Below are 53,916 nucleotides of genomic sequence, written 5' to 3'. Positions count from 1 at the left end.
TCGAACTGGGCCGGGCATTCCTCCAGGCGCGGCGGGCGCACCTTCAGGGACGGCGCCGTGCGCAGCTGGGCGAAGTCGATTTCGCTGGTGCCCAGCGGGAAGTCCGCCGAACAGATATTCATTTTTTCCTTGACCCCTTCGTCGACGATGTGAACGACGAACTCGGGAAGGTGCTCGATATTGCGGCCGGTATCCTTGACCTGCCCGGCTCGGGGAGTCAGGGAAAACATCAGCATCGGAGGATCGACGCCGATCATGTTGAAGAGGCTGAATGGCGCCGCGTTGGCCACGCCATCGGCCCCGAGTGTCGTCACCAGCGCGATGGGCCGGGGAATGATGGTCCCGCTCATCAGCTTGTACTGCTGCCTGGGATCCAGCGCGTCCGGATCGAAGGAGGTCATGTCAGGCCTGGGCATGTTCATCGGCTTCTTCCTTGCCTATCGTGAATTTCCACCCGCAGGCCCGCAGCCGGGACACGACCTCGGCGCCGAAGCGGGACGCGATCTTCTCCGCGGTGGCAGGATCGCGGTCGATGTCGTCGAACTGATCGCGCTCTCCCTGCACGATCACCAGCAGGTGCGCGTCGTGGTCCGACAGGTTTTCGAACCGGCGCGTGACGGCAGGCGGCACCGCGATCAGGTCCAGGTGCTCCAGCACCGTGCTTTCCTCGCCCTTGTCGCCCCACTGGATCAGCCAGCGGCCGGTCAGGCACATGAAGGTTTCGTGAGTGCTGTAGTGCACGTGCAGCCCCGGCCCCTGGCCCGGCGGGCAGGTCACGATGCCTAGACGGAAGACGCCGGCGTCGCCGCCCTCCACGGCGGGCCGGGGCGAGATCTGCCCGGGCAGCGGCCCCGGCGACATGACGTTGAACGTCGCCTTGGCCGTGATCATCTCCATGACCTCCTGGGGCAATCCCAGCTTCTCCTGGATGCGGGCCTTGGTGGACACGAGGTCCTTGAACCGCGCGATGCGGCTTTTCATTTCTTCCTGCGTAGGGGTGTATCGCTTCATGATGGTCTGGTTTCCGTGGAGGATGAATCGAACATGTGGCGAATCGCCTGCGCTGCCTGCTCCAATGCGAGGCGGGCAGGTTGCAGCGTGGCCGCATGCATGACAAACGCGTGGGGCATGGCCGGGAACAGGGCAAGCTGGCGGGGCACGCCCGCCTGTTCCAGGCGCCCGGCAAGATCCCGGGTGTCGGCCAGCAAGGGATCTTCCGTGCCGCAGCCCAGCCACATCGGCGGCAGGCCCCGCAGGTCCTGCAGGAGAGGAACCGGTCCGGGCACGGCCTGCGGATCCGCATTCCCCAGATAGCTTTGCCATACCCACCGGGAATAGGGCCGGGCGCCGGTCTTCGGTCCGCCGCAATTGGGGTAGAAAAGGACGAGGCCGGCGGGCATGGCCGCCCCCCGGTCCCGCAGTGCGAGCGCGGCCGAAAGCGCCAGCGTCGCGCCCGCGGATTCGCCGAACAGAACCCACGCGTCCTGTTGCAGGCCGAGGGCGGCGCCGCGGCGGCGAAGCCAGGCCAGCACGCAGAGGATCTCCTCCTGCTGGGCCGGGTAGCGGTACTCCGGCGTCCTGCGATAGTCGATCGCCGCCAGCACGCAGCCGGTGAGCACGGCCAGGCGGTGGATGGTGCCGAGGTGCGAATCGATGCCGCCGGCCCAGAATCCCGCGCCTCTCAGGAAAACGACGCATGGAGCCTTTTGCTGGCGGTGGGCAGATACCAGGCGGACCGGAATGTCTCCATGCGGCCCTTGCACGACGTGGCTGTCCGACCTGGCCACTTCGGGGATCCTGCCGTTCAGCGCCCGGAAGTAGAGCGACTGCTGCCGGCGGGCGTCCTCGATGGACATGGTCAGCGGATCGCCCGGCCGCTGTCCGGCCAGGGCCTGCCGCGCTTCCTGAAAAGTCCGGTACATGGTGGAGAAAGGCCGTTGGTGAGAACCGGATTAGACTTCAGCCGCCTGGCTCGTTGCCATGGGCATTTGCTAATCTTTAAAATTAGCATCCATGGATAATATGGACTTCCGGCTGCTTCGCGCCCTGCTCGCCCTGATCACGGAAAGAAGCGTGACCCGCGCCGCGAACCTGCTGGCAGTGGGCCAGCCGGCGTTGAGCCAGACGCTGGGCAAGCTGCGGAAGCATTTCAACGATCCCCTGCTCGTCCGCACCCGCGGCGGCATGGTCCCCACCGACCGGGCGCGCGAGCTGGAACAGTCGGCGCGCGCCATCCTGGCCGAGTACGACAGGATGATCTCGCCGGCCGATGGCTTCGATCCGGCAACGTCGCGCCGCCGCTTCGTGGTCAGCATTCCCGAGTACGCGGAGCACATGCTGATGCCGCCGCTGCTGGAGCGCCTGAGGCGGGAATCGCCCGACATCCGGATCGAAGTGCGCCCTCCCCAGCCGGCCAGGGCCATCGAGCAGCTCGAAGCGGGCGACCTGGATCTGCGCATTGCATGGCTGCTGGCCCCTACTCCCACCCTCCGGTCGATGCCCCTGTTCCAGGACCAGGTCGTCTGCCTGGCCAGCCGCGCCCACCCCACCATCCAGGGCAGCCTGACAGTGGACGATTTCCTGGGCTGCCCCCACGTACGCCCGTTGGGAACGGGCCGGCCGACCACCGCCGTCGTGCTGGATGAAGCCCTGTCCAGGGAGAGACGGAAGATCGACCGTCCTTTCCTGGTCGAGAACTTCTTGACCATACCGGCCATCGTCGCCCGCACCGACATGCTGGCGACCCTGCCGCGCATGCTCGCCCGGCCGTTCGCGACCCAGTATGAACTGCAGCTACTCGAAGTCCCGCTGCGCCTGCCGCGCATCCGCTACGCCGCGTACTGGCACGAGCGCAGCCAGAAGGATCCGGGCAGTCGCTGGCTCCGGACCATGCTTCAACAGGCCGCTCGCACACTTTCCTAACGTTACGCTTGCCTTGCCGCCGCTTTCAGGCGATAATTTCTGGCTTGATTTTTACTACCACTTCTGGGAACGTGGCCAGGGGCTGGGATCCAAAAAAGCGGCTTGGAAAAAGCAATGGACACCCAGGGCTCGGCTGGCGCCCCTTCGTGAAGGAAATATGCCATGAAAGAAGGCGTGCACCCCGAATACCGCGACGTCGTGTTCCAGGATCTGCAGACGGGCAACAAGTTCATCACCCGTTCGACCCTGAACTCGCGCGAAACCATCGAAATCGACGGCAAGACCTACCCGCTGTTCAAGTGCGACGTGACGTCGGAATCGCACCCGTTCTACACGGGCGCGCAAACCCGCATCGTGGAAACCGGCCGCGTGGAAAAATTCCGCGCCCGCTTCGCCCGCACCGGCGCCAAGACCTCCGCCTGAAACCGGGGTACGATCGGCCAGCAAGGCAGCCTCGACAGGCTGCCTTTTTTGTCTGTGCCGTCTTTGCTTTTTCCATGCCTTTGCGGGTCCGATGTCCACATCCTTCGCTCCTGACGCCTTCGACCGGCCGTCGCTGCCCAACCCGGCGCGGCTGACGACGACCGCGGCCACCAAGCTGCCGCGCTGGGCGCTGCTCGGGCTGTGCCTGGCCTACATCGTGACCGGCCTGGTGCTGCGCGAGCCGTGGAAGACGGAAGACGTGATCGGCCTGGCCCAGATGTGGTCGGCCGCCAACGGCGGCTGGCTGCAATGGCTCACGCCCGAGGCGGCCGGCATCGCGGTGGCGCAGGAAGGCCCGCTGGCCACCTGGGCCGGCGCGATCTGCATGTGGCTGTTCGCCGGGCCGTTCGGCCACGTGTTCGCCAGCCGCATTCCCAACCTGATCTGGTTCGGCATCGCCAGCGCCAGCCTCTGGTACGGCACCTACCTGCTGGACCGCCGGGCCGAGGCGCAGCCGCTGGCGCTGCCCTTCGGCGGCCAGCCCGACGCGCGCGACTACGGCCGGATGCTGGCCGATGCCGCGCTGCTGCTGCTGATGGCCACGCTGGGCGTGTTGTGGCGCTCCCACGAAACCTCGGCCGAGCCGGCCGCGCTGGCGTTCCAGGCGCTGGCCTTCTATTCGCTGGCCCGCATGCTGGACCACCCGCGCTCGGGCGCGGCCACGCTCGGCCTGGCGCTGGGCGGCGCCTTCCTGGCGCGCGGCCTGCCGGCCGTGCTGCCGCTGCTGGTGGCGCTGGCGCCGCTGGCGGCGTGGTCGCGGCCGTTGCGGCCGGCGCTGCGCTGGATGCTGCTGGTCAGCCTGCCGCTGGGCGCAGCGCTCGGGCTGGCGTGGTGGCTGCCGGCCACGCTGCGCAATCCGTACTGGATGAACGGCTGGTGGAACTGGCACGGCAGCGTGCTGGGCTGGATCACGCCGTATGGCCTGTCGGCCGCGCTGCGCAACATGCCCTGGTTCCTGTGGCCGACCTGGCCGCTGGCGCTGCTGGCGCTGTGGCGCTGGCGCGGCCACCTGGCCTCGCCGCACGTGCACGTGCCGCTGGCGCTGCTGGCCGCGGCGCTGGCCATGCTGCCGTTCACGCGCCAGCCGGTCGACGCCGAATACCTGGCGATGGTGGCGCCGGCCGCCGCGCTCGGCGCGCTGGCGCTGCCCACGCTGCGGCGCGGGCTGATCAATACGCTGGACTGGTTCGCCGTGATGGCGTTCTCGGCCGCCGCCGCGGTGGTATGGATGGGCTGGGTGGCCATGATGACCGGCGTGCCGCCGAAGATCGCCCACAACATCGCGCGCCAGACGCCCGGATTCGTGGTCGAATTCGCGCCGCTGGCGGTCACGCTGGCGGTGCTGGCCACCGGGGGCTGGGTGGCGGCGGTGGTGTGGCGCCTGAGATCGCGGCCGACCGCGCTGTGGCGGGGCTCGATCCTGTCGGCCGCCGGCGTGATCGTGACATGGCTGCTGATGATGACGCTGTGGCTGCCGTCGATCAACTACAACAAGAGCTACCGCGACGTGTCGGGCCGCCTGGCCGCCGCGCTGGCGCAGGACCGCGCGCGGCACGGCGCGCCCCGCTGCGTGCGCAGCAGCGGCCTGGGACTGGCCCAGCGCGCGTCCTTCTTCGTGTTCGACGGCTTGCGCTTCGAGTTCGCCACCAACTGCCCGCTGGTGCTGTTGCAAGGCAACGCCTCCGACCTGCGAAACCAGGCGAGCAGCGGCGAATACGCGCACGCGCAAGTGCTGTGGGAAGGCAGCCGGGCCTCCGAAACCCGCCTGCCGCCCGAGCGACGCGAATATTTCATGCTGGTCAGGCCCTAGACGCCGGCCCGTCCCCCGATGAGCGTCTCTGCACGGCCTTCCGCGGCGTCATCCCCTGCGCGGCGCATCCTCCAGCAAAGCTGGCCGGTGCTGGTGGGCCAATGGGCGGGCATGGCCTTCGGCGTGCTCGACACCGCGATGACGGGCCATGCCTCGCCTGTGGCGCTGGCCGCGATGGCGCTGTCGGTATCGATCTACGTGACGGTGTTCGTCGGCCTGACCGGCGTGCTGCACGCGCTGATCCCGATCGCAGCCCAGCATTTCGGCGCCGGCCGGCTGGCGCAGATCGGCCGGGCCTGGGGACAGGCGGTGTGGCTGGCGCTCGGGCTGTCGGCGCTGGGCGGCGCGCTGATGATGTTTCCCGGGCCGTGGCTGTCGATGTCGGGCGACATCGCGCCCGAGGTGCGCAGCCAGATCGAGGGTTACCTGCACATGCTGGTGCTGGCGCTGCCGGCGGCGCTGGTGTTCCGCACCGTCTACGCGCTCAACACCGCGGTGTCGCGGCCCAAGGTGGTGATGACGATCAACCTGGCCGGCATCGGCGCCAAGGCGCTGTTCAACTGGCTGTTCATCTACGGCAAGCTGGGGCTGCCGGCGCTGGGCGCGGTAGGCGCCGGGTTGTCGACCGCGCTGGTGTTCTGGCTGGCGGTGGCCGTCAGCGCCTGGGTGCTGTGGCGCGACCCGTTCTACCGGCCGTTCGCGCTGCGCATCGGGCTGCCGCGCTGGGCCAGCCTGCGCGAACTGCTGCGGCTGGGGGTGCCGATGGGCGGCTCCTACCTGGTGGAGGTGACCTCGTTCACTTTCATGGCGCTGCTGGTGGCGCGCGAGGGCGTGTACGCCACCGGCGGCCATCAGATCATGGCCAATCTGATCGCGCTGTGCTACATGATGCCGCTGTCGCTGGGCATCGCCAGCGGCGCGCTGACCGCGCAGGCGATCGGCGCCGCCGACCACGAACGCGCGCGCCGCACGGGCTCGGCCGGGCTGGCCCTGGCGCTGGGCGGCGCGGCCGCCACCATCGCGCTGGTGACGGCGGGCCGCGGCTGGATCGTCGACGCCTACACCAGCGACCCGCGCGTGGCCGCTGTGGCGCTGGGGCTGCTCACGATGCAGCCGCTGTTCCATTTCTTCGACGCGCTGCAATGCTGCACCTCGTACCTGCTGCGCGCCTACAAGATCGCGGTGGCGCCGATGCTGATCCAGATCGGCACGCTATGGGGCATCGGCCTGCTGGGCGGCTGGTGGCTGGGCTACGGCCCGGCCGCCGGCGCGCTGGCAGCGCCGCTGGCGCGCATCATGCCCGGCGCGCCCACGGGTGCCGCCACGCTGTGGCTGATGGCATCGGTCAGCATCGCGGTCTCGGGGCTGATGCTTCAGGCCTGGTATCGGCGCGTGCTGCGGCTGCGCAACCCGCATTCCGTCACGCCTGCTTAGATGCCTTTTTTTTGCTGCGCCACCCCACCCAGGATGCGGCGGATCCGGCTCCGCCGGTCCGCCCGCATCGCCCCTTGAGGGGCGCGCGAAGCGCGTAGGGGTGGGCCTCTCCTTGCGCGCGAAGCGCGTAGGGGTGGGCCCTCTACTTGCGCGCGAAGCGGATAGGGGTGGGTCATACCCTGATAAAGTGTTCCCGGTAATACTTCAGTTCGTCGATCGATTCATAGATGTCGGCCAGCGCCTCGTGCCGGCTTTTCTTCTCGAAGCCGCGGTAGATTTCCGGCTTCCAGCGCCGGCACAATTCCTTCAGCGTGCTGACGTCGAGGTTGCGGTAGTGGAAGAAGGCTTCCAGCCGCGGCATGTAGCGCACCATGAAGCGCCGGTCCTGGCTGATGGTGTTGCCGCACAGCGGCGACTTGCCCGGCGGCACGTACTGGGACAGGAAGTCCAGCAGCTGGTCTTCGGCCTGCTCTTCCGTCAGCGTGGACAGGCGCACCTTGCCGATCAGCCCGGTGCGGCCGTGGGTGCTCTTGTTCCAGGCGTCCATGGCCTCGAGCAGTTCGTCGGACTGGTGGACCACCAGCACCGGGCCCTCGGCCACGGTGTTGAGTTCGGAATCGGTTACCACCACGGCCACCTCGATGATGCGTTCCTTTTCCGGGTCGAGACCCGTCATTTCCATGTCAAGCCAGATCAGATGATTCTCGTTCAGGGCCATATAATCGATGCTCCGGGGCCGTGCAGTGTGTCTTTCGCGCGGCCAGGCCGCGGCGCCATCCGCTGATTTTCTCACAGGCCGCGGGGCGCCCCCTTTCCCGCTCTTCCGCCAACGGTTCCTATCGTGTTCACCCTGCTGTTCGTCGCGCTGCTGCTGGCCGGCACCGCCACCCGGCTGTGGCTGGCCAGCCGCCAGATCCGCCACGTCGCCCGCCATCGCGCCAGCGTGCCGGCCGAGTTCGCCGGCCGCATCGGCCTGGCCAGCCACCAGCGCTCGGCCGACTACACCATCGCCCGCCTGCGTTTCGACATGTTCGCGCTGCTGTTCGACGCCGCGGTGCTGGTGGGCCTGACGCTGCTGGGCGGCCTGCAGGCGCTGGACCACCTGGCGCGCGCGCTGTCCTCGCACGACCTGCTGCGCCAGTTGCTGCTGCTGGGCCTGGCGGCCGGGCTGCTGGCGTTGCTGGGGCTGCCGTTCTCGCTATGGCGACAGTTCGTGCTGGAGGCGCGCTTCGGCTTCAACCGCATGACGGGCCGGCTGTACGCGGCCGACGCCCTCAAGGCGCTGCTGCTGGCAGTGGCGCTGGGCGGGCCGCTGGCGGCCGCCATGCTGTGGCTGATGGGCACCGCCGGCCGGCTGTGGTGGCTGTGGGGCTGGGCGCTGTGGACGGTGTTCAACCTGTTCGTGCTGTTCCTGTTCCCCACCGTCATCGCGCCGATGTTCAACACCTTCAAGCCGCTGGCCGACCCCGACCTGGCCGGGCGCATCCAGGCGCTGGCGCGGCGCTGCGGCTTCGCGCTGAACGGGCTGTTCGTGATGGACGGCTCGCGCCGTTCGGCCCACGGCAATGCGTATTTCACCGGCTTCGGCAAGGCCAAGCGCATCGTCTTCTTCGACACCCTGCTGGCGCGGCTGAACGGCGACGAGATCGAGGCCGTGCTGGCGCACGAACTGGGCCATTTCAGCCATCGCCACATCGTCAAGCGGCTGGCCTTCAGCTTCGCCGCCTCGCTGGCCTTCTTCGCGCTGCTGGGCTGGCTGTCGCGCCAGGCGTGGTTCTACACGGGGCTGGGCGTGACGCCGGCGCTGGGCGGCGCCAACGACGCCATGGCGCTGTTGCTGTTCTTCCTCGCCATGCCGGTGTTCACCTTCGCCTTCACGCCGCTGGCGAGCTGGTATTCGCGGCGGCACGAGTTCGAGGCCGACCGTTTCGCGGCCGAGCACGCCGATGCGGGGCAACTGGTGTCGGCGCTGGTCAAGCTGTACGACGACAACGCCGCCACGCTGACGCCCGACCCGCTGCACTCGGCGTTCTACGATTCGCATCCGCCGGCCGCCATCCGGATCGGCAGGCTGCAGGAGGCATCATGACCGACGGTACCGTGAACCGCATCCTGACGCTCGATCAATTGCGCACGGCCCACTGCACGCGGGTCGACGGCGCGCCGCTCGGCGCGGCGCACGTCCAGGAACAGCTGCGCGCGCTGCCGCAATGGACGACGGTGCGCGACACGCTGCAGCGCAGCTTCCGCTTCGCCAATTATTACGAGACGCTGGCCTTCGTCAATGCGATCGCATGGGTCGTCCACCGCGAAGACCATCATCCCGAGCTGCGCGTCGGCTACGACCGGGTCGAGGTCTCGTTCACCACCCATTCGGTCAAGGGCATCTCGATCAACGACTTCATCTGCGCCGCCAAGGTAGACATGGTGTCGGGTTCATGAGCGAAGCGGCGGTCGAAGGCCTGGTCGTCGCCGCCTTCGGGCGCCACTTCACCGTGGAATGCGACGACGGCGCGGTCCGCCAGTGCTACCCGCGCGGCAAGAAGGCCACCGCGGCGGTGGGCGACCGCGTGCGGATCGGCCCCGAGGGGCGGACCGAAGGCGCGATCGTCGCGGTCCTGCCCCGGCGCAACCTGCTGTACCGCTCCGACCAATTGCGCAGCAAGCAATTCGCCGCCAACGTCGACCGGCTGTTCATCGTGACGGCCACCGAGCCGGATTTCTCCGACGATCTCGTCGGCCGCGCGCTGGCGGGCGCCTGGAGCGCCGGCATCGCGCCGCACGTGATCCTCAACAAGATCGACCGGCCGGCCCGGCTGGCGCAGGCGCGCGCACGGCTGGCGCCAGTGGCCGCGCTCGGCGTGCCGGTAATCGAATTGAGCGCGCTCGACGCGCCGGCGGTGCGGGCGCGGCTGGCGCCGCTGCTGGCCGACGCCACCAGCCTGCTGCTGGGCCAGAGCGGCATGGGCAAGTCGACCCTGCTCAACGATCTGGTGCCCGAGGCGGCGGCCGCCACCCAGGCCCATTCCGAGGCGCTCGGCACCGGGCGCCACACGACCACCAGCACCCGCCTGTACCACCTGCCGGCCGATATTGCGCACGGCGCACGCCTGATCGATTCGCCGGGCTTCCAGGCTTTCGGGCTGCAACACCTGGACCGCGAGCAGATCGCCCGGGGCTTTCCCGAATTCGGACCCTACGCGCCCCACTGCCGGTTCTACAACTGCACCCATCTGCACGAGCCGGGCTGCGCGGTGCTGGCGGCGCTGGCAGACGGCCGGATCGACCCCCAGCGCCACGCCTTGTATGCGCGGCTGCTGGCGGAGCTTGCCGCCGCCCAGCGCTATTGATACGCTTTTCCGGCAGGCCGCAGCCGCTGCTCTACCGCGCGCCGCCGCGCATGCATTCTTCCTGCCTCCGGAACCTGCCGTGGCCTATCCCGCCATCCAGCGCCTCATCGAAACGCTCGCCGTCCAGCCCGGCGCCCACGGCGCGCTGAAGCTGGGTGCCGATGGCATGGTGGTCGGCCGCTTCCGGCAGTTCGAGGTGGGCAGCCATTTCCAGCCGGTGGTGCGGCTGGACACCGGCGCCGCCGCCGGCCACGACGCCTACGCCCGCCCGCAGGCGGCCGGCGGCGCTGCCGTCAGCCCGCTCATGCTGTTCTCCCAGGTGGCCGACGATGCCGACGTGGTCCAGCTCGACCGCCTGTGCCGGCTGGTGCACACCGTCAATTATTTCTCCCGGCCGGGCGCCGAAGGCCCGCTGCTGCTGCGCGTGCACGGCCGCCTGCTGGCCGCGATCACGCAGGACCACGGCACCGCGTTCGGCCGCATGGTGGAGGCCCTGGGCGTGCAGCCGGCTTCGATCGTGCTGCAACTGCCGGCGGAAACATCCCGCGACGTGCTGCCGGCCGGCATCGTGATCGGCAACTACCGGCGCGCGGGCTTCAAGGTGGGCGTGAATCCCGGTTCGGCCGACGAAGCGCGTTCGCTGATCCGGCTGCACGCGCCCGACGTGGTCAAGCTCGACCTGCGCACGCTGGCCGAGCCGGAACGCCACGTGCCCGACCTGCTGGCCCTGGCGCACCGCAGCTCGGTGCAGGTGATCTTCAAGTGCCTGGAAGATCCAGCCGCGCTGGCCGCATTGCGCGGCTGGGGCGCGGAATTCGCCCAGGGCCGTTAGTGGTTGTGGTCGAGCAGGTCGGCCATGTCGTCGGCGTGTTCTTCCTCGGCCGCCAGGATCTGCTCCATCAGGCGCCGCGTGGTCGGGTCGCCGTCGCCCAGGTATTGCACCATGGCGCGGTAACTGTCGATGGCGATGCGCTCGGCCACCAGGTTTTCCTTGATCATGCTTTCGAGCGTGTCGCCTTCCACGTACTGCGCATGGCTGCGGTCCAGCATGCCCACCGGCGAGAAGTTCGGCGCTCCGCCCAATTGCACGATGCGGGCGGCGATCTGGTCGGCGTGGCTCTGCTCTTCGGCCGCATGTTCGGCGAATTCCGCCGCCACCGGCTCCGCATGGATGCCCTTGGCCATGAAAAAGTGGCGTTTGTAGCGCAGCGTACAGACCAGTTCGGTGGCCAGCGCTTCGTTGAGCATGTCCAGCACCGCTTCGCGGTCCGCGCCGTAGCCTTCCGTTACCGCGCCGTCATCGAGATTTTTCCGGGCCTTGTCGCGGATCGCGTCCACGTCGAGCCGGAACGTTTGCCGGGGCGACTGCCGGGTTGGCATATCCATGTTTTGCTCCTGCGTGGTGTATGTGGGAGCCGCAATTGCCGCAGGAATCGTGCCCAGCCCGCTGGCGAGCGGCCAGGAACGGCATGGCGCGGCCAAGCGTGGCAAACCGGCCGTATGAGGGCATGCCGCGCATGCCCGGCGGAAACGGCCGGGCAGAATTTACATGGCCGGGCGTTTCACGCCGACTGGCCGCCCATCATCGAGGCGCATATGCCGGCGCAGGCGACACAGGCCTGGGCACAGGCCTGGCAATGCGCCGCCGGATGGGACGCGCATTCCTCGCCGCAGGCCTCGCAGATGCGGGCGCACAACAGGCAGGTTTCCGCCGCGAACGCGCTGTCGCGCGCCATGAATGCCGCCGTCAGGCGGCAGATGGCGGCACAGTCCAGGTCGAACCGGATGCAGCGGGCCATTCGGTCGACGTCGTCCTCGGCCAGGCAGGCCGCCGCGCAGCGGTCGCAGGCCAGCGCGCAATCCTGGCAGGCCCGGATCGCGGCGTCGTAGTTGCTATCGTTCATGGCACCTCCGCCAGTTCGACCTTGATCCAGCCCGGCTGGCGGGTATCGAAGGCCTTGCAGGCCTCGACGACGGCGCGTCGCCCGGCACCCAGTTGCTGCCGTCGGGTCGGGCGTGCGGCGCGATGGCGCGGGCTTCCTGCTCGAATTTGCCGGCCGGCGCCTTTTCCGCCGCCGGGCCATGGTGGGCGTGCACGGCATCCACCCCCACCGCGTCGATCGAGCAGTCCCACGCCGATCCCGCCCGTCAGCGCGTGGATGGTCTGCACCGGGTCTTCGGCATCGAAATCGATGACTTCGGCGCCCTGGGCGCGCGCCATCTCCAGCCGGTCCGGCACGGCGTCGACCGCGAAGATGCGGCCGGCGCGCATCAGCTTGGCCGAGGCGATGGCGAACTGGCCCACCGTGCCGGGCGCCACGCCTTCCATCGTGCCGCGGATGAAGTGCAGGTCGGTACCGCCGATCGCGGCGGCCGTGAGCCGCACGATCGCGTCGGTGTCCTGCTCGATGCGGGGTTCGGGAACGTCGTCGACGCGGATGTCGCCGATGCCGTGGAATACGACTGCCTTCATGGTGGAGCCCTCCGTGGATGCCGTTGCGGGTGCGGCATTGCCGCAGGCCGCCGCGGCGACGCGACCACGCAAGACGCGTGCCGCCGGCGGCCAGGCGCCGTACGCGGAAAAAGGCCGGCGCGGCGCCGGCCAAGGGCGCGGTCGGCGGCCGTCACGGACGAGCAAGGGATCGGCGCGGTGTAAGAGTTGCCCCTTGCCCCGCGTCCGGCTCATGGCAGGTCGAACAGCAGCACCTCGGCTTGCCGGCCGTCGCTCAGCGTGAGCTGCTCGAGGTCGGCGATCTTGGCGCCGTCGCCGGCCGACAGCGGCGTGCCGTTGAGACTGAGCTCGCCGCGCGCCACGTGCAGGTAGGCGCGGCGGCCGGGCTCGAGCCGGAACTCGATTCGTTCGTCGCCGTCGACCAGGCCGGCGTAGACCTGTGCGTTCTGCACGATCTTCAGCGAGCCGTCGCGGCCGTCCGGCGAAACCACCAGCCGCAGCGCGCCGCGCCGTTCGGCCGGATCGAAATGCCGCTCCTGGTAGTTCGGCTGGACGCCGGCCTTTTCGGGCACGATCCAGATCTGCAGGAAGTGCACGTTCTCGGCCCCGGAGTGGTTGAACTCGCTGTGCCGCACGCCCGTGCCCGCGCTCATGACCTGCACGTCGCCCGGCCGGATGACCGAGCCGCTGCCCATCGAATCGCGGTGTTCCAGCGCGCCGTCGAGCACGTAGGAGATGATCTCCATGTCGCGGTGGCCATGGGCGCCGAAGCCCTGGCCGGGCGCGACGGTGTCGTCGTTGATCACCCGCAGCACGCTCCACCCCATCTGGGCCGGATCGTAGTAATCGGCGAACGAAAAGGTGTGATGACTATTGAGCCAGCCGTGACTGGCATGGCCGCGGTCGGCCGCTTTGCGAAGCTCGATCATGTCCCGACTCCTGTGTACGTGGCTGACGCGATGGCGTCGATGGAGTCATCTTAGGCTTTACCCATCCAATAATTAAGGCCAGAATTTTGGTGGTTCTTATTCGATTCTTCGATAGTTTTCCTAGGCGGCGGGATCCATGAAAAACGTAAAGATCCCCTCGACCACGCTGGAGCAGTGGCAGTTGCTGCAGGCGGTGGTCGAATGCGGCGGCTATGCCCAGGCGGCCGAAGCCCTGGGGCGCAGCCAGTCCTCGGTCAGCTACATGGTGGCGCGGCTGCAGGAACAGCTGGGGGTGCCGCTGCTGGCCATCGAGGGGCGCAAGGCGCGCCTCACGGCCAACGGCCGGATCCTGCTGTCGCATGCGCAGCACGTGCTGGCCGGCGCGCACCGGCTGGAAGACCTGGCGGCCAGCCTGGAACGGGGCTGGGAGGCCGAATTGCGGCTGGCGGTCGACGTGGCCTTCCCTACCCCGCGGCTGCTGCTGGCGCTGGCGGCGTTTGCCGCCTCCGCCCCGCAGACCCGCATCCAGCTGATGGAAGTGGTGCTGTCGGGCGCCGACGAAGCCCTGCTGGCCAAGGCGGCCGACGTGGTGGTCGGCACGCGCATCCCGCCGGGCCACCTGGGCGACCCGCTGGCACAAATCGAATTCGTGGCCGTGGCCCATCCCGGCCATCCGCTGCACCGGCTGGAACGGCCCTTGTCCGGCGAAGATCTGAAAGACCACCTGCAGATCGTGCTGCGCGACTCGGGTACCCGCAGCCCGCGCGACGACGGCTGGCTGGGCTCGACGCAGCGCTGGACGGTCACCAGCATGGAAACCTCGGCGGCGATGGTGGCGGCCGGCCTCGGCTACGCCTGGCTGCCGTGCCACCTGGTCACCGCCGCGATCGCGCGCGGCGCGATGAAGCCGCTGCCGCTGGAACAAGGCGCCACCCGCCGGGTGCCGCTATACCTGATATTCGCCGCCGGCGTCCGGATCGGCCCGGCGGCCCGCCGGCTGGTGCAAGTCCTCGAAGAAGCCGCAGCCGCGCCCGAACCGCCGGCCATCGCTTGAAGCATCCGCCCGCCGCCTCAACGCGGTCCACCCAGGACGCAGCGGATCCGGCTCCGCGGTCCGCCAGCGTCGCCCTCTGGGGGGCGCGCGGCGCGTACGGGGGGCCTAACCCGTGAATTGGAGGCGGTACAGCGCCGCGTACAGTCCATTGGCCGCAAGCAGCTCCGCATGGTTGCCCTGCTCGACGATCCGCCCCTGGTCGAGCACGATGATCCGGTCGGCGTTCTGCACCGTGGAGAGCCGATGCGCGATGACCAGCGTGGTGCGGCCTTTCATCAGGCGCTCGAGCGAGGCCTGCACCTGCCGCTCCGATTCGTTGTCGAGCGCCGAGGTCGCCTCGTCGAGGATCAGGATCGGCGCATTCTTGATCAGCGCCCGCGCGATGGCCAGGCGTTGGCGCTGGCCACCCGACAGACGCGCCGCGTTCTCGCCCACCGAGCTGTGGATGCCCTGCGGCAGGCTTGCCACGAATTCCAGCAGGTTGGCGTCGGCCAGCGCGCGCCGCACCTCCTCTTCGGACGGCGTGTGGGCGGCGCCGTAGCCGACGTTGGCGGCAATGGAATCGTCGAACAGGACCACGTCCTGGCTGACCAGCGAGATGTGGGCGCGCAGATTGGCCAGCCGGAGCTGTTCGATGTCGACGCCGTCGATGCGGATGGTGCCCGAGGTAGGCGCGATGAAATGCGGCAGCATCGACATCAGCGTGGTCTTGCCGCTGCCCGAGCGGCCGATGAAGGCCACCGTCTGGCCCGGCTCGACCGTGAACGACACGTCCTGCAGCGTCATCGCCTGTGCATCGGGAAAGCGGTGCGAGATGCGGTCGTACTCGATGTGTCCGCGCACCGGCTCGGGCAGCTCGCCGGTGCCGGCGTCGGCCTCGGGCAGTTCGTCGACCAGCGCGAACACGCTTTCGGCCGCCACCAGCATCTTCTGCATCGGATTGGCGATGTTGGCCAGCCGCTTGAGCGGGTCCAGCATCTGGATCATCGCGGTAACAAAGGCGGCGAAGCCACCCACGGTGATCTGGTTCGAGCCCGACTGGCCCAGCGCGGTCGACACCACGATGGCCAGCGCCACCGCGGCGATCATCTGGGTGATGGGCGCCGAGGCGGCCGAGGCGACCGCATTGCGCATCGCGAAGCGCCGCAGCCGCGCGTTGATCTTGCGGAAGCGCTCGAACTCGCTGTCGTAGCCGCCGAACAGCTTGATCACGCGCTGGCCGTCGATGCCTTCGCTGACGACCTTGGTGAGCTCGCCGTTCATCGCGATGGTTTCGCGGTTGATGCGGCGCACCCGGCGCCCGATGATGCGCATGATCGCCGCCGACAGCGGGAAGGCCACCAGCGCGATCAGCGTCATCTTCCACGACAGGTACAGCAGCACGCCCACCAGCGACACCACGATCAGGGTTTCGCGCACCAGCGTGATGATGACCTCCGTGCCCAGCTGCATCACCGTGGCCGCGTCGACCACGAAGCGGTTCAGCAGCACCGACGAGCCCATCCGCTTGAAATAGGTGTCGGGCAGGCGCAGCAGGCGATCGAACATCTCGGCGCGCAGGTCGGCCAGCACGTTGTAGGCGACCCAGGCCAGCAGGTAGTCGCTGCAGAAATTCATGATCCCGCGCACCAGGAAGATGGCGATGATGGCCAGGGGCACCAGCCAGACGTAATGCGGCCGGTCGCCGCTGAAACCGCCGTCGAGCATGGGTTTCATCAGCATCGCCAGCAGCGGCTGGGAGGCCGCCACGCCGACCAGGAACAGCGTTCCTACGGCCAGGCCGACCCAGTATTTGAAGACGCGGCTGTAGACCCGGCGCCAGAGGTAGGACTTGACAGGTTGCGAACTCACTACGGATTTCCAGGGGGAGGACGGCGCGGCGATGTTAAGCTCGCTGCGCGGCGGCGATGGGGCCGCTTACAATCTGAATCGCGTGATTGTACGCGGCCCTCCCGGACGCCGCCGGTGCGGCGGTTCTAGCCTGATTCTTCGATGCCGGATTCTCTATACGTCAGACTGCCCAATTGGGTCGGAGACACTTGCATGTGCCTGCCTGCGCTGGAACTGCTGCGGGCCAGCGGCCGGCCCCTGGTGCTGTGCGGCCGGGGCTGGGCCGCCGACCTGCTGGCCGGTTTCGGCGCGGCCGGCTTCGTGGCGGCCGGCGCCGGCATACGCGCCGACGCCGCTGCGCTGCGCACCGCGCGGCGGGCGTCGCTGCCGCACCGCGCAGCGGCCCGCGATACCCATGCGCATGGCGTGGTTTTTCCCAATTCGCTGTCGAGCGCGGCCGCCTTCCGGTTGGCCGGCATTGCCGCCGCCGGCTACCGCGGCGACGGCCGCAGCCTGCTGTTGCGCTGGCCGTTCGCCCGGTCGCGCGGCCCGTTGCACGAAGTCGAGGTGTTCTACCGGCTGGCGCGCCAGAGCCTGGTCGCCTGGCGCTGGGCCGACGCGCCGCCGGCCGGCCCCATGGCCATGCTGCGCCTGCCGCTGACGGCCGGCCACGAGGCCGGGGCGGCCGGCGCGCTGGCCCAGGCCGGCGTGGAAGGCGGCTTCGTGCTGCTGGCGCCTACCGTGGTCGGCACCCACCAGGGCCGGCCCAAGGCCTGGCCGCATTTCGGCGAGCTGGCGCTGGCGCTGGAACGGGCCGGCCACCGCTGCGTCGTCTGCCCGCCGGCGGCCGAGGCCGACGCGGCCCGCGCCGCCGTGCCGGCCGCCACCGTACTGCCGCCGCTGTCCCTGGGCGCCTTCGCCGCGCTGGCACGGCGCGCGGCGCTGGTGGTCTGCAACGACTCGGGCGCCTCGCACGTGGCCGCCGCGGTCGGCGCCCGCCAGATCACGCTGTTCGGCGTCACCCGCCGCGAGCGCACCGGCCCCTGGTCGCCCAATGCCGAATGCCTGGGCTCGCACGACGCCTGGCCGGGCACGGCCGAAGTGGCCGACGCCGCGCTGCGCCTGCTGGCCGCCTCCCGCCTCGACGAGACCTCGTGATGCCACGCCCGCCCGGCAGCGCGCTCGTGATCGCCCTTCGCTACCTGGGCGACGTCCTGCTGGCGACGCCGCTGGCCCGCGCGCTGCGCAGCCGCTATCCGGACTGCGCGGTCGACATGCTGGTGTTCAGCGGCACCGAAGGCATGCTGCGCAACAACCCCGACCTGCGCGACGTCATCACGATCGCCGAGCGCGGCGGCCGCGACGCCACGCTGGCCATGCTGCGCCGCCTGTGGCGCCGCTACGACATGGCCCTGGTGCCGCAGCCCGGCGACCGCCCCCACCTGTTCGCGCTGGCGGCGGCGCCGCTGCGCTACGGCTTCGTGCCGGCACAGGCCGGCCAGGCGTGGTGGAAGCGGCTGTCTTTGACCCGGCCGCTGGTGGCCGAGCCGGGCAGCCACCGGGTCCAGGAAAACGAACGCCTGGCACGCGCCGCCGGACTGGGGCCGACCGGCGCGCTGGTCGCCCCCACCGCCGGCCTGCAGCCCGGCGACTGGCCGGCGCGGCTGGCGCGGTCGCTGCCCGACGGGCCGCCGTTCGACCCGGCGCGGCCCTATGCCGTGATCCACCCCTATCCGCGCTGGCGCTACAAGCGCTGGCACGTGCCGGGCTGGCAGGCGCTGATCGCCGGGCTCGAGGGCGACGGCCTGCAACTGGTGCTGACCGGCGGCCCGCAGGCCGACGAAACGGCGTATGCCGACGCGCTGCTGGATTCGCTGCCGCCTGGCCAGCGACGCGCCATCCTGCGCGTGCAGGGCCGGCTCGACCTGGCCGAGACGGCCGACCTGCTGCGGCACGCCCGGCTGTACGTCGGCCCCGACACCGGCACCACCCATCTGGCAGCCGCCTGCGGCGCCCCCACGCTGGCGCTGTTCGGCCCCACCGATCCGCGCGCCTGGGGCCCCACCCCGGCCAGCGGCCTCGACCGCCCCTGGGAGCGCGCCGCGCCCCGGCAGCGGCGCGGCAACGTCATCCTGTTGCAGAATTCCGGACGGGGCTGCGTGCCGTGCCAGCAGGAAGGCTGCCAGCGCCGGCGCGACAGCGCCAGCGACTGTCTCGACAGCCTCGATGCCGGCGCCGTGCTGGCGGCCGCCCGCGACCTGCTCGGAGAAACCGCCCGATGAAGATCGGCATCGCCTGCCATCGATTCGGCCACGGCGGCGGCATGGAACGCTATACGCTCGACGTGGTCGACGGCCTGCGCCGGCTGGGCCTGCGCCCGGTCGTGTTCGCGCGCGCCTTCGACCGCGACATCGAGGCCTACCGCGACATCGATCCGGTGCTGATCCGCGTCGGCGCCCTGCCGGGCAAGCTGCGCGACCACGTGTTCTCGCACCGCCTGCGGGCCATCAAGGCCGAGTACGGCCTGGACGCGCTGATCGGCTGCAGCCGCACCGAGGTGTCCGACCTCGCAATCTGCGGCGGCACCCACCTGGGCCACATCGCCCATCGCGACAAGCCCGCCGGCTTCTGGGACAAGCGCCTGATCGCGCTAGAGGCGGCCCACTACGCCAACGCCCGCTACGTGGTGGCGCATTCGGAGCTGATGGCGGCCGAGCTGCGCACCCTGTACGCGGTGCCGGCCAGGCGTATCGTGGTCCTGAACCCGCCGGTGGACGAACGGCGCTTTCACCCGGTCGACGCCGCCAGCCGCCTGCGGCTGCGGCACGCGCTCGAACTGCCCGACGACCGGGTGGTATTCCTGTTCGCGTCCACTGGCCACGAACGCAAGGGCTACCCGATGCTGGCGGCCAGCTTCGCGCGCAGCCGCCTGCCGGTGCTGCTTGCGGTGGCCGGCCGCCCGATCGAGACGCCGGCGCCCAACGTCCGCTACCTCGGCTACCGGCAGGACATCGAAAATTGCTACCGGGCCGCCGACTACACCATCCTGGCGTCGCGCTACGAACCGTTCGGCCTGGTCGGCCCGGAATCGGTGCTGTGCGGCACGCCGGCGCTGCTGGCCGCCAACATCGGCTGCGCCGACACGCTATCGGGGCGCGCCGGGCTGCGCTTCGACGGCAATGATCCGGCCTCGCTCGAAGCCGCCGTCGAACGCGCCGTCGCCACCGTCCGGCGGGGCGAGGCCCGGCTCCAGGACCCGCGCAGCCACCTGTCCTACAACCCGGAGATCACCGCGCACGTCCGGGCGCTTCTCGATCTCGCGGAGGCAGCCGCGCCGCTGCGGCAGTGGTCATGACCGCGGCGGTCCCGGCCGCGCGCGGGGCCGGGGCGTCGCCGGGCGCTCATTCCCGCTTGCCGGCCGCCTGCCAGAAAGGCTCGTAATCCGGCGTCCGCTTTTCCAGGAAGGCGCCGAACCCTTCTTCCCATTCGGCCGGCACCATCTGTCCGAGCAGCCCATGCAGGCCGTCCCAGTCGTCCGGCGCGATCCGTCCGAGGTTCCGCTTGACGGCCGCCAGCGCGCCCGGCGGCGCCGACACGATGTCGTTCGCCCATGCCAGCGCGGCATCCAGGGCCCCTTCCTGCGGCACCTGGCGGTTGACCAGGCCCATCGCCAGCGCTTCGTCGCAGGAAAGCTTGCGGCGACTGAGGATCAGGTCGAGCGCACGCCGCCGGCCCACCAGCTCGGGCAGGCGCAGCAGCGCGGTGCGCGGCAGCACCCCGAGCCCCAGCTCCGGCAGCATGAACCGCGCTGCCGGCGTGGCGATGCAAAGGTCGCACGACAGCACCAGTTCCACCCCGCCCCCCATCGCCAGGCCGTCCACCAGGCACAGCACGGGCCGCGGATCTTCCACCAGGGTGCGGAACAGCGTGATCGGCGTCGCCATGCCCGGCTGCCGCGGCGTTTCCGGCCGCAGGGAACCGCCTTTGAGCATTTCCTCGATGTCCGCCCCGGCGCAGAAATGCTTGACCCCGGAGGCGATCAGCAAGGCCCGCGCTCCGGCCTGCCTGCTGCGCTCGACCGCGGCCAGGACTGCCCGCACCTGGGCCGGCGCCAGGGCGTTGTAGCGGGACGCGTCCTGCATCGCGACCACGCCGACGTGCCCGCGCATGGAGAAGGAAACCCTGTCGTTTTCGTTCATCTGAACCGCCTCCCGTAAAAACTCATCGTTGTTCGCCAAGACCGAGCAGGTTGTCGATCAGCGCCCGGCAGGACCGCCCCTCGGCGATGATCCATTCGGAAAATGCCGTCACGGCATCGCGCTGCGACCTGTCGGGCGTACTCAGCAGACGGTAGTCGCCATAGCGCGAAGAATAGGCCTTGAACGGGCAGACCAGCGTGCCGGCCGCGACCTCGTCGATGATCAGCGCGGCCGGCACGATCGCCATCCCCATGCCGTTGAGCGCCGCCTCGATCGTGTAATTCAGCGTTTCGAACTTCAGCGACTGCGCCGGCGGCATGTCTTCGCAGCCCATGCTCTTGAGCCAGTCGCGCCAGGCATCGGGGGTCGTCTCGCTCTGGATCAGGGTATGCCCGACCAGTTCCCCCGGGGACTGCAGCGGCGAACGCTCGACGACCGCCGGGCTGCACACGGGCAGCAGCCGCTCCGGCATGAAGGCTCGGCAATGATAGCGGGCGTCGTCGGCCGGCAGGCGCCTGATGGCCATGTCGACATTGCCCTTGCCGAGGTCCACGGGTTCGGTGGACGTGGTGAGCCGGATTTCCACCCCGGGAAATTGCCTCACGAACGGCGGCAACCGCGGGATCAGCCAGCGCACCGCGAAGGTAGGCGGAACGTCGATCAGCAGCGTCTCGGCCGAGCGCTTGCGCATGATGACGCTGGTGGCCAGCGATATCTTGTCCAGGGCGGGCGTGACTTCTTCCATGAAGACGCGCCCTTCCACGGTCAGGACGACTTCGCGGTTGCGCCGCACGAAAAGGGGGTGTCCGAGCCACTCTTCGAGCAGGTTGATCTGCCGGCTGACGGCCGGCTGGCTGAGCGACAATTCGGTGGCCGCGTCCTTGAAGCTTTCCAGGCGCGCGGCCGCCTCGAACACCCTGAGCGCGTTCAGCGGAGGCAGCAGGCGGGCGCGCTTGCGGACATGCTTGCGAGACGGCATGAATCGGTCGGGAGCGGGTTCCGCCGGCGATCGATCGGTATCTCCGAAGCAGACATGGGCCGGCGCGCTCATGGCGCGCGCCGCCCCGGTCAGCATTCCGTGCCCAGCAACGCCGTTGCCTGGCTCGCCAACCGCCCCCCGTTGCCGTGGCAAAGCGCGACCTTCGCGCCGGCAACCTGCCGCGCTCCTGCCATGCCACGCAATTGCGTGGCTGCTTCGATAAGCGTAAAGATACCGTACATGCCGGGATGACAGCACGACAGGCCGCCGCCATTGGTGTTCACCGGCAGCTCGCCCCCCGGGGCGATGCGCCCGCCCGCCACGAAGCTGCCGCCCTCGCCCTTGCTGCAAAAGCCGAGGTCTTCGAGCGCGAGGATCGGGTTGATGGTGAACGCGTCGTACAGCTGGAGCACGTCGACGTCGGCCGGCCGCAGGCCCGCCATCCCGAACGCCCGGCGCCCCGACTCGGTGGCGGCGGTCACGGTCAGGTCTTCCATCTGGTCGACCTGCATGTGCCAGTGCGCAACGCCGCCGCCCAGGAAGAATGCCGGCGGCGCCGGGAAATCGCGCGCGCGGTCGGCGCGCACCATCACGACCGCCCCGGCGCCGTCGGTCACCAGGCAGCAGTCGCGGCTGGTCAGCGGATCGCTGACCAGCCGCGCGGCGGTCACCTGGTCGATGCTCAGCGGATCCCGCATGAAGGCATCGGGATTCAGGCGCGCCCAGGATCGCGCCGCGACGGCCACTTCGGCCAGCTGCTCGCGGGTGGTCCCGTATTCGTGCATGTGGCGGGCGGTGGCCAGGGCGTAGCTGGTGATCGGATGGCGCGGCCGGTACGGCGCCTCGTAGCCCTGGTTGCCCGACTTCGCCTGCAACTTGCCGAGCGCCGTGCGCTGGTTGCTGCCGTAGCAGATCAGCGCAACGTTGCACAGCCCCGCCTGCAGCGCCGCGGCGGCCGCCAGCGCATAGGCCACGAACGAGGCGCCGCCGATGCTGGAACTTTCGGAGAAGGCCGGCCGCAGGCCCAGGTACTCGCCCACCGACAGCGCCGGCTGCGGATGGACGGCCGTATTGGTGAACAGTCCGTCCACGTCGCGCAGGCGCAGGCCGGCGTCCGCCAGGGCGCCCTGTACCGCCTTGCCCAGCAGTTCGATCGAAGTCCATCCGGGCGCCTCGCCCAGCCCCGCCGTCGCCACCCCCACGATGGCCGCCGCTCCGCGCAGTGATCGGGCCATGGCGTCACTCCGGCACGAAAACGAGCATGGCGTCGGCGCCCTCGCCGCGGACCCTGGCGCGCACCCGCAAGCCGATCTCCACCGCCGCGGGCGGCATGCCGTCGACCCGCGACATGAGCCGCGGCCCTTCGTCGAGCTCGACGATGGCCACGTTGTAGTCGCCGCCGTCCTCGGCCTTTCTGCGCACGACCGTCGTCGAGTACACGCTTGCGCCACCCGCCGGTACTGCCCATCCCAGCTGCGGGCTGCCGCAGTGACGGCAGCCGGTACGGGGAAAAAAGCCATACTTGCCGCAGGCCATGCATTGCTGGATCAGGAATTCCCCGGACCCCAGCGCCTCGCGCCATGTCTTTTCCGGCCCCGCTGCCTCGCTGCCCGCCATGCGCGATGCCATCGTCGTATCCCTGCTCATTCGACGGTGATTCCCGCTTCCTTGATGATCGACGTCAGCTCGCGCCGCTCGTCCAGCAGGAAGGCCTTGAACTGGGCCGGCGAATCCGCCACGACGTCCCAGCCCTGCGCGGCCAGCCGCTCCTTGACCTCCGGATCGTTGAGCGCCTGCCGCGCCGCGTCATTGAGCTTGGCGATGACGTCGCGCGGCGTGTTCTTCGGCACCAGCAGCCCGAACCAGGAGCCGATCGCGAAGTCGATGCCGGACTCGGCGAAGGTGGGGATGTCGGGATAGTTGCGCGAACGCCTGGCGCCGTCCTGGGCCAGAGCCCGCAGCCGCTTGTCCTTCAGCGCCTCGGCCACCGAGGTGGCGGTGGTGAACAGCACCTGGGTTTCGTTGCGCAGCGTCGCCAGGCTGGCGGGGCCGTTGCCCGAGTAGGGCACGTGCGTCATTCTCACGCCGGTGCGCTTCTGGAATATCTCGGCGGCCAGGTGCGGCGTGCTGCCCGCGCCGTACGAGGCGTAGTTGACCACGCCCGGCCGCGCCTTCACATAGTCGACGAATTCGGCCACCGTCCTGACCGGCAGGCTCGGGTTGACCACCAGCATGACGCTGGCGTTGGTCGTCATGGTGACCGGCTCCAGGTCCGTCATCGGCGCATACTCCAGGCCGGAGAACAGCGCCTCGTTGGTGGTCAGGTTGCGGCCGCCGATGAGTACCGTATAGCCGTCGGGCCTGGCGCGCACCACCTGCATCGTCCCGATGTTGGTGGCGGCGCCGGGCTTGTTGATGATCACGATGGGCTGCCCTAGTATCTGGGACATGCGGGCCTGCATCGAACGGGCCACGATGTCGGTGGCGCCGCCGGGCGTGAAAGGAATCACCATCTCAATGGGGCGATTCGGGTAATCGGAATCCGCGGCCGCCTGCCCATGCAGGGCCAGCGCCGCGAGCGCGGCGCCGATCCTCGCGGCGCCTCCTGCCAGCTTCACCAACATTGTCGTCTCCTCGCTGCCGCATGGTTGCGGTCATGTCGTTATTCGTGATGGCCGCTCAGGCGTCGCGCAGCCGGGTGTACCCAACCAGCGTAAGCTCGGCGCCGGCTACCGTGCCGGAGACCTGGCCATCGTCGTCCAGTGCCAGGGTGAATTCGTCGCCGGGGCACGTGCCTTTCAGGTATTTGTGCTCGAACTCGCCGCGGCGGCAGAAATCGGCGCCGTACCGCTGCATGGCCAGCCCGATGGCGAAGCCCGACAGCAGCAGCCCGTGGGCGATCGCCCCCCGGTAGCCCTGCCCCTTCGCGTAGCTGTCGTCGTAGTGGTTGGTATCGTGGTCGCCGTTGACGCGGCCGTAGCCGTCGATGACTTCCTGCGTGATCCGGATGGTTCTTTCCATTGAGGTCTCCTGTCGTTCATTCTGGCCAGATGCAGCCGCGCTCGGCGCTGGCGATCAGCTCGCCGTCGACGGTGCGGAACTCTGCGGCATGCACGTGCACCAGCCGGCCCCGGCGTTCGTACTTGTCCTTCAGGTAGCCGGTAGCGACGATGTCGAGGTCTTCGTCCATCCACAGGGGGCGATGGAACGACCACTTCTGGCGCGTGACGATGCCGCCGTCCTGCGGCCGGTAGGTATTGGTCAACACCGCCGCCATGTAGGGCGCCAGGGTCAGCGGCAGCGCGGCCTTGCGCCCGTCGACGTCGTAGCCGTCGGGATCGGCCTGCACGGCGGCCGCGTATTCCTTCATGAAATCCCTGGTCAGGGTGAAGCGGATCGGATTGAGCTTCTTGCCGATCTCCAGGTCGGCGAATCGCGTGCCGAGCACAGCGTCTTCTTTGGGCCTCAGGTCGATGGGGCGCGTCATGTCAGTCTCCAGGATGGCATTCGTATACCGCTTGGCTTGCGACCAGCGAGTCGATCTGCGGCTCGCCATAGCCGCAGACCTCGCGCAGGACTGCGCGGGTGGATTCCCCGCGGCGCGGGGGATAGGAAAGCGTCGGCGCATCGCCGCACTTGAACGGCGAGCCCAGGAAGCGCATGGGTTCGGCCGTGCGCGGATTGGCCATCGTTTGCACCATGCCGCGCAAGCCGGCCACCGGCTGCTGCAGGGCCTCGGCCACGTTCATCACCGGCGCGCAGGGCACCCTCGCCTCCTTCAGCGGCCCGAGCCACTCGGCCAGCGTGCGGGTGGCGAAGATGGCGCGCAGCTCGGCGGTCAGCGCGTCGAGGTTGCCCACCCGACGCGGCAGGTCGACGAAGCGCGGGTCGGCGCTCAGTTCGCCGTGGCCGACCGCCGTGCACAGGCGGCGCCAGAAGTCTTCCGTGCCGGTCGAAATGGCGATGTAGCGGCCGTCCGCGCATCGGTACGCATCGCTGGGCGCGCCGATCCGGCGCTTGGCGCCCATCGCCCGCGGCACCTCGCCCGACACGAAATAGTTCTGCGCCTGCCAGGTCAGCAAGGCCAGCTGGCAGTCGAGCAGGGAAATCTGCATGCGGGTGGCCTTGCCCTCGCGCAGCGCGCGCAGCAGGCCGCTGCATACGCCCAGCGCCAGGTACAGGCCGCCCGCCAGGTCGCCGATCTGGTTGCCGACCCGCACCGGCGCTCCGTGCTCCTCGCCGGTGATGCTCATGATGCCGCCCTGCGCCTGCACGATCAGGTCGAAGGCCGGCGCCCGCGCGTACGCCCCCTCGTCGTGCACGCCGATCAGCTCACCCACGCAAATGCGGGGATTGATGCCCTTGAGCGTCTCGAAATCGATGCCGAGCCGCTTCGGCACGTCGGGGGCGAAGCCATACAGGACCACGTCGGAGGCGCGGACCAGGTCGTAGAACACCTGCCTGCCCGCATCGGATTTGAGATCGATGGCTACGCCCTTCTTGCCCCGGTTGACCGACAGGAAGATGGCGGAATCGCCGTCGAAGAAAAATGGCGGGGAGGCCCGCGACTGGTCGCCCTCCGGGCTTTCGACCTTGATGACTTCGGCGCCCAGCTGCGCCAGCAGTTGTCCCGCGAATGGACCGCCCAACACCCAGGTCAGGTCGAGGACACGAATTCCCTCGAGCACAGCGTCTCCTCATTGGAAGTTTTCGACTTCTCGGAGAAAAAATTCTGTGCGCCCGCGCCGGGCCTGACAATTGATGTTTTTTGGCGGTCGCTTGCAAGAAACGGAAGCGATCGCCGCCGGCTACCGCGGGGGCGGCGCCGGTTCCCGCGCCTCGTCCATCAGCATGCGCTTGACGTAGCGGTAGTAGGTGACCTCGGCGTTCGAAACGGCCAGCATGAAGCCATGCCGGCCGTCGAGGAAGCCGCGCCGCAGCAGGTAGGTGCGCAGGAAGGCCCACAGGCCGTGGCCGATGGCCGCGCCCAGGCCGCCGCGGCGGCCGCGGGCGGCCAGCGTTTGCGCGCCGGCGGTGGAATAGCGGTTGACCTTGTCGAGCACCGATTCCAGGTCGCGGTAGCTGTAGTGGATCAACGGCTGGCGCAGCCGGCGCACTGCGCCGTCGGCGATCACCCGTTCGTGCACCGCGTGGTCGCTGAAGCGCGCGCGGCCGCGGCGGAACAGGCGCAGCACGCGGTCGGGCCACCAGCCGCCGTGCCGCATGAAGCGGCCGCAGTACGACGACAGGCGGGGCATCTCGTAGGCGTCGGCGGCCGGGTCGGCCAGCGCGGCGCGGATCTCGGCGGCCAGTTCCGGCGTGACGCGCTCGTCGGCGTCGATCGACAGCACCCAGTCGCCGGTGGCCAGTTCGAGCGCGCGCTGCTTCTGCGGGCCGAAGCCGGGCCAGTCGGCCGTCTGCACCACCCGCGCGCCGTGGGCCTGCGCCAGCGCCACGGTATCGTCGGCGCTGCCGGAATCGACCACGATCCACTCGTCGGCGAAGGCGGCGGAGGCCAGGCATTCCGCGATATTGGCGGCTTCGTTGCGGGTGATGACGATGACCGACAGGCGCGGGCCCGGCGCCGCGCCGCGGCTTGCCGGATCGGGGCCACCAGCCGGCGCCGGTGCGCCACGTCCGGCCGCCGTGGGCTGCCCGGTAGGATCGCCGGGCTCAGCGGTCACGGTAGGCCAGTTCCACGTCGCCGGGAGGAATCCACTGGGTCAGCTGCTGCACCAGCGTGTCGGCGATGCGGACCCGCCATTCCTCGCCCAGGCGCACCGCGCAGCGGGCGTCGCCGCGCGAATAGACGATCTCGACCGGGGTGCCGGGCAGGCCGTTTTCCGGCTCGGCGCGGAAGGGATTGAGCACCGCGCGCAGGCGCTCGGCGTCGGCATTGCCGTTGAGCGTGATGCGCAGCGCCTGCGCGTGCGCCTCGCGCGCCATCTGCAGGTCGAACAGGGATTCAGCCACGATGCGCATGCCGCCGGAGTATTCGTCGTTGCTGACCTTGCCCTGCACCACCAGCAGCGAATCCTCGCGCAGCCGCGCCCGGTGCTGTTCGTACAGCTCATTGAAGACGGAGATCTCGAGCTGGGCGGTGCCGTCGTCCAGCACCGCGAACAGCATCTTGCCGCGGCGGGTCATCTGGGTGCGCACGCCGGCCAGGATGCCGGCCATCCATTGCAGGTCGCGGCCGGGCTGGATGCGCGCCAGCGGGGTCTTGACGAAGCGGCGCACCTCGTCTTTGTAGGCGTCGAACAGATGGCCGCTGAAGTAGAAGCCGAGCGCCGATTTCTCGTGGCCCAGCAGCTCGCGCTTGTCCCAGGGCGGCACCGACACCAGCTCGCCGCCGATGTCGGAGTGGTCGTCGCCGCCGAACAGCGAGGATTGCGAGGCCGCGCGCGCGGCCTGCTCGGCGCCGTCCATCGCCGTGCCGACCGAGGCCAGCAACGCGGCGCGGTCGGGGTGCAGCGAGTCGAAGGCGCCGGCCTTGATGAGGGCCTCGATGGTGCGGCGGTTGACGGTGTGGCGGTCGACCCGGCGGCAGAAGTCGAACAGGTCGGTGAACGGCCGTTCGCCGCGCGCGCGGATGATTTCCTCGACCGCGGCCTGGCCGGTGCCCTTGACGGCGCCCAGCCCGTAGCGGATGGTGCGCGGCGGCCGGCCCTTTTCGGCATGGGCATCGCGCACCGGCTCGAAGCGGTAGCCCGACAGGTTGACGTCGGGCGGCAGCACCTTGACGTCGTTGGCCACGGTGTCGGCCCAGAAGATCTGGACCTTGTCGGTATCGTCCATGTCGGACGACATGGTGGCCGCCATGAATTCGGCCGGATGGTGCGCCTTCAGCCAGGCCGTCTGGTAGGCGATCAGCGCGTAGGCCGCGGTGTGGCTCTTGTTGAAGCCGTATTCCGCGAACTTCTCCATCAGGTTGAACAGCGTGACGGCCAGGTCGCGGTCGTAGCCTTTCTTCTCGGCGCCTTCCTGGAAGATCTCGCGGTGCTTGGCCATTTCCTCGGGCTTTTTCTTGCCCATGGCCCGCCGCAGCAGGTCGGCGCCGCCCAGCGTGTAGCCGCCGATGATCTGCGAGATCAGCATCACCTGTTCCTGGTAGACGATGACCCCGTAGGTGCTCTTCAGGGTGGCTTCCAGGTCGGGATGGAAATATTCGGCCTTGGCGCGGCCGTGCTTGCGGTTGACGAAGTCGTCCACCATGCCCGAGCCGAGCGGGCCCGGGCGGTACAGCGCCAGCACGGCGATGATGTCTTCGAAGTTGCTCGGCTTGAGCTTCTTCAGCAGTTCCTTCATGCCGCGCGATTCGAGCTGGAACACCGCGGTGGTGTTGCCTTCGGTCAGCAGCCGGTAGGCGCCCGGGTCGTCCAGCGGCAGCGCCATCACGTCGAAGTCGCGCTTGTCGGCATTGAACTCGCGCACGTAGCGCACGGCCCAGTCGAGGATGGTGAGGTTGCGCAGGCCCAGGAAGTCGAACTTGACCAGGCCCACGGCCTCGACGTCGTCCTTGTCGTACTGCGACACCGCGGTCTGGCTCTGGCCGGGCTGGCAGTACAGCGGGCAGAAATCGGTCAGCTTGCCGGGGGCGATCAGCACGCCGCCGGCGTGCATGCCGATGTTGCGGGTCAGCCCTTCCAGCGGGCGCGCCAGGTCGATCAGGGCGCGCGCTTCCTCGTCGTTGTCGTAGCGTTCCTTGAAGGCGGGCTCTTCCTTCAGCGCGCGTTCCAGGTCCCAGGGGTCGGCCGGCGAGTGCGGGATGATCTTCGACAGGCCGTCGCAGAACAGGTAGGGCAGGTCCAGCACGCGGCCGGCGTCGCGGATCACCGCCTTGGCGCCCAGCGTGCCGAAGGTGGCGATCTGGCTGACGGCGTCGCGGCCGTAGCGTTCCTTGACGTAGTCGATGACCTTGTCGCGGTTGTCCTGGCAGAAGTCGATGTCGAAGTCGGGCATCGACACCCGCTCCGGGTTCAGGAAACGTTCGAACAGCAGGTCGTAGCGGATCGGGTCGATGTCGGTGATGCCCAGGCTGAAGGCCACCAGCGAACCGGCGCCCGAGCCCCGGCCCGGCCCCACCGGCACGCCGTTGTTCTTGCCCCAGTTGATGAAGTCCTGCACGATCAGGAAGTAGCCCGAGAACCCCATGCTGACGATGGTTTCGCACTCGCGCGCCAGCCGGGCCTCGTATTCGGTCCGGCGCGCCTCGCGCTCGGCCGGGTCGGGGAACAGCATCGGCATGCGGCGCGCCAGGCCTTCCTGCGACAGCTGCACCAGGTACTGGTCGAGCGTCACGCCTTCGGGCGTGGGGAACAGCGGCAGCTTGGGATTGCCGAGCTCCAGCGTGAGGTTGCAGCGCTGCGCGATCGCCAGCGTGTTGGCCAGCGCCGACGGCACGTCGGCGAAGCGCGCGGCCATCTCTTCGGAAGACTGCAGGTATTGCTCTTCGGTGAAGCGGCGCTGGCGGCGCGGGTTGGCCAGCAGCTCGCCTTCGGCGATGCAGACCCGCGCCTCGTGCGCGCGGAAGTCGTCGCGCGTCAGGAACTGGACCGGGTGGGTGGCCACCACCGGCAGCCCCAGCTCGGCCGCCAGCCGCATCGCCGCCTGCACATAGGTTTCGTCGCCTTCGCGGCCGGCGCGCTGCAGCTCGATGTAGTAGGCGCCGGGGAACATGGCGGCCCACATGCGGGCGTGCTCGGCGGCCGCGGCCAGGTTGCCGGCCTCGATCGCCTGGCCGACGTCGCCCTGGCGGCCGCCCGACAGCACGATCAGGCCGTCTCCCAGGTCGCGCAGCCATTCCGCGCGCAGTTCGCTGCGGCCGCGATGCTGGTTGCCCAGGTAGGCCCGCGTGAGCAGTTCGCACAGGTTCAGGTAGCCCTGGCGGTTGCGCACCAGCAGCAGGACGCGATGGGGCTTGTCGCGGTCGGCGTCGTTGCTGAGCCAGGCGTCGCAGCCGGCGATCGGCTTGACGCCCTTGCCGCGCGCGGCCTTGTAGAACTTGATCAGGCCGAACAGATTGGCCAGGTCGGTCAGCGCGACGGCCGGCTGCTCCATCGCGGCCACGCGCTTGACGAGGTCGGGAATGCGGACGATGCCGTCGACCACCGAGAATTCGGAGTGGACGCGCAGATGGACGAAGGAAGGAGTGGGGGGCGAAGACATGGGGGGCATTTTATCCCCGCCGGCCGGGCGGCGGGGTAGACTAGTGGCACGTCCCCGTTTCCGGAACGCTGCACCGTGGCCCTTCCCCTGGCAGAAATCGTGACGCTGGCCAATATGCTGGTCGACGTCTCAGGCAGGCTGTACGAAACCTATCGCAAGCGCAAGCGGCAACCCTTGCCCGACCTGCAGGCCGGCGCCGACACGCAGCTGGCCGCGCTGCACGAGCACGTGCAGCAATTGGAAGCCGCGCAGGAAAAGCAGGCCGAGCTGGCGATGCAGTTGAGCGAGCAGTTGCAGGAGCTGAGCGTCGCGCTGGCGCGCCAGGCGCGGATAGCGCGCGCCGCCATATGGCTGGCGGGCCTGGCTCTGGCGGCGGGCGCGACGGCGCTGGCGGCCGCCTGGCCGGCCTGACGCCCGTCGGCCCGCCGCGGCAAGCCGGCGAACCGGGCGCGCCCTGAAGGACGCCGGCCGGCCTGCGTCAGACGCCCAGACTCCTGCGCGGATCGAACGCCAGTTCCTGCGCCATCTTTTTGTAGGCCTGCCGCGCCTTGTCGGTATTGGCCGGCGGCAGCACCACCTGCAGTTCCACGTACAGGTTGCCGGGCGCCTTGCCCGGAATGCCGCGGCCGCGCAGGCGCAGCTTGCGGCCGGTCTGCGAATTGGCGGGCACGTCCAGGTCCACCGGCCCTTGCGGCGTCGGCACCCGCACCGTGGCGCCCAGCGCGGCCTCCCACGGTGCCACCGGCAGCGTCAGGGCCAGGTCGCGGCCATCCACGCGGTATAGCGGGTGGGGCTTGAAGCGGACTTCCAGGTACAGGTCGCCATTGGGACCGCCGCCGAAGCCGGGCGAGCCCTGTCCCGCCAGCCTGATCTGCTGGCCTTCCGCCACCCCGGCCGGGATCGAGACGCTGAGCGTGCGTTCCTGCAGCTGCGGCCGCCCGCGGGCGTCGGCGCTCATGCCGCGCAGCGTGATTTCCCGCGTGGCGCCGTGCAGCGCGTCTTCCAGGTCGATGTCGATGATGGCGTGGGTGTCTTCGCCGCGCGCCCGGAACTGGGCCGAGGCGCCGCCCCGGCGCCCCCGGCCGCCGCCGAACAGGGACGAGAAGAACTCGCTGAAGGCCTCGTCGTCCACGCCGCCGCCGGTGCTGCGGAATTCGAAGCCGTGGTCCCAGCCCGGCGGCGGCTGGAAGCCGCCCCCGGCCGACACGCCGGCCGCCAGGTTGTCGTAGGCGGCGCGCTTTTCCGGGTCGCGCAACACCTGGTAGGCCTCGTTGACGTCGCGCATGCGCTGCTCGGCATCGGCCTCTTTGCTGACGTCGGGATGGTATTTGCGCGCCAGCTTGCGGTAGGCGCGCCGGATGTCATCGTCGGTGGCTCCGCGCTCGACGCCGAGGATTTCGTAATAGTCCTTGAACTCCATGGTCGGCTCGCGAAAAGGTTGGAAGCCGGTCCGCGACGTGGCGCCGCGACGGCTCGCTGTTACCGTGCAGTTTAGGGCGCAGTGCAACATTTTCAATGCCGCCGCGCCCTGGCCTGCGCCCCGCCGCGTGGCGTATGCTGTGCGGCGCCATGACTTACACCGGCCGTTTCGCCCCCAGTCCTTCCGGCGCGCTGCACCAGGGTTCGCTGGTGGCCGCGCTGGCCAGCTATCTCGACGCGCGCGCCCACGGCGGGCGCTGGCTGGTCCGCATCGAAGACATCGACGCCCCGCGCGTGGTGACCGGCGCGGCGGGCCTGATCTTGCGGCAGCTGGCCGCGCTGGGCCTGCGCTGGGATGGCGAGGTACTGTACCAGTCCGCCCGCAACGCCTGCTACCGCGCCGCATTCGATACGCTGCGCGCGGCCGGCCATGTATATGGCTGCGCCTGCACCCGCAAGGAAATCGCCGATTCGCTGATCCAGGCGCGCGGCGCGCTGCCGGTGGGCGAACTGCCCTACCCCGGCACCTGCCGCGGCGGCATCCCGGGCGGCCGCCCGCCGCGCGCGTGGCGGCTGAGGGTGCCGCCCGGCCCGGTACGCTTCGACGACCGCTGGCTGGGCCCGCAATGCCAGGACGTGGCCCACGAGACCGGCGACTTCGTGCTGCTGCGCGCCGACGGCCTGTGGGCCTATCAATTGGCGGTGGTGGTGGACGATGCGGCCCAGGGCGTGACCGACGTGGTACGCGGGGCCGACCTGCTCGGTTCGACCGGCCGGCAGCGCGTGCTGCAGCGCCTGCTGGGCCTGCCCGAGCCGCGGATGATGCACGTGCCGCTGGTCGTCAACGCGCTGGGGCAGAAGCTGTCGAAACAGACCGGGGCGCCGGCTATCGATACGGACAGGCCGCTGGCGGCGCTGGCGGCCGCGTGGGGTTTCCTGGGCTTCGCCCCGCTGGCGCAGCGGGGCAGCGGCGTGGCGCAATGGCTGCAAGACGCGACGCGGGCGTGGGCGGCGCGGTGGAAGATCGCGGTGCGCCACTGAGCGCAGCGCGCGGCGGCCTGCCCGCCGCCGGGTTTCCCGCCATGCATCTCCTGCGGAGGTTCGGATCCCCCGGAGAGCACCGGGAAAAACAGGCCGCTCAGGCCTTCTTGCCGCCGCCCAGCAGCGCGGCCAACGGCCGCTTGGGCGTCTGCCTGGAGGCGGATTCGGCGTCGCGCGTTTCGGCCGCCGCGGCGGGCTGCGACGGCTCGTAAGGGCGAAGGAAGAAATCGTCGACCGGCGGCGCGCTGGGCCGGCTGTCGTGGCGGCCCTCGTAGCGGTTGCGGCCTGGGCGCGCGTCGCGGTCACGCTCGCGGCCGCGCGCCGGGCGATCGTCGCGGGCGAAGTGGCTGCGCGCCGGCGCCGGCAGGTCGAGCTGGCCGCGCGGCACCTCCCGCTTGATGAGCTTTTCCACGTCGAGCAGGTAGCGTTCCTCGTCGGCCGTGAACAGCGAGATCGCCTCGCCCGAGGCGCCGGCGCGGCCGGTGCGGCCGATGCGGTGCACGTAGTCTTCGGGGTTGTGCGGCAGGTCGTAGTTGATGACGCAGGGCACGCCGGCCACGTCCAGCCCGCGCGCGGCCACGTCGGTCGCCACCAGCACTTCCAGTTCGCCGGCCTTGAAGGCTTCCAGCGCCTTCATGCGGTCGGCCTGGGTCTTGTCGCCGTGGATGGACTCGGCGCGCACGCCGTCCACCTCGAGCTGGCGCGCCAGGCGGGCGGTGCCGATCTTGGTGTTGGAGAACACGATCACCTGCTTGAGCCCGCGCGACTTCACCAGTTGCACCACCGCCGCCCGCTTGGATTCCGACGGCAGCTTGTAGGCGATCTGGGTGACGGTGTCGGCGGTGGCGTTGCGCGCCGCGACTTCGATCTCGACCGGCGACTTCAGGTAGGAGCGCGCCAGCTTGCGGATCTCGTTGCTGAAGGTGGCCGAGAACAGCAGCGTCTGCCGCTGCTGCGGCAGCAGGCGGATGATGCGCTCCAGGTCGGGCAGGAAGCCCATGTCGAGCATGCGGTCGGCCTCGTCCAGCACCAGCATGCCGACCTGGCCCAGGTTGATGGTCTTCTGCTCGACGTGGTCCAGCAGGCGGCCGGGCGTGGCGATCAGCAGCTCGCAGCCGCGCCGCACCTGCGCCTTCTGCGGGGCGATGTCGACGCCGCCGAACACCACCGCCGCGCGCAGCGGCGTGAATTCGCTGTAGCGCTTGACGTTGTCGGCCACCTGGTCGGCCAGTTCGCGGGTGGGCGTAAGAATCAGCGCGCGCACCGGGTGGCGCGCCGGCGACGCGCTATTGTTGGCCAGCGGCATCAGGCGATGCAGGATGGGCAGCGTGAAGGCCGCGGTCTTGCCGGTGCCGGTCTGGGCTGCGCCCATGACGTCGGCGCCGTTCATGACCGTGGGAATCGCCTGGGCCTGGATCGGCGTGGGGACGGTGTAGCCGGTGGCGGCGATGGCCTTGAGGATGTCGGGATGCAGGCCGAAGTCGGCGAATGAAGCGGGTCCGGATACTGCGGTATCTGTCATGATTGGCGGACCGCCATATTGCGCGCTGTCAGAAGGCGTAGTGTGGCGATCAAATTCCAGAAAAATCAAAGACTTAGATTTTACAGCACATTGGCGGCCGGCGCGATGGCGGCGTGCGGCGGCACGCGGGGCCCGTCCTCGGGTACGATGCGCACGCGGACGCGGCCGGCGCCGCCGCGCCGCCGTGACATGACCGGACTTCCCCGAAAAATCATCCATTGCGACTGCGACTGCTTCTACGCGTCGATCGAGATGCGCGACGATCCGTCGCTCGTCGGCCGGCCGCTGGCCGTGGGCGGGCGGCCCGAAACGCGCGGCGTGGTGGCCACCTGCAACTACGAGGCGCGGCGCTACGGCGTGCATTCGGCGATGTCGTCGGCGCGCGCGCTGCGGCTGTGCCCGGAGCTGTTGATCCTGCCGCCTTCGATGGACAAGTACCGGGCGGCGTCGGCGCAGATCATGGAGATCTATCGAGACTATACCGGGCTGGTCGAACCGCTGTCGCTGGACGAGGCCTATCTGGACGTCAGCGGCACCGGCCGGCATAACGGCAGCGCCACGCTGATCGCGCGCGAGATCCGCAGCCGGGTGGCGCAGGCGGTCGGCATCACGGTGTCGGCCGGGGTCGCGCCGAACAAGTTCGTGGCCAAGATCGCCAGCGACTGGAACAAGCCCGACGGCCTGTTCGTGGTGCGGCCGGAACAGGTCGACGCCTTCGTGGCGGCGCTGCCGGTGGGCAAGCTGCACGGCGTAGGCAAGGTGACCGGCGCGCGCCTGGCGCGGCTGGGGGTGCAGACCTGCGGCGACCTGCGCGGCTGGACGCAGGCCGCGCTGCGCGATGAATTCGGCGCCTTCGGCGACCGGCTGCACGACCTGTGCCGCGGCATCGATCATCGCGAGGTCTCGCCCAACCGCGAACGCAAGTCGATCAGCGTCGAGCAGACCTTCGTGACCGACCTGACCTCGCTCGAACAGTGCGAAGCCTCGCTGGAGGGCTTCCTGCAGCAGCTGGAGGCGCGCATCCGCCGCAGCGACGCGCAGGATACGATCAACAAGCTGTTCGTCAAGCTGCGTTTCGCCGATTTCAGCCGCACCACGGCCGAAGGCATGGGCACCGCGCCCGATGCGGAGCAATACCGCATCCTGCTGGCCACCGCATTCCGCCGCAACACGCGGCCGGTGCGGCTGATGGGGATAGGCGTGCGGCTGGGCGAAGCGGGCCAGCAGCTGGGACTGTTCGACGGCTAAGGCGCTTGCCTCCTCAGCCCTTCCATTCGCGCGCCACCGTGCCCGGCGGATGGCGGAACCAGCCGGGATCGGAATAATCGCCGGGCGCGACATCGTCGCGCACCTTCAGCACGCTGAACATGCCGCCCATCTCCAGCGCGCCGAACGGGCCCTGGCCGCTCATCATCGGCAAGGTGTTGTCGGGCAGCGGCATCTGCATTTCCGACATCCCGGCCATGCCGCTCGCGCCCATCGACATGTAGCCGGGAATCATCTTGCCGATCCGGCCGGCGATGTCGTCGTGCGGCACGCCGATCATGTTGGGCACGCCGTGTCCCATCGCGTTCATCGCGTGGTGGCTCTTGTGGCAGTGCAAGGCCCAGTCGCCGGCCACGGCATCGAACTCGATGGCGCGCATCGCGCCCACCGGCACGTCCACCGTCACCTCGGGCCAGCGCGCGCCGCGCGGCACCCAGCCGCCGTCGGTGCCGGTCACCTCGAAGGCATGGCCGTGCAGGTGGATGGGGTGGTTGGTCATCGTCAGGTTGCCGATGCGGATGCGCACGCGGTCGCCGCTGCGGGCCACCAGCGGGTCGATGCCGGGGAACACGCGCGAATTCCAGGTCCACATGTTGAAGTCGGTCATTTCCGACACGCGCGGCGTGCGGGTGCCCGGGTCGATGTCGTAGGCCGCGGCCAGGAACACGAAGTCGCGGTCGGCGCGCAGGCGGCGCGCGTCGCGCGGGTGCACCACGAAAAAGCCCATCATGCCCATCGCCATCTGCACCATCTCGTCGGAATGCGGGTGGTACATGAAGCTGCCGGGGCGGCGCAGTTCGAACTCGTAGACGAAGGTCTTGCCGGGCGGGACGTGGGGCTGGGTCAGGCCGCCCACGCCGTCCATGCCGGACGGCAGCAGCATGCCGTGCCAGTGCACGCTGGTGTGCTCGGGCAGCCTGTTGGTGACGAAGATGCGCACCCGGTCGCCTTCGACCGCCTCGATCGTCGGGCCCGGGCTCTGGCCGTTGTAGCCCCACAGGTGGGCGGTCATGCCGGGGGCGAATTCGCGCACCACCGGCTCGGCCACCAGGTGGAATTCCTTCCAGCCATCGTTCATGCGCCACGGCAGCGACCAGCCGTTGAGCGTGACCACCGGCCGGTAGGGGCGGCCGGCCGCGGGGGGCGGCGGCGGCTCGGTGCCGGCCGAGGCGCGCACGGGCGCCTCGGGGATCGCGGCGGCGGCGCGGGCCACCATGCCGGCGCCGAGCGCGGCGGCGCCGCGCAGGAAATCGCGGCGGGAGCTCATCGCGCAGCCTCCGCATCGGCCGGCGCCTCGGGGCTGCCGCCCAGCTCGTAGCGCAGCTGCGCCGCGGCGATCCAGAAATCGCGCTGCGCGGCAATGGCTGCGGCCACCGCGTCGGCGTGCATGCGGGCCTCGGTCAGCAGGTCCCATACGCCGATCAGCATGCCGTTGTAGCGCAGCAGGCTTTCTTCGTTGACGCGGGCATGCAGCGGCACGATCTCGTCCCGGTAGTGGCGGGCCAGGTCGTAGCCCGAGCGGTAGTGGCGATAGGCTTCGCGCGCCGCCGAGCGCGCGGCGATGGCGACCTCGGCGGCCTCGGCGAAGGCACGGTCGTATTGCGCCTGGGCGCGGGCCGCGCCGATCCGGCCGAAGTCGAAGATGGGCAGTTCGAAGCCTACGCTCCAGGCGTTCTTGTCGGGCTCGCCGCCGTTCCTGGTCGTGTGGCCGAAGCCGGCGTCGAGCACGTTGACGAAGCGGGTGGCGCGGGTCAGGCCCAGCGCGCGGGCCGTGCCGTCGACGTTGCGGCGGGCCATGCGGACGTCGAGCCGGTCGCGCAGCGCGCGCCGTTCGATGTCGCGCTGGTCGCCGATGCGGGCTGGCAGATCGGGCAGCCGGTCGGGTAGTTGATAATCGGCATCGTCGGCCCACAACCCCAGCAGCCGGGTCAGGCGCTCGCGCGCGGCGTCGGCGTCGTCCAGCGCCCGCGCGTGGCGGGCGGTGGCCTCGGCGTACAGCAGTTGCTCGCGCAGCTGGTCGAGCCGGCTCCAGTTGCCGGCAGCGCGCATGCGCTGCGCCAGTTCGGCGCGCGACTGCGCGAGCGTGCGGACCTGGCCGGCGTATTCGGCCAGCTGGCGCGCGGCCACCGCCTCGAAATACGCGCGCCGGGTCCGGGCGGCCAGCGCCAGCACCCGATTGGCCAGGTCGAGCCGGGCCTGCTCGAAGCGGGTATCGGCGATGCGCGAGCGCACCGGCAGCGTGAACAGGCCGATCACGTCGAACACCACGGCGCGTTCGATCTCGCGCCGGTCGCCTTCCACCGAACGGCCGAAGGCGAAACCGGGGTTGGCGAGCCGGCCGCCGGCCACGCGCTCGGCTTCGGCCGCGCGCAGCCCGGCGAAGGCGGCCTGCAGGCCGGCGTTGTGCATCAGCGCGAGCCGCACCGCGTCGTCGGCGCCCAGCGGCTGCGCCAGCAGGCGGCGCGTGGCATCTTCGACCGCGCTGCGGTCGGCGTCGGAGCCGTCGGTGGCGGGAGCGGCAGGGGCGGCCGCAGCCCAGGCGACGGGCAACGCGGCGCGACCGGCGTCGGCGGACAGGCCCAGTCCCGGCTCGGCCAGGCGCTGCACGTCGCCGGCGCCGCCGTCTGCCGAAAAACCGGCGCAGCCCGACAGCAATACGGTCGTCAACGCCAGGACCTGCGGCAGACGCCGGCCGGCCTCAAGGGTGGTGGGCGTCATGCTGATGCTGCACATCGGGCGATCCGGCCGCGGGAGCATGAGCGCCGGAACCGCCGTCCATCATGTGGCCGGCGTGGTTCATGCCATTGCCGCCCGTCCCGTGGCCGGCATGGTCCATGGCCTCGGCGGCGGCCACGGCCTGGTTCAGGCGGGTCCAGTCGCCCACGGCGCGATCCTCGAACAGCATGTAGCCCGCGAACGGCGACACGTAAAGCATCGGCGCGACCGGCGTATCCGGGTCCAGCGCCGATCGCGGCGGCTGGGAGGCGGCCGCGATCGCCGCCGCGGCGGGCAGCGCCGCCGCCAGCGCGAGCCACCGCATCACAGCGGGCGGCCGTCGACGGCGTTCACGTCGTAGCCGGCGTCTTCGATCTGGTGCGCCACGCGGGCCGCGTCGTCGGCGCCGTCGACCTGCACGGTACCCGCCGCCAGGTCGACCTCTACCCTGGCCTGCGGATAGATTTCGTGCACCGCCTGCGTGACGGCCTTGACGCAGTGGCCGCACGACATACCGTCTACGTTGAATCGGGACATGAACGAGCTCTCAATGGGAAACGCGATGGCGCAAGTGTCGACCTTCCCACGATGGGCAGGTCAAGCCTTTTCGGCCTCAGGCTTCCCGCCCCGCGCCGCCAGCCAGGCCAGCGCCCCAGCGCCGGCGCGCCGCCCGGTGGCGAAACAGGCGGTGAGCAGGTAGCCGCCGGTCGGCGCCTCCCAGTCGAGCATTTCGCCGGCGCAGAACACCCCGGGCATGCGGCGCAGCATCAGGCCGTCGTCCAGTTCGGCGAAGTCGACGCCGCCGGCGCTGCTGATGGCCTCGGCCAGCGGCCGCGGCGCGCGCAGCACGATGGGAAGGCGCTTGATCGCAGCGGCCAGCCGCAGCGGATCGCCCCAGCCCTGCGCGCCCACCACCTCGCGCAGCAAGGCCGCCTTGGCGCCATCGATGCGGACCCGGCTGCGCAGGTGGCTGGACATCGACCGGGTGCCGCGCGGCCGCGTCAATTCGGCAGCCACCCGTTCCGGGCCGAGCCCGGGCGCCAGGTCCAGCCACAGGGTGACCTGGCCGTGCGCCGCGATGGCGTCGCGCAGCCCGGCCGACAATGCATAGATCAGCGTGCCCTCGACCCCGCCATCGGTCAGCACGAATTCGCCGGCGCGCCGCCATTGCCTGCCGTCGGCGCCCACGAAGCTGGCGTGCACCGAACGCACCGGCTGGCCGGCGCAGCGCTGGCGCAGGTGTTCGCTCCAGCCCACGTCGAAACCGCAATTGGACGGTGCCAGCGGCGCCACCCGCACGCCGCGCGCGCCCAGCACGGCGGCCCATGCGCCGTCGGAGCCAAGGCGCGGCCAGCTGCCGCCGCCCAGCGCCAGCACCGCCGCATCGGCCGCCACGGCCAGCGGCCCGCCGGGCGCATCGAAACGCAGCCCGCCGGCGTCGTCCCAGCCGAGCCAGCGATGGCGCATGTGCAGCGCGGCCCCGGCCGCCCGCAGGCGGTGCAGCCAGGCGCGCATCAAGGGCGCCGCCTTCATGTCGGTGGGAAACACGCGGCCCGACGAACCGACGAAGGTGCCGATGCCCAGCCCGCCGACCCAGTCGCGCAGCGCCTGCGGGCCGAAGCCGCGCACGATGGCGTCGAGCGCGCCGGCCCGCGGGCCGTAGCGCGCCAGAAAGCGTTCCAGCGGTTCGGAATGGGTGATGTTCATGCCGCCCTTGCCGGCCAGCAGGAACTTGCGGCCGGCCGACGGCATGGCATCGTAGATGTCGACCCGGCAGCCGCCGGCGGCCAGCGTCTCGGCCGCCATCAGGCCGGCCGGACCGGCGCCCACCACCGCGACGCGCGCGGGCGCCCCTGACGGGCCCAGCGCTAGCTCCGGACCAGATTGAGCAGTTCGGCGCGCGTGGCCGGATTGTCGCGGAACTCGCCCAGCATGACCGAGCTCACCATCGACGAATTCTGCTTCTCGACGCCGCGCATCATCATGCACATGTGCTGGGCCTCGATCACCACGCCCACGCCCAGCGCGCCGGTCACGCGCTGCACGGCCTCGGCGATCTGGCGGCTGAGGTTTTCCTGGATCTGCAGGCGCCGCGCGTACATGTCGACGATGCGCGCCACCTTCGACAGGCCCAGCACCTTGCCGTTGGGCAGGTAGGCCACGTGCGCCTTGCCGATGAAGGGCAGCAGGTGGTGCTCGCACAGGGAATAGAGCTCGATGTTCTTGACCAGCACCATCTCGCTGGTGTCGGACGTGAACAGCGCGCCATTGACGATCTCGTCCAGGTTCTGGCCATAGCCCTGGCAAAGATACTGCATCGCCTTGGCGGCGCGCAGCGGCGTCCCGCGCAGCCCCTCGCGCGACGGATCTTCGCCGAGCGCTTCCAGAATGGCGGTGTAATGTTTCTCCAGCGACATGGGTTCTCCTGAAAACTCGTTCCTGCGACGCCTGGCGCCGGCCTGTTGCTCCCGAGGCTTTGCAAGATCCGTTTTCTTCGTCTCATAATCCGCCATCGGAACATGGCAGGATACCCCAATCGGCCCGGCCGCCCCCCCGGATGCCCTGCGGCCGACCCGGACATGAGTTCATTACGCGCCAGCCTGTACGCAATCGGCCGCCTGCCGATTACCATGCAAGACCCCGCATCTTTCCTTCTACCAAGCAACCATCATGTCGCACCCCTCTTCCCGTACCCCTACCCACCCGATCCACCCCCAGTTCCTCTCCCGCTGGTCGCCGCGCGCCTTCACCGGCGAAGCGATCGAGGAATCGACCCTGCTCGGCTTCATCGAGGCCGCGCGCTGGGCGCCGTCGGCCAGCAATCTGCAGCCGTGGCGCTTCATCTACGCGCGGCGCGGCACGCCGTCGTGGGAACGGTTCATGGGCCTGCTGTTGGAAGCCAACCAGGTCTGGGCCGCCAACGCCTCGGCCATCGTCTACGTGCTGTCGAAAACGACCCGGCCGTCGGGCGACGGCGAAGTGCCGTCGGTCACCCATTCCTTCGACGCCGGCGCGGCCTGGGCTTACCTGGCCCTGCAGGCCAGCATCGAAGGCTGGATCGCCCACGGCGTGGGCGGCATCCACCGCGACCGCATCCGCCAGGAACTGGCCGTGCCCGACAGCTTCGCCATCGAGGCAGGCATCGTGATCGGCCGGCTGGCCGACAAAAGCGTGCTGCCCGAGGCGCTGCAGGCGCGCGAAGTGGCCAGCGACCGCCTGCCGCTGGCGGCCATCGCCGCCGAAGGGCGCTTCACTTTCTGACCGGGCCCGCGCGGCGCTAGCAATAGCGCTCAGGCAGCCGTCCTACCGCATGGGCCTCGCCCAGCAGCATGGCAACCCGGGGAGCCAGGTCCGCCGGGGCGCCGCTGGTCAGGATGCGCAGCGAACCGGCCACGCCGGCCTGGCCGCCGGCCGGCGCGCCGCGCGCCAGCAACTGGCGCCGCAATTCCTGCGCGAACGGCACGCTGGTTTCCAGCACCGGGAAATCGTTGCCCACGCAGCGGCGGATGGCCGGCAACAGGAAAGGGAAATGGGTGCAGCCCAGCACCAGCACGTCGGCGCCGCGCGCCAGCAGGTCCGACACCGGCGCCGCCACCGCGGGCATCGCCTCGTCGATGCCGGCGCCGCGCTCGACCAGTTCCACCCAGCCCGGGCAGGGCCTGACCAGCACCTCGGCCGCGGGCGCCTCGCGCGCCACCAGCTCGCGGAACTTGCCGCTCAGCAGCGTGCCGCTGGTGGCCAGCACGCCGATCACGCCGCTGCGCGTGAGCCGCGCGGCCGGCTTGACCGCGGGCTCGATGCCGACGAAGGCGCAGTGCGGATGAAGGCGGCGCAGTTCGCCGATGGCCGCCGCCGTGGCGGTGTTGCAGGCGACGGCCACCGCGCGCGCGCCCTGCCCCATGAAATACTCGGCGATCCGCCGCGCCCGTTCGACCACCGCCTGCGCCGGCTTCTCGCCATAGGGAAGATGGCCGGAATCGGCCACGTAGACCAGGTCCTGCCCCGGCATGAGGCGCCGGATCGCGGGCAGCACGCTCAGGCCGCCCAGCCCGGAATCGTAGACCCCGACCGGGGCCGGCGCGCACAAGGCCGACATATCGGGATCCGCCTGCCGATCAGTGCGTGGCCAGCTTGAGGCCGACGATGCCCAGCACGATCAGCGCCAGGCTGGCCAGCCGCCCCGCCGTGGCGGGCTCGCCGAACAGCGCGATGCCCAGCACGACGGTGCCCACCGCGCCCACGCCGACCCAGACCGCGTAGGCGGTGCCCATCGGCAGCGACTTCATCGCCACGCCCAGCAGCACCACGCTCAGCACCATCGCCAGCACCGTGCCCACGCTCGGCCACAGCCGGCTGAACCCTTCCGTATATTTGAGACCCACCGCCCACGCGACTTCCAGCAGTCCGGCGACGATGAGGATGGCCCAGGCCATGTCGACACTCCTTGGCGGCGGCAACGGCGCCGCGGGCGCGCCATTCTAGCGCATGGGCCGCTGGCCGGGCCGACGTCCAGGCCCTGGAAGCTGCCGGCGCCGGCTCAGGCTGGCGGAGTCTCGCTGCGCACGCTGTTGAGCCACTCGCGCCACACCGCCACCAGCAGCGCCATCAGCACCGGCCCGACGAACAGCCCGACCAGCCCCATCGTCTGCACCCCGCCCACCAGCCCCAGGAAAGTAGGCAGGAACGGCAGCTTGACCGGCCCGCCCACCAGCCGTGGCCGCAGGGTCTTGTCGACCACGAACAGTTCGAAGGTGCCCCAGGCGAACAGCCCGGCCGCGGCCACCAGCTTGCCCGAGCCGACCAGGTACAGCGACACCATCGTGAAGGCCAGCGGCGCCCCGCCCGGGATCAGCGCCATGAACCCGGTGATCAGGCCCAACAGCACTGGCGACGGCACGCCGGCGATCGCGTAGGCCGTGCCCAGCACCAGGGCCTCGCCCACGGCGATCAGCCCCATGCCGGTGACGGTGGCGCTGATGGTGGCCGGCACCACGCGCGAGAAGCGCATCCAGCGCGCCGGCAGGATGCGTTCGCCGACGACGTCGAGCTGCGCCACGATGCGTTCGCCGTCCTTGTACACGAAGAACAGGATGATCAGCATGAAAACGACGGTCAGCGCCAGGTGGAACACGTTGCCGGTGGTCGACAGCACGATCCGGTAGATGTTGCCGAGATGCTCGCCGCTGATCAGCTGCACCCACGAGCCCAGCGCGTGCGGGCTTCCCAGGTAGTCGTTCCAGTAGGCGGCCAGCCGCTCGCCCACCGCCGGCAGCCCCTCCAGCCAGCCCGGCGCCGGCAAGCCGTCGCGGTTGGCCACCAGCAGCCACGCGATCAGGTTGCCGGCTTCTTTGATGGCGTACGACACCGCCAGCGACAGCGGCACGATCAGCCCCACCACGATCAGCAGCAGCGCGAAGGTCGCGGCCACGGCGGTATGGCCGCCGCAGGCGCGCACCCACCGTTCGTACAGCGGCCAGCTGGCGAAGCCGATGATCAGCGCCGCCAGCCCCGGCACCAGGAATCCGCTGAAGAAGTACACGCCGGCGGCCAGGACCAGCACCAGCAGCCAGCGCGCCACGAGATGGACCGGAAACACGGGAGACGTCATGGAATCCAGGCGGAAAATCGACGGGCTCCACTGTACCAGCACCGCGATTGCCGGCCTATCGCGTCCGCCCCCGAGCCGGCACGCCGTTTGCTGGCGCAGGCGGTCCACATCCAGGAGACCGCCATGGACAAGACGCAGAAACCCGCCGACAAACTGGCCGACGACCGCGCCCGCGAGGAGCAGCGCAGCCACCGCGACGAACAGAAGCGCACCAAGAAGGACGGCCACGTCGGCCAGATCGGCACCGGGCAGGACCAGCAAAGCCAGCGCCAGCGCGGCGCCGGGGCCCGGCGGACGTAAGAACCCGCCGGCCGCGCCCGGGAAGCGCAGCAACGCCGTGAACCGGCAGGGACACGGCGTTTATCATTGAGCCCGAGCCACCCGGCATCTTCCGTCCACTTTCCAGAGCCCCACCATGACCATTCCGCATACACGCCTGGGCAATTCCGGCCTGACCGTCTCGCGCCTGGCGCTGGGCACGATGACGTTCGGCCTGCAGACCGAAGAAAGCGTTTCGCGCGCCATTCTCGACCGCGCGGCCGAGGCCGGCGTCGACTTCATCGATACCGCCGACGCCTATCCTATCGGCGGCGACCTGCAGACGGTGGGGCGCACCGAGGAAATCGTCGGCCGCTGGCTGGCCGGGCGCCGGCAGAATTTCATCGTGGCCACCAAGGCCTTCAACCGGGTCGGCCCCAACCGCTGGGACCTGGGCCTGTCGCGCAAGCACCTGTTCGACGCCATCGACGGCTCGCTGCGACGGCTCGGCACCGACTACGTCGACCTTTACCAGCTGCATAGCGACGACCGCCGCACGCCGCTCGACGAAACGCTGGAAGCGCTCGACCACATCGTGCGCTCGGGCAAGGTGCGCTACATCGGCGTCTCCAACTTCCTGGCCTACCGGCTGGCGCGCGCGCTGGGCCGCGCCGACCTGCGCGGGCTGACCCGCTTCATCTCGGTACAGCCGCGCTACAGCCTGCTATTCCGCGAGATCGAGCGCGAACTGCTGCCGCTGGTGCAGGAGGAAGGGCTGGGCGTGCTGTCGTACAACCCGCTGGCCGGCGGCCTGCTCACCGGCAAGCATCGCTTCGAAAGCGGCCCGCCGGCCGGCACGCGCTTCACGCTCGGCACCGCCGCCACCCGCTACCAGGAGCGCTACTGGCACGAACGCCAGTTCCAGACGGTGGCAGAACTGCAGCGCGCGGTGGCCGAATCCGGGCTGCCGCTGGCCACGGTGGCGGTGGCCTGGGTGCTAGCCAACCCGGCGATCAGTTGCGCGATCATCGGCGCGAGCAAGCCGGAACAGCTGGCGGACACGCTGGCGGCGGCGGAATTGAAGCTCGATCCCGAGCTCAAGCAGAAGCTGGACGACCTGACCGCCGAGTACCGGCAGGGCGACGCCGGACGCTGAGGCCTGCCGCGGCAGCTGCAACGAAGTGTATGACCGAAGGAGATCCTGAAATGTCGGAAATCAAGCCCAAGCCCCCCGCCACGCCCAGCCCGCCGCCGGGCAACGACGACCTGCGCGGCACGCCGACCGCACCGCTGCCGCCCGGCCCCGACGTCGTGCCCGATACCGGCGCGGGCCAGGACGAGGCCGAAAAGGAAGAAGCCACGCGCCACGAAGACTGGGGCAAGCGCTAAAACTCGCCCCTGCTCGCCTGCCTGCCAGGCACGGGCCAGCCCGGCTGCCGGCCATCGCGGCATCGGCCGGAGCACGATGCCGGGACGGCGGCGCTACAGCGCCGGCATCGGCGGCGCGGCCGCGGTGATGCGGTCGATCTCGGCCAGGTCTTCGGGGCCCGGCAGCCACCTCACGGCGTCGACGTTCTGCTGCAGTTGCTCGGGGCGGGTGGCGCCGGCGATCACGCTGGCCACCACCGGCTGGGCCGCCAGCCAGCCGAACGCCAGTTCGAGCAGCGTATGGCCGCGCGACTCGGCGAACGCCGCCAATTGATCGGCCAGTTGCAGATTGCGATCGTTCAGGTAGCGATTGGCCAGCCGCGCCTCTTTGCTCAGGCGCGTGCCGTCCGGCACCTTGCCGCCGCGGTACTTGCCGGTCAGGAGGCCGCTGGCCAGCGGGAAATAAGGCAGCAGGCCGACCCCGTAGGCGCGCAGCGCCGGCACCAGCTCGGGTTCTTCGCGCCGCTGCACCAGGCTGTATTCGTTCTGGCAGCTGACGAACGCATTGCTGCCCAGCTCGCGCGCGATCCAATGGGCCTCCACCACCTGCCAGGCGGCGAAATTGGAGCAGCCCACGTAGCGCACCTTGCCGCTGCGCACCAGGTCGTCGAGCGCGCGCAGCGTTTCCTCGACCGGCGTGAGCGGGTCGGGCCGGTGCAGCTGGTACAGATCGATCCAGTCGGTGCGCAGCCGGCGCAGGCTGGCCTCGACGGCCTCGATCACGTAGCGGCGCGAGCCGCCCTGGGCACGCCCGGTGTCGTCCATCGGCATGCCGAACTTGGTGGCCAGCACGATCTGCTTGCGCCGGTCGCCCAGCAGCTGGCCCATCACCGTTTCGGAACCGCCCTTGTTGCCGTAGATGTCGGCCGTGTCGAACAGCGTGATGCCGAGATCGATGGCCTTGTCGATCACGGCGCGCGACGCATCGAGATCGATGCGGCCGCCGAAGTTGTTGCAGCCCAGGCCGACCAGCGATACGCGCAGGCCCGACTTGCCCAATGAACGCAATTCCATGATCGAATCTCCTTGTGTCTCGAGAGGCCCCGCCGCGCCGCTCAGCGCGCGGCGGCAGGTTTGACGAAGCGCAGCGTCATCCGGTCGGATTCGCCGATCGCCAGGTACTTGGCGCGGTCCTTGTCGCCCTCGCGCAGCGTGGGCGGCAGCGTCCACACGCCTTGCGGGTAGTCCTTGGTGTCGCGCGGGTTGGCGTTGATCTCGCTGCGCGCCGCCAATTGGAAACCGGCGGCGCGCGCGTGTTCGATCACGTAGTCCTCGGTCACGTAACCGCTGGCGATCATCTGCGCCAGCGAAGTGCCGGGCCGCGCGCGATGCTCTTCCACGCCCAGCACGCCGCCCGACTTGAGCACCGCGTAGAAGGCGCGCAGCGTGTCGTCGAAATGGCCGTCCTTCATCCAATTGTGGATGTTGCGGAAGGTAAGCACCATGTCGGCGCCGCCCGGCGGATGGATGTCGGTGAAGGCCTTGACGGGCAGCGTGCCCACCGTCACCTTGCCGTACACGTCCGGGTCCTGCCTGAGCTTGGCCTCGTAGCGGGCGCGCGAGCGCGCGCGTTCGGCGTTGGCGCCGCCGGGCTCGTAGTGGGCGGCGTACAGCTTGCCGCGGTCGCGCAGGTAGGGAGCCAGGATCTCGGTATACCAGCCGTCGCCAGGCGCGATCTCGATGACCGTCTGGCCGGGTTGCAAGCCGAAGAATTGCAGCGTTTGCCTCGGATGGCGGTAGACGTCGCGGGCCTTGTTGGCGGCGCTGCGCTGCGGACCGGCGATGACGGCGTCGAGCGACGGCACCTCGGCCGCCGGCGCGGCGCCCGCGGCCCCCAACGGCGCGGCGCCGGCCAGCGCGGCCAGGATCATGGCGCGGCGGACGGGCGAGAACGAATGGCGCATGATGCTTCCTTCGGCAAGATACCCGGCGCATCCGCCCGGGCCGAGCGCGCAGCTTACCGCGCGCCGCCGAAGCAAGAGCTTAAATCCCCCCTGGCGGCAGGGCGAAGCGGCGGCGAGATCATTCGAAAAACATATAAACATAAAGAAAGACCCGCTGGCGGCGCGGCGGCCGACACTATCCCGCTCCATGTCCAACCAGGAGTTCCAATGAAAACGACCCTCCGCGTTCTTGCGGCCGCCACGCTCGCCGCCGGCCTGGCGGCGTGCGCGTCGAACCGCGCCGACATGGCGCAATCCTCCACGCCGGTGCCGGCCACCGTCTCGTCGAGCCAGATGCGCATGTTCACCGATGCCGCGCGCCAGGTATCGGCCATCGACAGCCAGTACGCCACCCGCATGCAATCGGTCGACCCGATGCAGCGCGAGATGCTGGACCGCGAGGCCAACGGCGAGAAGGCGCGCGCCGTCAACAGCGCCGGGCTCAGCGTGATCGAGTACAACGCCATCGCGATGGCGGTGCGCGACGACCCGACGCTGATGCGGCAGTACTCGGAAATGAGCTATCAGGGGATGTCGGGGCAGGGAATGCCGCAGCAGGGAATGCCGCAGCAGGGAATGCCGCAGGGAAGGCCCCGCTACTAGCCGTAGCAGCAGGGGATCGACGTGGCGATGCGCGCCGGCGGCGTGCGGCCGGCGGCGCCTCGTTTCACCAGATCTCGACTCTATCGTCCGGCGGACGCACCATCGCGTCGCCCGGCCGGCACGAAAAAACCTGCCCGAAGGCGGCCATGTTCGACGGCGCGACGATGGCGCGCAACGGCCCCGGCAGATGCGGATCGATCGCCAGCAATTGTTCCTGCCGCTGCGGGCGCATCTTGGTGCGCCAGGACCTTGCCCAGGCCAGGAAAAAACGCTGGTCCTGGGTATAGCCGTCGATCGGTCCCGGGTTCCCGCCGTGGTCCAGCGCGCGCCGCAGCGCGTCGTACGCGACGTTCAAGCCGCCCAGGTCGGCGATGTTCTCGGCCAGGGTGAACCGGCCGTCCAGCTTCAGGTCGGGCCGGCCCGGCGCCGGCTCGTAGCGCTCGACCTGGACGGCCAGCCGCGCCGCGCGGGCCTCGAAGGTGTCGCGGTCGGCCGGCGTCCACCACTGCATCCGATTGCCATCGCCGTCGAACTGCGAGCCCTGCGTATCGAAGCCGTGCGTGATCTCGTGGCCGATCACGGCCGCGATGGCGCCGTAGTTCAGCGCCGGATCGGCGCCCGTCTGGAACAGCGGCGGCTGCAAAATGGCCGCGGGAAAAACCACCAACCAGGTTCTGCGTCGGCGAATAGCCGGCATTGACCTGCTGGGGCAGCAGGGGCCAGTCCGCGCCGTCCACCGGCCGGCCGATGCGGGCCGCGGTCCGCTGCAACGCGAGCCGGCGCAGCGCGGCCACGTTGGCGTAATGGCCGGCGGCCGATATCTCGATGCCCGACCAGTCGAGCCAGGTGTCGGGATAGCCGATCTGCACCTTCAGCTTGTCCAGCTTGGCTACCGCCGCCTGGCGGGTGGCCACGCTCATCCACGCGGCCTGCTGCAGCCGGCTGCGCATCGCGGCCCGGACGTTGTCCACCAGCGTCTGCATCTCGGCCTTCATGGCCGGCGTGAAGGCGCGCGCGACGTACAGCTGGCCCAGCGCCTCGCCCAGCAGATCGTTGGTATCTCCCAGCACTTGCCGCCAGCGCGGCGGCTCCTGCGGCACGCCTTCGATCGCCTGCCGGTAGAAACGGAAGCGGGCGCTGCGGAACGGGGCGGACAGATAGCCGGCCGCATCGTCGAGCGCGCGGGCGCGCAGATAGGCCTGCCAGTCGGGCAGGTCCACCTCCGACAGCATGGCGTCGACCTCGGCCGCGTAGCCGGGAAAGAGCAGCGAAAACCGCTGCGTCCCGGCCCCCATCGCCTGCAGGTAGCCGGCCCAGCCGAAATGCGGCGCGATCGCATCGGCCTCGGCCACCATGACCGGGTTGTAGAGCTGGTCGTAGGCATCCCATTGTTCGGGCGACGGCGATACCGCCGCCAGCCGCGCTTCCACCGCGAATGCGCGCCGCGCCTGGTCCTGCGCGTCGGCCCCGGTCCGGCCCGATAGCCGGAACAGCTCGGCCAGGTAGGCCAGATAGGCCTCCCGCAGCGGCGCGTATTCCGGATCGCTGTAGTGCTCCGGCGTGGGCAGGCTCGGCGTGCGCGGCTCGATGGTGCCCAGATAACGGCTGGCGTTATCGAAATCGGGCTCCGCCGCGAGCGTGAACACGGCCGATTCGCCGCGTCCGGCGCTGTCGCGCAGATAGTCCAGCAGATCGGCCACCGAATGCAGGCCGTCGATCTGCGCCAGAGCCGGCGCCAGCGGCTGCACGCCGGCGGCCGCCAGCGCGGGTTCGTCCATGGCCGCCCGGTAGAACAGTCCGACCTTGCGGACGACGGAGCCGGCCGCCGCCTCGTCGGCCTGGACCGCCGCGTCGTCGAGCACGGCGCGCAGCACGTCTTCGCTCTGTTCGAGCAGGGTGCTGAGGACCGATACGAGAGAGCGGTCCGCGGGAATTTCGGTGGCCGCCATCCACCTGTTGTTCACGAACCCGTACGGGTCGGCGCAGGGATCGACGCTGGCATCGAATTCGGCCACATCGAGGGCCGGCGGGGTGACGGCGCGGTCATCGCCGCCGCCGCAGGCGGTGGCGAACAAGACGGTGGCGAGGGACAGCAGGACAGGCTTGGCGGGGAATCGGAACATGGCTCGGTGGTGGGAAGCGCCGGGCCATCGTAACAAAAATCGTCTGTTCGCCCCGCCTGCAAGCTTTTACGCGGCGCGTGTAGATTCTCCCGCCACCCGCGGGTGCGCGCGCCAGCGCGCCCGCCCCGCTTCGGCCGTGGCTAGCGCCGGTCGGGGCTTCCGCCCGAGCCCGCCGACGCGCCCGTGCCGGGATCCCCGCTGCTGCCGGGCGCGCCGGCCGTATTGCCGGCATTGTCCGTACTGCGCGCACTGTTGCCGTCGCTCGAGCTGGACGGCCCCTGCATAGTCGGGGGCGGGCTTTCCGGCGGCGCCGATGTGGAAGGCGTGGGCGGCGCCGACGGGCTGTCGACGTTCTTGTTGCAGGCCGCCAGGCCCAGCATGAGGGCCGCGAGCAGCGACAGCCGGCCCGTGACGTTGAGGACTTCTCGCATATCGACCTCCCTGGTGCGATCGGAAACGCCCGGACTCAGCACGAGACGTGCCCTCTCTTGCGAAGGCGGCGGGCAGGCAAATTGCTGAGGCCGTGGCCTTTCCGATCCGGCTGCAGCCACCGGCTTCCAAGGAGTACGACCCGCATGGATCAGAACCAGCCCAATCGCCGCCGGGACGTCCTGAAGGCGTTTGCCCTCGGCGTTCCCGCGGCGCTGAGCGCGCGCACCGCGTCCGCCGCGGCGCCTTCGTCCTCTCCACCGCCCGGCGCCGCGGCTGCCCAGCCGGGCGGCGGCATGCCGATGCCCATGCAGAACGCCGGGGCCGGCCAACGCACGCTGCGCTTCTTCAACCGCGAAGAAGCAGAAGCGATGGACGCCATCGCCGCGCGCCTCATTCCCGCCGACGAGCTGGGCCCCGGCGCCAAGGAAGCCGGGGTCACCCGTTTCATCGACGACCAGCTCGCCGGCGCCTGGGGCAGCGGCGACCAATTCTATCGGCAGGGCCCGTTCGAGCAGGGCACGCCGGAACAGGGCTACCAGCTGTCGTACACCCCCGCCGAGATGTTCCGCGCCGGCCTGGCCAAACTCGCCGACGCCAGCAACAAGGCGCACGGCAGGCGCTTCGCAGAACTGTCGGCGGCCGACCAGGACGCCCTCCTCGGCCAGCTCGAAAAAGGCCAGCTCGACTTCTCGCCGCTACCGGCGGCGGTGTTCTTCCAGGCGCTGCTGGACGCCACCATGGAAGGTTTCTTCTCCGATCCGCTGTACGGCGGCAACGGCGGCATGGCGGGCTGGAAACTGGTCGGCTTCCCGGGCGCCTATGCCAGCTTTTCCAACGACATCGAGCGCCACGGCGTGGCATGGACCCGTCCGCCGGTCTCGATCGCCGACTCGCACGGGCATGAAGAAGGGCACAGGCCATGAGCAAGACGATGCCCAAGGTGGATTTCGCCCTCATCGGCGGCGGCTGGACCGGTTCGGTCATCGGCAAGGAACTCGCCGCCGCCGGCCAGAAGGTGGTGGTGCTGGAACGCGGCGAACCGCGCTGGCCCTCGCCCGACTTCCAGGCCCCCGCCGCCCACGACGAACTGAAATACGTGCGCCGCCACGCGCTGCACCAGAACGCCGCCACCGAAACCTTCACCTTCCGCAACAACGTCCAGCAGAAGGCGCTGCCGATGCGCCGCTGGCAATTCGCCTATCCCGGTACCCACCTGGGCGGCGCGGGCAACCACTGGTCGGGCGCGTACTACCGCTTCCATCCGGTGGACTTCGCGATGCGCAGCTACTACGAGAAAAAATACGGCGCCGCCATCTTCGACCAGGACCTGACGGTGCAGGACTGGCCGCTGACCTACGACGAGCTCGAACCGTATTTCGACCGCTTCGACTATCTGGTGGGCGCCTCCGGCTTCGCCGGCAACATCAAGGGCCAGCTGCAGCAAGGCGGCAACCCGTTCGAGCCGTGGCGCTCGCGTCCCTACCCGAATCCGCCGATGAAGGTGCCGTACGCGCCCGCGCTGTTCGGCGAGGCGGCGGCGCGGCTGGGCTACCACCCCTACATCCAGCCCTCGGCGCTGGCCACCCGGCCGTACGTGAACAGCGAAGGATTGCCGATGAGCGCCTGCGTCTACTGCGGCTTCTGTTCCAACTTCGGCTGCGAGCATTTCGCCAAGGCCTCGCCCCAGGTCTGCATCCTGCCGGCGGCGATGAAGCTGCCCGGCTTCGAACTGCGCACCGGCGCCCACGTGCTGCGCGTGGAGCTGACGCCGGACAAGAAGCAGGCGCGCGGCGTGACCTATATCGACGGCGCCGGCGAAGAAGTCTTCCAGCCGGCCGACTCCGTGGTGCTCTGCGCCTTCGGCATCAACAACGTGCGCCTGCTCCTGCTGTCGGGCATCGGCCGCCCCTACGACCCGGCCACCGGCACCGGCGTGGTCGGCCGCAACTACACCCACCAGACGACCTCGGGCGTCAACCTGTTCTTCGACGAGTCCGTCAACATCAACCCCTTCATGGGCGCCGGTGCGGTGGCCGTCACCATGGACGATTTCAACGCCGACAATTTCGACCACGGCCCTCTCAAGTTCGTCGGCGGCGGCTACATCCAGATCCAGGTGGTCAGCGGCGCGCCGATCGGCTACCACCCCACGCCCAAAGGCACGCCGGCCTGGGGCGGCCAGTGGAAGAAGGCCGTGCGCCGCTACTACAACCACTCGGCGTCGATCACCATCACCGGCTCGGCCATGCCCACGCGCGGCAGCTACCTGAGCCTGGACCCGGCCTACAAAGACGCCTGGGGCCAGCCGCTGCTGCGCGTCACCTACGACCTGCCCGACAACGACATCCGCATGTCGGCCTTCCTGACCGAAAAAGGCGACCAGATCGGCAAGGCGATGCGCGGCGTGGTGGCCACCGAGCCCGGCCCGCGCAAGAGGCCGTTCACGTCGACGGCCTACCAGTCCACCCACCTGACCGGAGGCGCCGTCATGGGCAGCGATCCGCAGACCAGCGTCGTCAACCGCTGGGGCCAATGCTGGGACGTGCCGAACGTGTTCGTCACCGGCGCCTGTCTGTTCCCGCAGAACTCCGGCTACAACCCCACCGGCACCGTCGGCGCGACTGCCTACTGGATCGTCGACAAGATCAAGCAGGACTACCTGAAGGCGCCTGGCAAGGCGTTGCAGGCATGAGCGCGCATCCGCCCGGCCCCGCGGGGAATGTGCGCGCCTTGCCGGCGGAAGACGCCACGCGGCGCCGCCGGGGCCGCCTGGGAAGCGCCGCCGCCCGGACGGTCGGCCTGATGGTGCTGGGCCCGGTCATCACGCTGATCGCGGTCGGCTACCAGATGTGGGACGATTCGCGCGGCAGGCTGGCAACGCCGGCCGGCGGCGCGCTGCCCGCGGCGGGCGCAGCCGGCCGGCCCGCGCCCACGGTGCCGCCGGCCAG

The 53,916-nt window shown here is 69.9% G+C and carries 56 protein-coding genes and 2 pseudogenes (1 of these 58 only partly in view); 23 read left to right on the top strand and 35 right to left on the bottom strand.

From position 1 onward, the window contains the following. The 3 genes in view from ABD927_RS21790 to ABD927_RS21780 are tightly spaced (each overlapping or abutting the next) and all read right to left on the bottom strand, a layout consistent with a single transcriptional unit that may run on beyond the window. A protein-coding gene (locus ABD927_RS21790; protein WP_345251975.1) for a flavin reductase family protein crosses the window boundary here: on the bottom strand, positions 1-422 show its 5' portion. Its footprint begins 235 nt before the window's first position; the window shows 422 of its 657 coding nt (coding positions 1-422); its start codon is at positions 420-422; the stop codon falls past the left edge of the window. After that, positions 403-1,011, bottom strand: a complete 609-nt coding sequence (locus ABD927_RS21785; protein WP_345251974.1) for a cupin domain-containing protein — start codon at positions 1,009-1,011, stop codon at positions 403-405. The genes ABD927_RS21790 and ABD927_RS21785 overlap by 20 nt, the downstream gene beginning before the upstream one ends. Further along, a complete protein-coding gene (locus ABD927_RS21780) occupies positions 1,008-1,922 on the bottom strand; it encodes an alpha/beta hydrolase fold domain-containing protein (RefSeq protein ID WP_345251973.1) in 915 nt (304 codons plus the stop codon). The genes ABD927_RS21785 and ABD927_RS21780 overlap by 4 nt, the downstream gene beginning before the upstream one ends. A 100-nt stretch (positions 1,923-2,022) precedes the next feature. Between ABD927_RS21780 and ABD927_RS21775 the strand changes: the two genes are divergently transcribed. The 4 genes from ABD927_RS21775 to ABD927_RS21760 all read left to right on the top strand — a co-directional run bounded on the left by ABD927_RS21775 (position 2,023) and on the right by ABD927_RS21760 (position 6,649). Continuing rightward, positions 2,023-2,922, top strand: coding sequence for a LysR family transcriptional regulator (locus tag ABD927_RS21775; protein ID WP_345251972.1), 900 nt, complete (start codon positions 2,023-2,025; stop codon positions 2,920-2,922). A gap of 162 nt (positions 2,923-3,084) precedes the next feature. Next, positions 3,085-3,345 (top strand): type B 50S ribosomal protein L31, encoded by a 261-nt coding sequence (locus ABD927_RS21770; protein WP_345251971.1) that lies wholly within the window; start codon positions 3,085-3,087, stop codon positions 3,343-3,345. A gap of 91 nt (positions 3,346-3,436) precedes the next feature. Beyond that, complete coding sequence (locus tag ABD927_RS21765; protein WP_345251970.1) at positions 3,437-5,215, top strand: ArnT family glycosyltransferase; 1,779 nt, start codon at positions 3,437-3,439, stop codon at positions 5,213-5,215. Between the two features lie 18 nt (positions 5,216-5,233). Beyond that, positions 5,234-6,649: an MATE family efflux transporter gene (locus ABD927_RS21760; RefSeq protein ID WP_345251969.1), complete on the top strand. Its 1,416-nt coding sequence runs from the start codon at positions 5,234-5,236 to the stop codon at positions 6,647-6,649. A 172-nt stretch (positions 6,650-6,821) separates the two neighbouring features. On the opposite strand, the gene orn is transcribed toward ABD927_RS21760, so the two are convergent. After that, positions 6,822-7,367, bottom strand: coding sequence for an oligoribonuclease (gene orn / locus ABD927_RS21755; protein ID WP_345251968.1), 546 nt, complete (start codon positions 7,365-7,367; stop codon positions 6,822-6,824). Positions 7,368-7,490: 123 nt separating this feature from the next. Between orn and ABD927_RS21750 the strand changes: the two genes are divergently transcribed. The 4 genes from ABD927_RS21750 to ABD927_RS21735 all read left to right on the top strand — a co-directional run bounded on the left by ABD927_RS21750 (position 7,491) and on the right by ABD927_RS21735 (position 10,831). Next, complete coding sequence (locus ABD927_RS21750) at positions 7,491-8,738, top strand: M48 family metallopeptidase (RefSeq protein WP_345251967.1); 1,248 nt, start codon at positions 7,491-7,493, stop codon at positions 8,736-8,738. After that, a complete protein-coding gene (locus tag ABD927_RS21745) occupies positions 8,735-9,091 on the top strand; it encodes a 4a-hydroxytetrahydrobiopterin dehydratase (RefSeq protein ID WP_345251966.1) in 357 nt (118 codons plus the stop codon). The genes ABD927_RS21750 and ABD927_RS21745 overlap by 4 nt, the downstream gene beginning before the upstream one ends. Then, positions 9,088-9,999 carry a ribosome small subunit-dependent GTPase A gene (gene rsgA / locus ABD927_RS21740; protein WP_345251965.1) on the top strand — a complete coding sequence of 304 codons (912 nt, stop codon included), beginning with the start codon at positions 9,088-9,090 and terminating at the stop codon, positions 9,997-9,999. The genes ABD927_RS21745 and rsgA overlap by 4 nt, the downstream gene beginning before the upstream one ends. 79 nt (positions 10,000-10,078) lie before the next feature. After that, positions 10,079-10,831 (top strand): EAL domain-containing protein, encoded by a 753-nt coding sequence (locus tag ABD927_RS21735; protein WP_345251964.1) that lies wholly within the window; start codon positions 10,079-10,081, stop codon positions 10,829-10,831. Here ABD927_RS21735 and ABD927_RS21730 read toward each other — a convergent pair. The 4 genes and pseudogenes from ABD927_RS21730 to ABD927_RS21715 form a co-directional block, all read right to left on the bottom strand. Further along, positions 10,828-11,385, bottom strand: coding sequence for a ferritin-like domain-containing protein (locus ABD927_RS21730; protein ID WP_345251963.1), 558 nt, complete (start codon positions 11,383-11,385; stop codon positions 10,828-10,830). The two genes, ABD927_RS21735 and ABD927_RS21730, sit on opposite strands and share 4 nt — an antisense overlap. A 176-nt stretch (positions 11,386-11,561) precedes the next feature. Next, positions 11,562-11,903 (bottom strand): four-helix bundle copper-binding protein, encoded by a 342-nt coding sequence (locus tag ABD927_RS21725; RefSeq protein WP_345251962.1) that lies wholly within the window; start codon positions 11,901-11,903, stop codon positions 11,562-11,564. 67 nt (positions 11,904-11,970) lie between these two features. Further along, positions 11,971-12,472: pseudogene (locus ABD927_RS21720) on the bottom strand (zinc-binding dehydrogenase); the annotation flags it as partial. 209 nt (positions 12,473-12,681) lie between these two features. Next, positions 12,682-13,380 (bottom strand): pirin family protein, encoded by a 699-nt coding sequence (locus tag ABD927_RS21715; RefSeq protein ID WP_345251961.1) that lies wholly within the window; start codon positions 13,378-13,380, stop codon positions 12,682-12,684. Between the two features lie 136 nt (positions 13,381-13,516). Here ABD927_RS21715 and ABD927_RS21710 point away from each other — a divergent pair, with 136 nt between their 5' ends. Next, positions 13,517-14,434, top strand: coding sequence for a LysR family transcriptional regulator (locus tag ABD927_RS21710; RefSeq protein ID WP_345251960.1), 918 nt, complete (start codon positions 13,517-13,519; stop codon positions 14,432-14,434). A 105-nt stretch (positions 14,435-14,539) separates the two neighbouring features. On the opposite strand, the gene msbA is transcribed toward ABD927_RS21710, so the two are convergent. Continuing rightward, positions 14,540-16,285 (bottom strand): lipid A export permease/ATP-binding protein MsbA, encoded by a 1,746-nt coding sequence (msbA, locus tag ABD927_RS21705; RefSeq protein WP_345251959.1) that lies wholly within the window; start codon positions 16,283-16,285, stop codon positions 14,540-14,542. A 192-nt stretch (positions 16,286-16,477) separates the two neighbouring features. Here msbA and ABD927_RS21700 point away from each other — a divergent pair, with 192 nt between their 5' ends. From ABD927_RS21700 to ABD927_RS21690, 3 genes are read left to right on the top strand one after another with little or no spacing between them, the layout of a single operon-like run. Next, positions 16,478-17,422: a glycosyltransferase family 9 protein gene (locus ABD927_RS21700; protein WP_345251958.1), complete on the top strand. Its 945-nt coding sequence runs from the start codon at positions 16,478-16,480 to the stop codon at positions 17,420-17,422. Further along, the gene (locus ABD927_RS21695; protein ID WP_345251957.1) at positions 17,422-18,546 is read left to right on the top strand and encodes a glycosyltransferase family 9 protein; all 1,125 of its coding nucleotides are present in this window, start codon (positions 17,422-17,424) and stop codon (positions 18,544-18,546) included. The genes ABD927_RS21700 and ABD927_RS21695 overlap by 1 nt, the downstream gene beginning before the upstream one ends. Continuing rightward, positions 18,543-19,619, top strand: coding sequence for a glycosyltransferase family 4 protein (locus ABD927_RS21690; RefSeq protein WP_345251956.1), 1,077 nt, complete (start codon positions 18,543-18,545; stop codon positions 19,617-19,619). Before ABD927_RS21695 ends, ABD927_RS21690 begins: the two co-directional genes overlap by 4 nt. A gap of 46 nt (positions 19,620-19,665) precedes the next feature. Here the strand turns inward: ABD927_RS21690 and ABD927_RS21685 are convergent, their stop codons facing one another. From ABD927_RS21685 to dnaE, 10 genes are all read right to left on the bottom strand, one after another. Continuing rightward, positions 19,666-20,463 carry an enoyl-CoA hydratase/isomerase family protein gene (locus ABD927_RS21685; protein WP_345251955.1) on the bottom strand — a complete coding sequence of 266 codons (798 nt, stop codon included), beginning with the start codon at positions 20,461-20,463 and terminating at the stop codon, positions 19,666-19,668. 22 nt (positions 20,464-20,485) lie between these two features. Continuing rightward, on the bottom strand, positions 20,486-21,442 hold the full coding sequence (gene gcvA / locus ABD927_RS21680; RefSeq protein WP_345251954.1) for a transcriptional regulator GcvA: 957 nt from the start codon (positions 21,440-21,442) through the stop codon (positions 20,486-20,488). Between the two features lie 89 nt (positions 21,443-21,531). Further along, positions 21,532-22,677, bottom strand: coding sequence for an acetyl-CoA acetyltransferase (locus ABD927_RS21675; protein WP_345251952.1), 1,146 nt, complete (start codon positions 22,675-22,677; stop codon positions 21,532-21,534). 4 nt (positions 22,678-22,681) lie between these two features. Next, complete coding sequence (locus tag ABD927_RS21670; RefSeq protein ID WP_345251951.1) at positions 22,682-23,089, bottom strand: Zn-ribbon domain-containing OB-fold protein; 408 nt, start codon at positions 23,087-23,089, stop codon at positions 22,682-22,684. After that, the gene (locus ABD927_RS21665) at positions 23,086-24,066 is read right to left on the bottom strand and encodes a Bug family tripartite tricarboxylate transporter substrate binding protein (protein WP_345251950.1); all 981 of its coding nucleotides are present in this window, start codon (positions 24,064-24,066) and stop codon (positions 23,086-23,088) included. The genes ABD927_RS21670 and ABD927_RS21665 overlap by 4 nt, the downstream gene beginning before the upstream one ends. 55 nt (positions 24,067-24,121) lie before the next feature. Next, positions 24,122-24,463 (bottom strand): MaoC family dehydratase, encoded by a 342-nt coding sequence (locus ABD927_RS21660; RefSeq protein ID WP_345251949.1) that lies wholly within the window; start codon positions 24,461-24,463, stop codon positions 24,122-24,124. Between the two features lie 16 nt (positions 24,464-24,479). Next, positions 24,480-24,929 carry a hypothetical protein gene (locus ABD927_RS21655; protein ID WP_345251948.1) on the bottom strand — a complete coding sequence of 150 codons (450 nt, stop codon included), beginning with the start codon at positions 24,927-24,929 and terminating at the stop codon, positions 24,480-24,482. A 1-nt stretch (position 24,930) separates the two neighbouring features. Then, positions 24,931-26,130 carry a CaiB/BaiF CoA transferase family protein gene (locus tag ABD927_RS21650; protein ID WP_345251947.1) on the bottom strand — a complete coding sequence of 400 codons (1,200 nt, stop codon included), beginning with the start codon at positions 26,128-26,130 and terminating at the stop codon, positions 24,931-24,933. A 120-nt stretch (positions 26,131-26,250) separates the two neighbouring features. Then, positions 26,251-27,012 (bottom strand): glycosyltransferase family 2 protein, encoded by a 762-nt coding sequence (locus ABD927_RS21645; protein WP_345251982.1) that lies wholly within the window; start codon positions 27,010-27,012, stop codon positions 26,251-26,253. A gap of 103 nt (positions 27,013-27,115) precedes the next feature. Then, positions 27,116-30,610: a DNA polymerase III subunit alpha gene (dnaE, locus tag ABD927_RS21640; RefSeq protein WP_345251946.1), complete on the bottom strand. Its 3,495-nt coding sequence runs from the start codon at positions 30,608-30,610 to the stop codon at positions 27,116-27,118. Between the two features lie 75 nt (positions 30,611-30,685). Between dnaE and ABD927_RS21635 the strand changes: the two genes are divergently transcribed. Then, complete coding sequence (locus tag ABD927_RS21635) at positions 30,686-31,021, top strand: hypothetical protein (protein WP_345251945.1); 336 nt, start codon at positions 30,686-30,688, stop codon at positions 31,019-31,021. Positions 31,022-31,088: 67 nt separating this feature from the next. Here the strand turns inward: ABD927_RS21635 and ABD927_RS21630 are convergent, their stop codons facing one another. After that, the gene (locus tag ABD927_RS21630) at positions 31,089-32,030 is read right to left on the bottom strand and encodes a DnaJ C-terminal domain-containing protein (RefSeq protein ID WP_345251944.1); all 942 of its coding nucleotides are present in this window, start codon (positions 32,028-32,030) and stop codon (positions 31,089-31,091) included. A gap of 149 nt (positions 32,031-32,179) precedes the next feature. Here ABD927_RS21630 and gluQRS point away from each other — a divergent pair, with 149 nt between their 5' ends. Then, positions 32,180-33,070: a tRNA glutamyl-Q(34) synthetase GluQRS gene (gene gluQRS / locus ABD927_RS21625; protein WP_345251943.1), complete on the top strand. Its 891-nt coding sequence runs from the start codon at positions 32,180-32,182 to the stop codon at positions 33,068-33,070. 97 nt (positions 33,071-33,167) lie between these two features. Here gluQRS and ABD927_RS21620 read toward each other — a convergent pair whose 3' ends face one another. Further along, positions 33,168-34,592: a DEAD/DEAH box helicase gene (locus ABD927_RS21620; RefSeq protein ID WP_345251942.1), complete on the bottom strand. Its 1,425-nt coding sequence runs from the start codon at positions 34,590-34,592 to the stop codon at positions 33,168-33,170. A gap of 147 nt (positions 34,593-34,739) precedes the next feature. Between ABD927_RS21620 and dinB the strand changes: the two genes are divergently transcribed. Next, positions 34,740-35,840 carry a DNA polymerase IV gene (dinB, locus tag ABD927_RS21615; RefSeq protein WP_425570335.1) on the top strand — a complete coding sequence of 367 codons (1,101 nt, stop codon included), beginning with the start codon at positions 34,740-34,742 and terminating at the stop codon, positions 35,838-35,840. Positions 35,841-35,853: 13 nt separating this feature from the next. Here the strand turns inward: dinB and ABD927_RS21610 are convergent, their stop codons facing one another. The 6 genes from ABD927_RS21610 to folE are packed head-to-tail and all read right to left on the bottom strand — an operon-like array spanning position 35,854 to position 40,990. Next, on the bottom strand, positions 35,854-37,125 hold the full coding sequence (locus tag ABD927_RS21610) for a multicopper oxidase domain-containing protein (RefSeq protein ID WP_345251940.1): 1,272 nt from the start codon (positions 37,123-37,125) through the stop codon (positions 35,854-35,856). Continuing rightward, positions 37,122-38,576 (bottom strand): TolC family protein, encoded by a 1,455-nt coding sequence (locus tag ABD927_RS21605; protein ID WP_345251939.1) that lies wholly within the window; start codon positions 38,574-38,576, stop codon positions 37,122-37,124. The genes ABD927_RS21610 and ABD927_RS21605 overlap by 4 nt, the downstream gene beginning before the upstream one ends. Beyond that, the gene (locus ABD927_RS21600) at positions 38,557-38,901 is read right to left on the bottom strand and encodes a hypothetical protein (protein ID WP_345251938.1); all 345 of its coding nucleotides are present in this window, start codon (positions 38,899-38,901) and stop codon (positions 38,557-38,559) included. Before ABD927_RS21600 ends, ABD927_RS21605 begins: the two co-directional genes overlap by 20 nt. Beyond that, positions 38,898-39,110 carry a heavy-metal-associated domain-containing protein gene (locus ABD927_RS21595; RefSeq protein WP_345251937.1) on the bottom strand — a complete coding sequence of 71 codons (213 nt, stop codon included), beginning with the start codon at positions 39,108-39,110 and terminating at the stop codon, positions 38,898-38,900. The genes ABD927_RS21600 and ABD927_RS21595 overlap by 4 nt, the downstream gene beginning before the upstream one ends. Positions 39,111-39,170: 60 nt before the next feature. Then, on the bottom strand, positions 39,171-40,439 hold the full coding sequence (locus ABD927_RS21590; RefSeq protein WP_345251981.1) for a TIGR03862 family flavoprotein: 1,269 nt from the start codon (positions 40,437-40,439) through the stop codon (positions 39,171-39,173). A gap of 2 nt (positions 40,440-40,441) precedes the next feature. Then, positions 40,442-40,990 carry a GTP cyclohydrolase I FolE gene (folE, locus tag ABD927_RS21585; RefSeq protein ID WP_345251936.1) on the bottom strand — a complete coding sequence of 183 codons (549 nt, stop codon included), beginning with the start codon at positions 40,988-40,990 and terminating at the stop codon, positions 40,442-40,444. A 253-nt stretch (positions 40,991-41,243) separates the two neighbouring features. Here folE and ABD927_RS21580 point away from each other — a divergent pair, with 253 nt between their 5' ends. Further along, positions 41,244-41,834 (top strand): nitroreductase family protein, encoded by a 591-nt coding sequence (locus tag ABD927_RS21580; RefSeq protein WP_345251935.1) that lies wholly within the window; start codon positions 41,244-41,246, stop codon positions 41,832-41,834. A 16-nt stretch (positions 41,835-41,850) separates the two neighbouring features. Here ABD927_RS21580 and murI read toward each other — a convergent pair whose 3' ends face one another. The 3 genes from murI to ABD927_RS21565 all read right to left on the bottom strand — a co-directional run bounded on the left by murI (position 41,851) and on the right by ABD927_RS21565 (position 44,181). Continuing rightward, entirely contained in the window at positions 41,851-42,669 is an 819-nt protein-coding gene (gene murI, locus ABD927_RS21575) for a glutamate racemase (protein WP_345251934.1), read from the bottom strand. Between the two features lie 19 nt (positions 42,670-42,688). Next, positions 42,689-43,006 (bottom strand): quaternary ammonium compound efflux SMR transporter SugE, encoded by a 318-nt coding sequence (gene sugE, locus ABD927_RS21570; RefSeq protein WP_345251933.1) that lies wholly within the window; start codon positions 43,004-43,006, stop codon positions 42,689-42,691. A 104-nt stretch (positions 43,007-43,110) separates the two neighbouring features. Beyond that, entirely contained in the window at positions 43,111-44,181 is a 1,071-nt protein-coding gene (locus tag ABD927_RS21565; protein ID WP_345251932.1) for an AI-2E family transporter, read from the bottom strand. A gap of 123 nt (positions 44,182-44,304) precedes the next feature. On the opposite strand from ABD927_RS21565, the gene ABD927_RS21560 reads away from it, so the two are divergent. From ABD927_RS21560 to ABD927_RS21550, 3 genes are all read left to right on the top strand, one after another. After that, on the top strand, positions 44,305-44,481 hold the full coding sequence (locus ABD927_RS21560; protein WP_345251931.1) for a hypothetical protein: 177 nt from the start codon (positions 44,305-44,307) through the stop codon (positions 44,479-44,481). 115 nt (positions 44,482-44,596) lie between these two features. Then, complete coding sequence (locus ABD927_RS21555; protein WP_425570333.1) at positions 44,597-45,595, top strand: aldo/keto reductase; 999 nt, start codon at positions 44,597-44,599, stop codon at positions 45,593-45,595. A gap of 50 nt (positions 45,596-45,645) precedes the next feature. Next, the gene (locus ABD927_RS21550) at positions 45,646-45,828 is read left to right on the top strand and encodes a hypothetical protein (protein ID WP_345251930.1); all 183 of its coding nucleotides are present in this window, start codon (positions 45,646-45,648) and stop codon (positions 45,826-45,828) included. A gap of 93 nt (positions 45,829-45,921) precedes the next feature. On the opposite strand, the gene ABD927_RS21545 is transcribed toward ABD927_RS21550, so the two are convergent. Both ABD927_RS21545 and ABD927_RS21540 read right to left on the bottom strand, forming a co-directional pair. Next, on the bottom strand, positions 45,922-46,881 hold the full coding sequence (locus tag ABD927_RS21545; RefSeq protein WP_345251929.1) for an aldo/keto reductase: 960 nt from the start codon (positions 46,879-46,881) through the stop codon (positions 45,922-45,924). Positions 46,882-46,922: 41 nt separating this feature from the next. Further along, entirely contained in the window at positions 46,923-47,771 is an 849-nt protein-coding gene (locus ABD927_RS21540) for a class I SAM-dependent methyltransferase (protein WP_345251928.1), read from the bottom strand. A gap of 207 nt (positions 47,772-47,978) precedes the next feature. On the opposite strand from ABD927_RS21540, the gene ABD927_RS21535 reads away from it, so the two are divergent. Beyond that, positions 47,979-48,413, top strand: a complete 435-nt coding sequence (locus tag ABD927_RS21535; RefSeq protein WP_345251927.1) for a DUF4168 domain-containing protein — start codon at positions 47,979-47,981, stop codon at positions 48,411-48,413. 64 nt (positions 48,414-48,477) lie between these two features. Here the strand turns inward: ABD927_RS21535 and ABD927_RS24600 are convergent, their stop codons facing one another. From ABD927_RS24600 to ABD927_RS21525, 3 genes and pseudogenes are all read right to left on the bottom strand, one after another. Continuing rightward, positions 48,478-49,110 (bottom strand): M13-type metalloendopeptidase, encoded by a 633-nt coding sequence (locus ABD927_RS24600; RefSeq protein ID WP_425570336.1) that lies wholly within the window; start codon positions 49,108-49,110, stop codon positions 48,478-48,480. 166 nt (positions 49,111-49,276) lie between these two features. After that, a pseudogene (locus tag ABD927_RS24595) lies at positions 49,277-50,536 on the bottom strand (M13 family metallopeptidase); the annotation flags it as partial. A 140-nt stretch (positions 50,537-50,676) separates the two neighbouring features. Further along, the gene (locus tag ABD927_RS21525) at positions 50,677-50,967 is read right to left on the bottom strand and encodes a hypothetical protein (RefSeq protein WP_345251925.1); all 291 of its coding nucleotides are present in this window, start codon (positions 50,965-50,967) and stop codon (positions 50,677-50,679) included. A gap of 144 nt (positions 50,968-51,111) precedes the next feature. On the opposite strand from ABD927_RS21525, the gene ABD927_RS21520 reads away from it, so the two are divergent. The 3 genes from ABD927_RS21520 to ABD927_RS21510 all read left to right on the top strand — a co-directional run. After that, positions 51,112-51,891: a gluconate 2-dehydrogenase subunit 3 family protein gene (locus ABD927_RS21520; protein ID WP_345251924.1), complete on the top strand. Its 780-nt coding sequence runs from the start codon at positions 51,112-51,114 to the stop codon at positions 51,889-51,891. Further along, positions 51,888-53,660, top strand: a complete 1,773-nt coding sequence (locus tag ABD927_RS21515; RefSeq protein ID WP_345251923.1) for a GMC family oxidoreductase — start codon at positions 51,888-51,890, stop codon at positions 53,658-53,660. The genes ABD927_RS21520 and ABD927_RS21515 overlap by 4 nt, the downstream gene beginning before the upstream one ends. Then, positions 53,657-53,916: hypothetical protein (locus ABD927_RS21510; RefSeq protein ID WP_425570332.1), on the top strand; the 260-nt coding region annotated here is incomplete at its 3' end. The genes ABD927_RS21515 and ABD927_RS21510, both read left to right, overlap by 4 nt.

The organism is Pigmentiphaga soli (assembly GCF_039541095.1).
Classification (GTDB): Bacteria; Pseudomonadota; Gammaproteobacteria; order Burkholderiales; family Burkholderiaceae_B; genus Pigmentiphaga; species Pigmentiphaga soli.
The sequence above is the reverse complement of the archived record's forward strand: the minus strand, read 5'-3'. Positions and strand labels throughout refer to the sequence as shown.

What these genes read in the sequence shown, in the direction of transcription:
- ABD927_RS21630 (WP_345251944.1), bottom strand. Translation starts at nt 32,030, where the DNA reads ATGGAGTTCAAGGACTATTACGAAATCCTCGGCGTCGAGCGCGGAGCC.
- ABD927_RS21545 (WP_345251929.1), bottom strand. Translation starts at nt 46,881, where the DNA reads ATGGAATTGCGTTCATTGGGCAAGTCGGGCCTGCGCGTATCGCTGGTC.
- ABD927_RS21700 (WP_345251958.1), top strand. Translation starts at nt 16,478, where the DNA reads ATGTGCCTGCCTGCGCTGGAACTGCTGCGGGCCAGCGGCCGGCCCCTG.
- ABD927_RS21770 (WP_345251971.1), top strand. Translation starts at nt 3,085, where the DNA reads ATGAAAGAAGGCGTGCACCCCGAATACCGCGACGTCGTGTTCCAGGAT.
- ABD927_RS24600 (WP_425570336.1), bottom strand. Translation starts at nt 49,110, where the DNA reads ATGCCGGCTATTCGCCGACGCAGAACCTGGTTGGTGGTTTTTCCCGCG.
- ABD927_RS21730 (WP_345251963.1), bottom strand. Translation starts at nt 11,385, where the DNA reads ATGGATATGCCAACCCGGCAGTCGCCCCGGCAAACGTTCCGGCTCGAC.
- ABD927_RS21610 (WP_345251940.1), bottom strand. Translation starts at nt 37,125, where the DNA reads ATGAGCTCCCGCCGCGATTTCCTGCGCGGCGCCGCCGCGCTCGGCGCC.
- ABD927_RS21725 (WP_345251962.1), bottom strand. Translation starts at nt 11,903, where the DNA reads ATGAACGATAGCAACTACGACGCCGCGATCCGGGCCTGCCAGGATTGC.
- ABD927_RS21560 (WP_345251931.1), top strand. Translation starts at nt 44,305, where the DNA reads ATGGACAAGACGCAGAAACCCGCCGACAAACTGGCCGACGACCGCGCC.
- orn (WP_345251968.1), bottom strand. Translation starts at nt 7,367, where the DNA reads ATGGCCCTGAACGAGAATCATCTGATCTGGCTTGACATGGAAATGACG.
- ABD927_RS21620 (WP_345251942.1), bottom strand. Translation starts at nt 34,592, where the DNA reads ATGACAGATACCGCAGTATCCGGACCCGCTTCATTCGCCGACTTCGGC.
- ABD927_RS21660 (WP_345251949.1), bottom strand. Translation starts at nt 24,463, where the DNA reads ATGGAAAGAACCATCCGGATCACGCAGGAAGTCATCGACGGCTACGGC.
- ABD927_RS21690 (WP_345251956.1), top strand. Translation starts at nt 18,543, where the DNA reads ATGAAGATCGGCATCGCCTGCCATCGATTCGGCCACGGCGGCGGCATG.
- ABD927_RS21775 (WP_345251972.1), top strand. Translation starts at nt 2,023, where the DNA reads ATGGACTTCCGGCTGCTTCGCGCCCTGCTCGCCCTGATCACGGAAAGA.
- ABD927_RS21550 (WP_345251930.1), top strand. Translation starts at nt 45,646, where the DNA reads ATGTCGGAAATCAAGCCCAAGCCCCCCGCCACGCCCAGCCCGCCGCCG.
- ABD927_RS21555 (WP_425570333.1), top strand. Translation starts at nt 44,597, where the DNA reads ATGACCATTCCGCATACACGCCTGGGCAATTCCGGCCTGACCGTCTCG.
- ABD927_RS21655 (WP_345251948.1), bottom strand. Translation starts at nt 24,929, where the DNA reads ATGACGCGCCCCATCGACCTGAGGCCCAAAGAAGACGCTGTGCTCGGC.
- ABD927_RS21715 (WP_345251961.1), bottom strand. Translation starts at nt 13,380, where the DNA reads ATGATCGAGCTTCGCAAAGCGGCCGACCGCGGCCATGCCAGTCACGGC.
- ABD927_RS21540 (WP_345251928.1), bottom strand. Translation starts at nt 47,771, where the DNA reads ATGCGCCATTCGTTCTCGCCCGTCCGCCGCGCCATGATCCTGGCCGCG.
- ABD927_RS21675 (WP_345251952.1), bottom strand. Translation starts at nt 22,677, where the DNA reads ATGGCCCGATCACTGCGCGGAGCGGCGGCCATCGTGGGGGTGGCGACG.
- ABD927_RS21695 (WP_345251957.1), top strand. Translation starts at nt 17,422, where the DNA reads ATGCCACGCCCGCCCGGCAGCGCGCTCGTGATCGCCCTTCGCTACCTG.
- folE (WP_345251936.1), bottom strand. Translation starts at nt 40,990, where the DNA reads ATGTCGCTGGAGAAACATTACACCGCCATTCTGGAAGCGCTCGGCGAA.
- ABD927_RS21515 (WP_345251923.1), top strand. Translation starts at nt 51,888, where the DNA reads ATGAGCAAGACGATGCCCAAGGTGGATTTCGCCCTCATCGGCGGCGGC.
- ABD927_RS21670 (WP_345251951.1), bottom strand. Translation starts at nt 23,089, where the DNA reads ATGAGCAGGGATACGACGATGGCATCGCGCATGGCGGGCAGCGAGGCA.
- dnaE (WP_345251946.1), bottom strand. Translation starts at nt 30,610, where the DNA reads ATGTCTTCGCCCCCCACTCCTTCCTTCGTCCATCTGCGCGTCCACTCC.
- ABD927_RS21760 (WP_345251969.1), top strand. Translation starts at nt 5,234, where the DNA reads ATGAGCGTCTCTGCACGGCCTTCCGCGGCGTCATCCCCTGCGCGGCGC.
- ABD927_RS21710 (WP_345251960.1), top strand. Translation starts at nt 13,517, where the DNA reads ATGAAAAACGTAAAGATCCCCTCGACCACGCTGGAGCAGTGGCAGTTG.
- ABD927_RS21595 (WP_345251937.1), bottom strand. Translation starts at nt 39,110, where the DNA reads ATGTCCCGATTCAACGTAGACGGTATGTCGTGCGGCCACTGCGTCAAG.
- murI (WP_345251934.1), bottom strand. Translation starts at nt 42,669, where the DNA reads ATGTCGGCCTTGTGCGCGCCGGCCCCGGTCGGGGTCTACGATTCCGGG.
- ABD927_RS21580 (WP_345251935.1), top strand. Translation starts at nt 41,244, where the DNA reads ATGTCGCACCCCTCTTCCCGTACCCCTACCCACCCGATCCACCCCCAG.
- ABD927_RS21535 (WP_345251927.1), top strand. Translation starts at nt 47,979, where the DNA reads ATGAAAACGACCCTCCGCGTTCTTGCGGCCGCCACGCTCGCCGCCGGC.
- ABD927_RS21765 (WP_345251970.1), top strand. Translation starts at nt 3,437, where the DNA reads ATGTCCACATCCTTCGCTCCTGACGCCTTCGACCGGCCGTCGCTGCCC.
- ABD927_RS21745 (WP_345251966.1), top strand. Translation starts at nt 8,735, where the DNA reads ATGACCGACGGTACCGTGAACCGCATCCTGACGCTCGATCAATTGCGC.
- ABD927_RS21685 (WP_345251955.1), bottom strand. Translation starts at nt 20,463, where the DNA reads ATGAACGAAAACGACAGGGTTTCCTTCTCCATGCGCGGGCACGTCGGC.
- ABD927_RS21780 (WP_345251973.1), bottom strand. Translation starts at nt 1,922, where the DNA reads ATGTACCGGACTTTTCAGGAAGCGCGGCAGGCCCTGGCCGGACAGCGG.
- ABD927_RS21565 (WP_345251932.1), bottom strand. Translation starts at nt 44,181, where the DNA reads ATGACGTCTCCCGTGTTTCCGGTCCATCTCGTGGCGCGCTGGCTGCTG.
- sugE (WP_345251933.1), bottom strand. Translation starts at nt 43,006, where the DNA reads ATGGCCTGGGCCATCCTCATCGTCGCCGGACTGCTGGAAGTCGCGTGG.
- gcvA (WP_345251954.1), bottom strand. Translation starts at nt 21,442, where the DNA reads ATGCCGTCTCGCAAGCATGTCCGCAAGCGCGCCCGCCTGCTGCCTCCG.
- gluQRS (WP_345251943.1), top strand. Translation starts at nt 32,180, where the DNA reads ATGACTTACACCGGCCGTTTCGCCCCCAGTCCTTCCGGCGCGCTGCAC.
- ABD927_RS21520 (WP_345251924.1), top strand. Translation starts at nt 51,112, where the DNA reads ATGGATCAGAACCAGCCCAATCGCCGCCGGGACGTCCTGAAGGCGTTT.
- rsgA (WP_345251965.1), top strand. Translation starts at nt 9,088, where the DNA reads ATGAGCGAAGCGGCGGTCGAAGGCCTGGTCGTCGCCGCCTTCGGGCGC.
- ABD927_RS21525 (WP_345251925.1), bottom strand. Translation starts at nt 50,967, where the DNA reads ATGCGAGAAGTCCTCAACGTCACGGGCCGGCTGTCGCTGCTCGCGGCC.
- dinB (WP_425570335.1), top strand. Translation starts at nt 34,740, where the DNA reads ATGCGCACGCGGACGCGGCCGGCGCCGCCGCGCCGCCGTGACATGACC.
- ABD927_RS21665 (WP_345251950.1), bottom strand. Translation starts at nt 24,066, where the DNA reads ATGTTGGTGAAGCTGGCAGGAGGCGCCGCGAGGATCGGCGCCGCGCTC.
- ABD927_RS21605 (WP_345251939.1), bottom strand. Translation starts at nt 38,576, where the DNA reads ATGACGCCCACCACCCTTGAGGCCGGCCGGCGTCTGCCGCAGGTCCTG.
- ABD927_RS21785 (WP_345251974.1), bottom strand. Translation starts at nt 1,011, where the DNA reads ATGAAGCGATACACCCCTACGCAGGAAGAAATGAAAAGCCGCATCGCG.